Annotated in this window: 56 protein-coding genes and 2 riboswitches (2 of these 58 running past the window's edge); of the genes, 35 read left to right on the top strand and 21 right to left on the bottom strand. The window is 70.2% G+C overall.

Translation table 11 applies throughout. The annotated features are described in order from the left end of the window. Window positions 1–335 carry the beginning of a cysteine desulfurase/sulfurtransferase TusA family protein gene (locus OG507_RS10780; protein WP_327366954.1) on the bottom strand. 1048 nt of this gene lie to the left of the window's left edge, so the window shows 335 of its 1383 coding nt (coding positions 1–335); the start codon lies at window positions 333–335; its stop codon lies beyond the left edge, outside the window. Window positions 336–595: 260 nt separating this feature from the next. Between OG507_RS10780 and ctaC the strand changes: the two genes are divergently transcribed. The 4 genes from ctaC (at window position 596) to OG507_RS10760 (ending at window position 5067) form a co-directional block, all read left to right on the top strand. Further along, a complete protein-coding gene (gene ctaC, locus OG507_RS10775; RefSeq protein WP_327366953.1) occupies window positions 596–1558 on the top strand; it encodes an aa3-type cytochrome oxidase subunit II in 963 nt (320 codons plus the stop codon). Beyond that, window positions 1555–3291: an aa3-type cytochrome oxidase subunit I gene (gene ctaD / locus OG507_RS10770; protein WP_327366952.1), complete on the top strand. Its 1737-nt coding sequence runs from the start codon at window positions 1555–1557 to the stop codon at window positions 3289–3291. Before ctaC ends, ctaD begins: the two co-directional genes overlap by 4 nt. Beyond that, window positions 3288–3686 carry a cytochrome c oxidase subunit 4 gene (locus OG507_RS10765; RefSeq protein ID WP_327366951.1) on the top strand — a complete coding sequence of 133 codons (399 nt, stop codon included), beginning with the start codon at window positions 3288–3290 and terminating at the stop codon, window positions 3684–3686. Before ctaD ends, OG507_RS10765 begins: the two co-directional genes overlap by 4 nt. Before the next feature lie 118 nt (window positions 3687–3804). Beyond that, window positions 3805–5067, top strand: a complete 1263-nt coding sequence (locus tag OG507_RS10760) for a L,D-transpeptidase (RefSeq protein WP_327366950.1) — start codon at window positions 3805–3807, stop codon at window positions 5065–5067. A gap of 66 nt (window positions 5068–5133) precedes the next feature. Here OG507_RS10760 and OG507_RS10755 read toward each other — a convergent pair whose 3' ends face one another. Continuing rightward, on the bottom strand, window positions 5134–5535 hold the full coding sequence (locus OG507_RS10755) for a hypothetical protein (RefSeq protein WP_327366949.1): 402 nt from the start codon (window positions 5533–5535) through the stop codon (window positions 5134–5136). A 187-nt stretch (window positions 5536–5722) separates the two neighbouring features. On the opposite strand from OG507_RS10755, the gene ctaE reads away from it, so the two are divergent. From ctaE to OG507_RS10725, 6 genes are all read left to right on the top strand, one after another. Beyond that, the gene (ctaE, locus tag OG507_RS10750; protein ID WP_327366948.1) at window positions 5723–6343 is read left to right on the top strand and encodes an aa3-type cytochrome oxidase subunit III; all 621 of its coding nucleotides are present in this window, start codon (window positions 5723–5725) and stop codon (window positions 6341–6343) included. Between the two features lie 62 nt (window positions 6344–6405). Further along, window positions 6406–7215, top strand: coding sequence for a cytochrome bc1 complex diheme cytochrome c subunit (gene qcrC, locus OG507_RS10745; RefSeq protein ID WP_327366947.1), 810 nt, complete (start codon window positions 6406–6408; stop codon window positions 7213–7215). Next, window positions 7212–8264 (top strand): cytochrome bc1 complex Rieske iron-sulfur subunit, encoded by a 1053-nt coding sequence (gene qcrA, locus OG507_RS10740; RefSeq protein ID WP_327366946.1) that lies wholly within the window; start codon window positions 7212–7214, stop codon window positions 8262–8264. The genes qcrC and qcrA overlap by 4 nt, the downstream gene beginning before the upstream one ends. Next, window positions 8261–9886, top strand: a complete 1626-nt coding sequence (gene qcrB / locus OG507_RS10735; protein ID WP_327366945.1) for a cytochrome bc1 complex cytochrome b subunit — start codon at window positions 8261–8263, stop codon at window positions 9884–9886. The genes qcrA and qcrB overlap by 4 nt, the downstream gene beginning before the upstream one ends. Window positions 9887–10010: 124 nt before the next feature. After that, a complete protein-coding gene (trpD, locus tag OG507_RS10730; protein ID WP_327366944.1) occupies window positions 10011–11075 on the top strand; it encodes an anthranilate phosphoribosyltransferase in 1065 nt (354 codons plus the stop codon). An 84-nt stretch (window positions 11076–11159) separates the two neighbouring features. Beyond that, window positions 11160–11277: riboswitch (SAM riboswitch) on the top strand. Between the two features lie 176 nt (window positions 11278–11453). Then, entirely contained in the window at window positions 11454–12830 is a 1377-nt protein-coding gene (locus OG507_RS10725) for an aminotransferase class V-fold PLP-dependent enzyme (RefSeq protein ID WP_327366943.1), read from the top strand. 80 nt (window positions 12831–12910) lie between these two features. Here OG507_RS10725 and OG507_RS10720 read toward each other — a convergent pair whose 3' ends face one another. Both OG507_RS10720 and OG507_RS10715 read right to left on the bottom strand, forming a co-directional pair. Next, window positions 12911–13192, bottom strand: a complete 282-nt coding sequence (locus OG507_RS10720; RefSeq protein WP_093543818.1) for an Lrp/AsnC family transcriptional regulator — start codon at window positions 13190–13192, stop codon at window positions 12911–12913. Further along, the gene (locus tag OG507_RS10715) at window positions 13189–13944 is read right to left on the bottom strand and encodes a rhomboid family intramembrane serine protease (RefSeq protein WP_327366942.1); all 756 of its coding nucleotides are present in this window, start codon (window positions 13942–13944) and stop codon (window positions 13189–13191) included. The genes OG507_RS10720 and OG507_RS10715 overlap by 4 nt, the downstream gene beginning before the upstream one ends. A gap of 161 nt (window positions 13945–14105) precedes the next feature. Here OG507_RS10715 and OG507_RS10710 point away from each other — a divergent pair, with 161 nt between their 5' ends. The 5 genes from OG507_RS10710 (at window position 14106) to OG507_RS10690 (ending at window position 19605) form a co-directional block, all read left to right on the top strand. Further along, on the top strand, window positions 14106–14348 hold the full coding sequence (locus OG507_RS10710; protein ID WP_327366941.1) for a hypothetical protein: 243 nt from the start codon (window positions 14106–14108) through the stop codon (window positions 14346–14348). A 37-nt stretch (window positions 14349–14385) separates the two neighbouring features. Then, window positions 14386–15747, top strand: coding sequence for an NYN domain-containing protein (locus OG507_RS10705; RefSeq protein WP_327371927.1), 1362 nt, complete (start codon window positions 14386–14388; stop codon window positions 15745–15747). Window positions 15748–16030: 283 nt separating this feature from the next. Continuing rightward, on the top strand, window positions 16031–17056 hold the full coding sequence (locus OG507_RS10700) for a C40 family peptidase (protein WP_327366940.1): 1026 nt from the start codon (window positions 16031–16033) through the stop codon (window positions 17054–17056). Between the two features lie 237 nt (window positions 17057–17293). Further along, window positions 17294–18325 carry a C40 family peptidase gene (locus OG507_RS10695; RefSeq protein WP_327366939.1) on the top strand — a complete coding sequence of 344 codons (1032 nt, stop codon included), beginning with the start codon at window positions 17294–17296 and terminating at the stop codon, window positions 18323–18325. 17 nt (window positions 18326–18342) lie between these two features. Continuing rightward, window positions 18343–19605, top strand: coding sequence for a hypothetical protein (locus tag OG507_RS10690; RefSeq protein ID WP_327366938.1), 1263 nt, complete (start codon window positions 18343–18345; stop codon window positions 19603–19605). Between the two features lie 36 nt (window positions 19606–19641). On the opposite strand, the gene OG507_RS10685 is transcribed toward OG507_RS10690, so the two are convergent. Further along, window positions 19642–20892, bottom strand: a complete 1251-nt coding sequence (locus OG507_RS10685; RefSeq protein ID WP_327366937.1) for a glycosyltransferase family 87 protein — start codon at window positions 20890–20892, stop codon at window positions 19642–19644. Between the two features lie 113 nt (window positions 20893–21005). Between OG507_RS10685 and OG507_RS10680 the strand changes: the two genes are divergently transcribed. Next, window positions 21006–22148, top strand: coding sequence for a glycosyltransferase family 4 protein (locus tag OG507_RS10680; RefSeq protein WP_327366936.1), 1143 nt, complete (start codon window positions 21006–21008; stop codon window positions 22146–22148). A 94-nt stretch (window positions 22149–22242) separates the two neighbouring features. Here the strand turns inward: OG507_RS10680 and OG507_RS10675 are convergent, their stop codons facing one another. Further along, on the bottom strand, window positions 22243–24039 hold the full coding sequence (locus tag OG507_RS10675) for an AMP-dependent synthetase/ligase (protein WP_327366935.1): 1797 nt from the start codon (window positions 24037–24039) through the stop codon (window positions 22243–22245). Window positions 24040–24319: 280 nt separating this feature from the next. Here OG507_RS10675 and OG507_RS10670 point away from each other — a divergent pair, with 280 nt between their 5' ends. From OG507_RS10670 to OG507_RS10645, 6 genes are all read left to right on the top strand, one after another. Next, window positions 24320–25126 carry a metallophosphoesterase family protein gene (locus OG507_RS10670; protein WP_442810958.1) on the top strand — a complete coding sequence of 269 codons (807 nt, stop codon included), beginning with the start codon at window positions 24320–24322 and terminating at the stop codon, window positions 25124–25126. Window positions 25127–25230: 104 nt separating this feature from the next. Beyond that, window positions 25231–25680, top strand: a complete 450-nt coding sequence (locus OG507_RS10665; RefSeq protein ID WP_327366933.1) for an SRPBCC family protein — start codon at window positions 25231–25233, stop codon at window positions 25678–25680. Between the two features lie 4 nt (window positions 25681–25684). Then, complete coding sequence (locus OG507_RS10660; RefSeq protein WP_327366932.1) at window positions 25685–26914, top strand: ArsA family ATPase; 1230 nt, start codon at window positions 25685–25687, stop codon at window positions 26912–26914. Between the two features lie 83 nt (window positions 26915–26997). Next, window positions 26998–27456: a DUF5304 domain-containing protein gene (locus OG507_RS10655; protein WP_327366931.1), complete on the top strand. Its 459-nt coding sequence runs from the start codon at window positions 26998–27000 to the stop codon at window positions 27454–27456. Window positions 27457–27530: 74 nt separating this feature from the next. Continuing rightward, the gene (locus tag OG507_RS10650; RefSeq protein WP_327366930.1) at window positions 27531–28472 is read left to right on the top strand and encodes an ROK family glucokinase; all 942 of its coding nucleotides are present in this window, start codon (window positions 27531–27533) and stop codon (window positions 28470–28472) included. A 78-nt stretch (window positions 28473–28550) separates the two neighbouring features. Continuing rightward, the gene (locus OG507_RS10645) at window positions 28551–29309 is read left to right on the top strand and encodes an endonuclease/exonuclease/phosphatase family protein (RefSeq protein WP_327366929.1); all 759 of its coding nucleotides are present in this window, start codon (window positions 28551–28553) and stop codon (window positions 29307–29309) included. Window positions 29310–29384: 75 nt separating this feature from the next. Here the strand turns inward: OG507_RS10645 and OG507_RS10640 are convergent, their stop codons facing one another. Both OG507_RS10640 and OG507_RS10635 read right to left on the bottom strand, forming a co-directional pair. Continuing rightward, on the bottom strand, window positions 29385–30107 hold the full coding sequence (locus tag OG507_RS10640) for a hypothetical protein (protein ID WP_327366928.1): 723 nt from the start codon (window positions 30105–30107) through the stop codon (window positions 29385–29387). Continuing rightward, window positions 30100–30879: an alpha/beta hydrolase gene (locus OG507_RS10635; RefSeq protein WP_327366927.1), complete on the bottom strand. Its 780-nt coding sequence runs from the start codon at window positions 30877–30879 to the stop codon at window positions 30100–30102. The genes OG507_RS10640 and OG507_RS10635 overlap by 8 nt, the downstream gene beginning before the upstream one ends. A gap of 195 nt (window positions 30880–31074) precedes the next feature. On the opposite strand from OG507_RS10635, the gene OG507_RS10630 reads away from it, so the two are divergent. From OG507_RS10630 to OG507_RS10610, 5 genes are all read left to right on the top strand, one after another. After that, window positions 31075–31818 carry a lysophospholipid acyltransferase family protein gene (locus OG507_RS10630; RefSeq protein ID WP_327366926.1) on the top strand — a complete coding sequence of 248 codons (744 nt, stop codon included), beginning with the start codon at window positions 31075–31077 and terminating at the stop codon, window positions 31816–31818. Window positions 31819–31869: 51 nt separating this feature from the next. Further along, window positions 31870–33093, top strand: a complete 1224-nt coding sequence (gene macS / locus OG507_RS10625) for a MacS family sensor histidine kinase (protein WP_327366925.1) — start codon at window positions 31870–31872, stop codon at window positions 33091–33093. After that, the gene (locus tag OG507_RS10620; protein ID WP_327366924.1) at window positions 33090–33782 is read left to right on the top strand and encodes a response regulator transcription factor; all 693 of its coding nucleotides are present in this window, start codon (window positions 33090–33092) and stop codon (window positions 33780–33782) included. Before macS ends, OG507_RS10620 begins: the two co-directional genes overlap by 4 nt. Before the next feature lie 110 nt (window positions 33783–33892). Continuing rightward, on the top strand, window positions 33893–34921 hold the full coding sequence (locus OG507_RS10615; RefSeq protein ID WP_327366923.1) for a 6-phosphofructokinase: 1029 nt from the start codon (window positions 33893–33895) through the stop codon (window positions 34919–34921). Between the two features lie 99 nt (window positions 34922–35020). Next, a complete protein-coding gene (locus OG507_RS10610) occupies window positions 35021–36022 on the top strand; it encodes a 2-hydroxyacid dehydrogenase (RefSeq protein ID WP_327366922.1) in 1002 nt (333 codons plus the stop codon). Window positions 36023–36079: 57 nt separating this feature from the next. On the opposite strand, the gene OG507_RS10605 is transcribed toward OG507_RS10610, so the two are convergent. Both OG507_RS10605 and OG507_RS40360 read right to left on the bottom strand, forming a co-directional pair. After that, the gene (locus OG507_RS10605) at window positions 36080–37972 is read right to left on the bottom strand and encodes an anthranilate synthase family protein (protein WP_327366921.1); all 1893 of its coding nucleotides are present in this window, start codon (window positions 37970–37972) and stop codon (window positions 36080–36082) included. Between the two features lie 91 nt (window positions 37973–38063). Further along, entirely contained in the window at window positions 38064–38120 is a 57-nt protein-coding gene (locus tag OG507_RS40360) for a trp operon leader peptide (protein ID WP_078513512.1), read from the bottom strand. 103 nt (window positions 38121–38223) lie between these two features. On the opposite strand from OG507_RS40360, the gene OG507_RS10600 reads away from it, so the two are divergent. Both OG507_RS10600 and OG507_RS10595 read left to right on the top strand, forming a co-directional pair. Next, window positions 38224–39570 carry a class II 3-deoxy-7-phosphoheptulonate synthase gene (locus tag OG507_RS10600; protein WP_327371926.1) on the top strand — a complete coding sequence of 449 codons (1347 nt, stop codon included), beginning with the start codon at window positions 38224–38226 and terminating at the stop codon, window positions 39568–39570. 168 nt (window positions 39571–39738) lie between these two features. Continuing rightward, window positions 39739–40047 (top strand): (2Fe-2S)-binding protein, encoded by a 309-nt coding sequence (locus OG507_RS10595; RefSeq protein WP_327366920.1) that lies wholly within the window; start codon window positions 39739–39741, stop codon window positions 40045–40047. 28 nt (window positions 40048–40075) lie between these two features. On the opposite strand, the gene bfr is transcribed toward OG507_RS10595, so the two are convergent. Further along, complete coding sequence (gene bfr, locus OG507_RS10590) at window positions 40076–40555, bottom strand: bacterioferritin (RefSeq protein WP_327366919.1); 480 nt, start codon at window positions 40553–40555, stop codon at window positions 40076–40078. Window positions 40556–40709: 154 nt separating this feature from the next. On the opposite strand from bfr, the gene OG507_RS10585 reads away from it, so the two are divergent. Then, window positions 40710–41342 (top strand): sulfite oxidase-like oxidoreductase, encoded by a 633-nt coding sequence (locus OG507_RS10585; protein ID WP_327366918.1) that lies wholly within the window; start codon window positions 40710–40712, stop codon window positions 41340–41342. Between the two features lie 37 nt (window positions 41343–41379). Here OG507_RS10585 and OG507_RS10580 read toward each other — a convergent pair whose 3' ends face one another. From OG507_RS10580 to thiO, 6 genes are all read right to left on the bottom strand, one after another. Then, window positions 41380–41964, bottom strand: coding sequence for a DUF4396 domain-containing protein (locus OG507_RS10580; RefSeq protein WP_327366917.1), 585 nt, complete (start codon window positions 41962–41964; stop codon window positions 41380–41382). A 69-nt stretch (window positions 41965–42033) separates the two neighbouring features. Then, window positions 42034–42891, bottom strand: a complete 858-nt coding sequence (locus OG507_RS10575; RefSeq protein WP_327366916.1) for a deoxyribonuclease IV — start codon at window positions 42889–42891, stop codon at window positions 42034–42036. Between the two features lie 6 nt (window positions 42892–42897). Continuing rightward, window positions 42898–44814, bottom strand: coding sequence for a Stk1 family PASTA domain-containing Ser/Thr kinase (pknB, locus tag OG507_RS10570; RefSeq protein WP_327366915.1), 1917 nt, complete (start codon window positions 44812–44814; stop codon window positions 42898–42900). A 140-nt stretch (window positions 44815–44954) separates the two neighbouring features. Further along, entirely contained in the window at window positions 44955–45749 is a 795-nt protein-coding gene (locus OG507_RS10565; protein ID WP_327366914.1) for a thiazole synthase, read from the bottom strand. 2 nt (window positions 45750–45751) lie between these two features. Then, the gene (gene thiS / locus OG507_RS10560) at window positions 45752–45970 is read right to left on the bottom strand and encodes a sulfur carrier protein ThiS (RefSeq protein WP_327366913.1); all 219 of its coding nucleotides are present in this window, start codon (window positions 45968–45970) and stop codon (window positions 45752–45754) included. After that, window positions 45967–47151: a glycine oxidase ThiO gene (thiO, locus tag OG507_RS10555; RefSeq protein ID WP_327366911.1), complete on the bottom strand. Its 1185-nt coding sequence runs from the start codon at window positions 47149–47151 to the stop codon at window positions 45967–45969. The genes thiS and thiO overlap by 4 nt, the downstream gene beginning before the upstream one ends. Next, window positions 47149–47262, bottom strand: a riboswitch (TPP riboswitch). It overlaps the preceding gene by 3 nt. A gap of 115 nt (window positions 47263–47377) precedes the next feature. On the opposite strand from thiO, the gene OG507_RS10550 reads away from it, so the two are divergent. The 5 genes from OG507_RS10550 to OG507_RS10530 all read left to right on the top strand — a co-directional run bounded on the left by OG507_RS10550 (window position 47378) and on the right by OG507_RS10530 (window position 51935). Beyond that, complete coding sequence (locus OG507_RS10550; protein ID WP_442810957.1) at window positions 47378–48631, top strand: NAD(P)/FAD-dependent oxidoreductase; 1254 nt, start codon at window positions 47378–47380, stop codon at window positions 48629–48631. A 70-nt stretch (window positions 48632–48701) separates the two neighbouring features. Continuing rightward, complete coding sequence (locus OG507_RS10545; protein WP_327366910.1) at window positions 48702–49067, top strand: Rv2175c family DNA-binding protein; 366 nt, start codon at window positions 48702–48704, stop codon at window positions 49065–49067. 144 nt (window positions 49068–49211) lie between these two features. Beyond that, window positions 49212–49865: a thiamine phosphate synthase gene (gene thiE, locus OG507_RS10540; protein ID WP_327366909.1), complete on the top strand. Its 654-nt coding sequence runs from the start codon at window positions 49212–49214 to the stop codon at window positions 49863–49865. Window positions 49866–49992: 127 nt separating this feature from the next. After that, window positions 49993–50910, top strand: a complete 918-nt coding sequence (metF, locus tag OG507_RS10535; RefSeq protein WP_327366908.1) for a methylenetetrahydrofolate reductase [NAD(P)H] — start codon at window positions 49993–49995, stop codon at window positions 50908–50910. Window positions 50911–50960: 50 nt separating this feature from the next. Next, window positions 50961–51935 carry a hypothetical protein gene (locus OG507_RS10530; protein WP_327366907.1) on the top strand — a complete coding sequence of 325 codons (975 nt, stop codon included), beginning with the start codon at window positions 50961–50963 and terminating at the stop codon, window positions 51933–51935. 46 nt (window positions 51936–51981) lie between these two features. On the opposite strand, the gene OG507_RS10525 is transcribed toward OG507_RS10530, so the two are convergent. The 4 genes from OG507_RS10525 to OG507_RS10510 form a co-directional block, all read right to left on the bottom strand. After that, window positions 51982–53505: a phytoene desaturase family protein gene (locus OG507_RS10525; protein ID WP_327366906.1), complete on the bottom strand. Its 1524-nt coding sequence runs from the start codon at window positions 53503–53505 to the stop codon at window positions 51982–51984. Between the two features lie 30 nt (window positions 53506–53535). Further along, a complete protein-coding gene (locus OG507_RS10520) occupies window positions 53536–54153 on the bottom strand; it encodes a DUF4126 domain-containing protein (protein WP_327366905.1) in 618 nt (205 codons plus the stop codon). 376 nt (window positions 54154–54529) lie between these two features. Then, a complete protein-coding gene (locus tag OG507_RS10515; protein WP_327366904.1) occupies window positions 54530–55141 on the bottom strand; it encodes a TetR/AcrR family transcriptional regulator in 612 nt (203 codons plus the stop codon). Window positions 55142–55170: 29 nt separating this feature from the next. After that, window positions 55171–56697: the 3' portion of a YhgE/Pip domain-containing protein gene (locus OG507_RS10510; protein WP_327366903.1), read on the bottom strand. Its footprint extends 561 nt past the window's final position; the window shows 1527 of its 2088 coding nt (coding positions 562–2088); its start codon lies off the right edge, out of view — the gene reads right to left on this strand; its stop codon occupies window positions 55171–55173.

The raw sequence follows: 56697 nt of genomic DNA, 5'->3' as shown, positions 1-56697 counted from the left end.
CCCTGCGCCTCATGGGCGGCGGCCGAATGGAGCACGGACGAGTGCTCGACCGCGGAGACGACCAGGTGGCGGCCGACACGCCGACGCCCCGCGAGCGCGCCGGAAATTCCGGAGTGCACCGACCGCGTCCCCGAAGGAGTGAATGTGAGCTCGTCCGGACGGCACCCGACGGCCTCCGCGGCGGCCTCCCGGGCCGCGTCCAGCAGCAGCCGGGCCCGCCGCCCCTCGCGGTAGAGCCTGGCCGGGTCGGCCCACCCCTCGTCCAGCGCGGCAAGCAGCGCCTGGCGGGCGACGGGGTGCAGGGGAGCGGAGGAAGCGGCATCGAAGTAGGGCACACGGCCACGCTAGCCCGCACCCGGGCGCGAGCCGTCCGCGAGGCCAGGAGAGGGGGCGTCAGATGACGGCCGGAGGCCCGTGTTCCACCCCTTCGGGGTGCCGGACGGCGCGTTGGGCACCCTCCCCGCGCGACCCCAAATAGCGTCCAGTAGGGTTTGGTCCGCATAAACATCCAAACCCCTGCCCGCGTCAGGGCGGCGACCGACCACGAGAGACGGCCGCGCCGACCGCGCGGGCGAGACTCTCGGGAAGGCGCTACGTGAGTCCCAACGGCTCCGACCGCTCGTCGCGGCGCCCGATGCGGCGGAAGCTGCCGCAGGTGCTGACTGCGGGCCTGATCCTGGCGACCGCAACCGGTTGCACATACAAGGACTTCCCCCGCCTTGGTATGCCCACGCCGGTAACGGAAGAGGCACCAAGGATCCTTTCCCTCTGGCAGGGCTCGTGGGCGGCAGCGCTCGCCACGGGTGTGCTGGTCTGGGGCCTGATCCTGTGGAGCGTCATGTTCCACCGGCGCAGCCGCACCAAGGTCGAGGTTCCTACGCAGACCAGGTACAACATGCCCATCGAGGCGCTGTACACCGTGGTCCCCCTGATCATCGTCTCGGTGTTGTTCTACTTCACCGCGCGCGATGAGACGAAGCTCCTCTCGCTCTCCCCGAAGCCCGCCCACACCATCAACGTGGTCGGCTACCAGTGGAGCTGGGGCTTCAACTACATCGAGAACGTGGACGGCTCCGTTGCCACGGGCAACAAGATCCCCAAGGAACTCGATGCCATCCCGGACAGGTACCGGGATCAATTCCCCAAGGGAGCGGAAGGCGTCTACGACTTCGGCATCCCGGGAACCGAGAACCCGCAGAACGGCAACCCCGGGCCGACCCTGTGGCTGCCGAAGGGCGAGAAGGTCCGCTTCATTCTGACTTCGCGTGACGTCATCCACTCCTTCTGGGTGGTGCCGTTCCTCATGAAGCAGGACGTCATTCCGGGCCACGCCAACGCCTTCGAGGTGACTCCCAACCAGGAGGGCACCTTCATGGGCAAGTGCGCCGAACTCTGCGGCGTCGACCACTCCCGGATGCTCTTCAACGTCAAGGTCGTCTCCCCGGAGCGCTACCAGGCGCACCTCAAGGAGCTGGCGAAGAAGGGCCAGACGGGCTACGTGCCGGCCGGTATCAAGCAGACTGACCCGGCCAGGAATGCGGAGACGAACAAACTGTGAGCATCCTCAACGAACCTCAGGGTGCCGCGGCAGCAGACGACTCGTACGAGGACGAGCTGCCGGTCCGGCGGAAGCAGCCGGGAAACGTCGTCATCAAGTGGTTGACCACCACTGACCACAAGACGATCGGCACGATGTACCTGGTCACATCGTTCGCGTTCTTCATCATCGGCGGTCTGATGGCGCTCTTCATGCGCGCCGAGCTGGCCCGTCCCGGCACGCAGATCATGTCGAACGAGCAGTTCAACCAGGCGTTCACGATGCACGGCACGATCATGCTGCTGATGTTCGCGACGCCGCTGTTCGCCGGATTCGCGAACTGGATCATGCCGCTGCAGATCGGCGCGCCCGATGTGGCGTTCCCGCGGCTGAACATGTTCGCGTACTGGCTGTACCTCTTCGGCTCGCTGATCGCGGTGGCCGGCTTCCTCACCCCGCAGGGTGCGGCCGACTTCGGCTGGTTCGCCTACTCCCCGCTCTCGGACGCCGTCCGTTCGCCGGGTGTCGGCGCCGACATGTGGATCATGGGTCTGGCCTTCTCCGGCTTCGGCACGATCCTCGGTTCGGTCAACTTCATCACCACGATCATCTGCATGCGCGCCCCCGGCATGACGATGTTCCGCATGCCGATCTTCGTCTGGAACGTCCTGCTGACCGGTGTGCTGGTCCTGCTGGCCTTCCCGGTCCTCGCCGCCGCGCTCTTCGCGCTGGAGGCGGACCGCAAGTTCGGTGCGCATGTATTCGACGCGGCCAATGGCGGCGCATTGCTCTGGCAACACCTCTTCTGGTTCTTCGGCCATCCAGAGGTGTACATCATCGCCTTGCCGTTCTTCGGAATCATTTCCGAAGTGATCCCGGTGTTCAGCCGCAAGCCGATGTTCGGCTACATCGGTCTGATCAGCGCGACGATCGCCATCGCGGGCCTCTCGGTGACCGTGTGGGCGCACCACATGTACGTCACCGGCGGTGTGCTGCTGCCGTTCTTCTCGTTCATGACCTTCCTCATCGCGGTACCGACCGGTGTGAAGTTCTTCAACTGGATCGGCACGATGTGGAAGGGGTCGTTGTCCTTCGAGACACCGATGCTCTGGGCCGTCGGCTTCCTGGTCACCTTCACCTTCGGTGGCCTGACCGGCGTGATCCTGGCATCGCCCCCGATGGACTTCCACGTCTCGGACTCGTACTTCGTCGTCGCGCACTTCCACTACGTCATCTTCGGCACCGTGGTCTTCGCGATGTTCGCCGGATTCCACTTCTGGTGGCCGAAGTTCACCGGCAAGATGCTGGACGAGCGGCTCGGCAAGATCACGTTCTGGACGCTGTTCGTGGGCTTCCACGGCACGTTCCTGGTACAGCACTGGCTGGGTGCCGAGGGCATGCCCCGCCGCTACGCGGACTACCTCGCGGCGGACGGCTTCACCGCGCTGAACACGATCTCGACGATCTCCTCGTTCCTGCTCGGCCTGTCGATGCTGCCGTTCTTCTACAACGTGTGGAAGACCGCCAAGTACGGCAAGAAGGTCGAGGTCGACGACCCGTGGGGCTACGGCCGCTCGCTGGAGTGGGCGACCTCCTGCCCGCCGCCGCGGCACAACTTCCTCACCCTGCCGCGGATCCGTTCCGAATCCCCGGCGTTCGACCTGCATCACCCGGAGATCTCGGCGCTCGAGCAGCTGGAGCACCAGTTCGCGGATGACAAGGCCCTCGCCGGTGGCAAGGAGGCAGGCAAGTGAAGATCCAGGGCAAGATGTTCCTCTGGCTGAGCGTCTTCATCCTCGCCATGGCCATCACGTACGGCGTGTGGTCGAAGGAGCCGGCCGGTACCACCGCGCTGGTCCTGGGCTTCGGCCTGAGCGTGATGATCGGCTTCTACCTGGCCTTCACGGCCAAGCGGGTCGACGCCATGGCCCAGGACAACAAGGAGGCCGATGTCGCGGACGAGGCCGGCGAGGTGGGGTTCTTCTCCCCGCACAGCTGGCAGCCGCTCTCGCTGGCCTTCGGCGGCGCCCTCGCCTTCCTGGGCATCATCTTCGGCTGGTGGCTGCTCTACTTCTCGGCCCCGATCATCCTGATCGGTCTGTTCGGCTGGGTCTTCGAGTACTACCGCGGTGAGAACCGCACCCAGTGACACAGCGTCACCGCTCCACCTGACGGGGGGCCTGTGCTTCTCCACCGAGAGAAGCGCGGGTCCCCCGTTTGCAGTCGTATTGCGCGCTAAAAGGGATGAATCTTCATAGCGTGTGTTCATGAACCACACGCCGCGCTTCCGCCCCGTAGTGAGCTGCACTCTGCTGGTCGTGACCCTGGTCGCTGGTGTGACCGCCTGTGGGGGGCCGAACGGCCACCCACTCGCGGCGAAACCATACGATGCGGCGGACGAGATCTCGTTCAACGTCCCCGAGGGCGACGAGAAGGCCGATTCCGACAAGCCGCTCGAAGTCGGTGTCGACGGCGACGACGGCCGGATCACGGACGTGTCGGCAGTGGACTCGACCGGACGCCACCTGGCGGGCGAGCTGGACGCCGACGGGACACGCTGGCACTCCACCGCCCCGCTCGCCGCAGGCGCCCGCTACACCGTCCGGGTCAGCATGGAGGACGACGACGGCGCCCCGGGCGTCCGTACGCTCTCCTTCGAGACCGCCGCCGTCAAGGCGAAGAAGCTCCTGAAGGTCACCTTCGGCCCCGAGGCGGGCACCTACGGCGTCGGGCAGCCCATCACGGCGCAACTCAGCGTCCCGGTCAAGGACAAGGCGTCCAGGGCCATCGTGGAGCGCGCCCTGCGGGTCCGCGCCACGCCCGCCGTGACCGGCTCCTGGTACTGGGTCGACGACAAGATCCTGCACTACCGCCCGAAGGAGTACTGGCCCGCCAAGGCCACCATCGACGTCACCAGCGGCCTGACGGGCATCAAGGTCGCCGACGCGCTCTACGGAGCCCCCGCGAAGGCGCTGAAGCTCACCACGGGCGAGCGCGTCGAGGCCCTCACCGACGCCGCCGCGCACACGATGACGGTCAAGCGCGACGGGAAAGTGATCAACACCATTCCGGTGACCACGGGCAAGCCCGGTTTCTCCACCCGAAACGGCGTCAAGGTCGTGCTGGCCAAGGAGGGCTCCGTACGTATGCGCGGTGAGACCATCGGCATCTCGGAGGACTCCTCCGACGGTTACGACCTGATGGTCCACTACGCGACCCGCGTCACCTGGAGCGGTGAGTACGTGCACGCCGCCCCCTGGTCCGTCGGTTCGCAGGGGTACGAGAACGTCAGCCACGGCTGTACGGGCATGAGCACCAGCATGGCCGAGTGGTTCTACAACACCGTGCGCCCGGGCGACATCGTCCAGGTCGTCGGCAGCCAGGGCGAGATGATGACGCCGTTCGACAACGGCTTCGGCGACTGGAACCTGCCCTGGGCCGAATGGCAGAAGGGCAGCGCCCTGCAGAAGAGCGCCGCCCCGGACCGCACGGACATGTTCCAGGCGGCGCGACTGCGGCCCGAGGTCTGACCGGTCCGGGGAGTGCGCCCCTCAGCGGGACCGCGGAAGGAAGGTCCCGCGAAAGCGCGGCAGGTCTCAGGCGTCCACGCAGTCCCTGCTGCGCAGCAGAGCGGCCAGGGCGTCCGCGAACTCGACCGGTTCGACCGGCAGGGCCACCGCGGCGTCCGCACGGCTCCAGGTGGCCAGCCAGGCGTCCTGCGGGCGCCCGATCAGCAGCAGTACGGGTGGGCAGTGGAAGATCTCGTCCTTGATCTGCCGGCAGACGCCCATGCCGCCCGCGGGCGCCGTCTCGCCGTCCAGCACACAGACGTCGATGCCGCCGTTGTCCAGCGCCTCCAGGACGGCGGGCAGGGTGGCGCACTCCAGGAACTCCACCGGCGGCACGTCGGCCGCGGGCCTGCGCCCGGCTGCCAGCCTCACCTGCTCACGGGTGTTGGCGTCGTCGCTGTAGACCAGGACCGTGGCGGTCGGCTGCATTGTTCCTCCGTGACATCTGTGTCTTCGGGGCTTTCCGGGCATGAACCGATGCGCGGATCGTACTCCGCCCGATGGCCTGTCAGTACCGCTCCGGACAGCGGATTCATGGGCCGTTCGGGGAGGGCACACCCTGTTGACACACCGAACGGCACCCCCCGGAGTGAGGGCGGGATAAGGGACCGACATAATGTCGGTCGTGGCGACAGCAACGACAGTAGAAACCGGGCACGCGCACCCGTCGGTCAATCGACCGAACCTCACCAGCGTCGGAACCATCATCTGGTTGAGTTCCGAGCTGATGTTCTTCGCGGCCCTCTTCGCGATGTACTTCACCCTGCGATCGGTGACGGGACCGGATCACTGGAAGGAAATGGCTTCGGCCCTGAACTTCCCGTTCTCCGCGACGAACACCACGATCCTGGTGCTCTCCTCACTCACCTGCCAGCTCGGCGTCTTCGCCGCGGAGCGGGGCGACGTGAAGAAGCTCCGCGCCTGGTTCGTGATCACTTTCGTGATGGGTGCGATCTTCATCGGAGGCCAGGTCTTCGAGTACACCGAGCTGGTGAAGAAGGACGGCCTCTCGCTGTCCTCGGACCCGTACGGCTCGGTGTTCTATCTGACGACCGGCTTCCACGGGCTGCACGTGACAGGCGGTCTCATCGCCTTCCTGTTCGTTCTCGGCAGGACGTACGCAGCCAAGAGGTTCACCCACGAACAGGCGACCGCAGCCATCGTCGTGTCCTATTACTGGCACTTCGTCGATGTCGTGTGGATCGGCCTCTTCGCCACGATCTACATGATCAAGTAACCGGGCCTGAACCCGAACCACATCCAGCATCGACGCAGAAGATCCTGACACCGGGGTAATCCGTGAAAAAGCTCTCCGCACGACGACGCCATCCGTTGGCGGCGGTCGTCGTACTACTCCTCGCGCTGGCGGCCACTGGGGGGCTGTACGCCGCGTTTGCGCCCGCGAGTAAGGCGCAGGCCGACGAAACCGCCCAGTCCCTCGCCATCGACGAGGGCAAGAAGCTGTACTCCGTCGGTTGCGCCAGCTGCCACGGAACCGGCGGTCAGGGCACCTCCGACGGGCCGAGCCTGGTCGGCGTGGGCTCCGCCGCCGTGGACTTCCAGGTCGGTACGGGCCGTATGCCGGCACAGCAGCCGGGCGCCCAGGTGCCGAAGAAGAAGGTCATCTACAACCAGGCCGAGATCGACCAGCTCGCGGCGTACGTCGCGTCGCTCGGCGCCGGTCCGATCGTTCCGAGCAAGAGCCAGGTCAGCCCTGACGGTGCGGACATCGCCAAGGGTGGCGACCTGTTCCGTACCAACTGCGCGCAGTGCCACAACTTCACCGGTGAGGGTGGTGCGCTGACGAACGGCAAGTACGCGCCCAGCCTCGAAGGCGTGGACCCGAAGCACATGTACGAGGCCATGCAGACCGGCCCGCAGAGCATGCCGTCCTTCCCGGACACGACGTTGCCCGAGCAGGAGAAGCGGGACATCATCGCCTACGTCCAGACCGTGAACAGCGCCCAGTCGGAGAGCCCGGGTGGTCTCAAGCTGGGCGGCCTGGGGCCGGTCAGCGAGGGCTTGTTCGCCTGGATCTTCGGGCTCGGCGCACTGATCGCAGTTGCCATTTGGGTCGCGGCCCACACCGCTAAGGCCAAGAAGTCATGAGTAGCCAAGAGATTCCAGACGAGAACCTGCCCGCTGAGCAGGACCCCGCGCACGGCGCGGTCAAGGTCGCGGACGACCCGTTCGCCGACCCGGGGCTGCCGGCCCACAAGCCGCGCATCCAGGACATCGACGAACGGGCCGCGAAGCGCTCCGAGCGCGCCGTCGCGTTCATGTTCACGCTGTCCATGCTGGCGACGATCGGCTTCATCGCCTCCTACGTCATCTTCCCGGTCGACGAGATCGTGTACATCTGGCCCTTCGGCCATGTGAGCGCGCTCAACTTCTCCCTGGGTCTGACCCTGGGCGTGGCCCTCTTCACCATCGGCGCAGGCGCCGTCCACTGGGCGCGCACCCTGATGTCCGACGTGGAGGTCGCCGACGACCGGCACGCCATCGAGGCCGAGCCCGAGGTCAAGGCGAAGGTCCTCGCGGACTTCGCGGCAGGTGCCGAGGAGTCCGCGTTCGGACGGCGCAAGCTGATCCGCAACACCCTGTTCGGTGCGCTGGCCCTGGTGCCGCTCTCCGGCGTGGTGCTGCTGCGCGACCTCGGTCCGCTGCCGGAGAAGAAGCTCCGCAACACCCTGTGGGCCAAGGGCAAGCAGCTCATCAACATGAACACGATGGAGCCGCTTCGTCCCGAGGACGTCGCCGTCGGTTCGCTGACCTTCGCCATGCCCGAGGGCCTGGAGGAGCACGACGAGGACTTCCAGAACCAGATCGCCAAGGCCGCCCTGATGATCATCCGCATCCAGCCGGAGAACATCAAGGACCCGCGCGAGCGCGAGTGGGCCCACGAGGGAATCGTGGCCTTCTCCAAGATCTGCACCCACGTCGGCTGCCCGATCAGCCTGTACGAGCAGCAGACGCACCACGTGCTCTGCCCGTGCCACCAGTCCACCTTCGACCTCTCCGACGGCGCCCGCGTCATCTTCGGTCCGGCCGGTCACGCCCTTCCGCAGCTGCGGATCGGCGTGAACAGCGAGGGCAACCTCGAGGCGCTCGGTGACTTCGAAGAGCCCGTCGGTCCTGCATTCTGGGAGCGCGGATGAGTACTGCGACCGACACACAGCGCAAAGCGCCCGCCGGTGAGCGGGTGGCCGACTGGGCGGACGGCCGGCTCGGGATCTACTCCCTGGCCAAGTCCAACATGCGCAAGATCTTCCCGGACCACTGGTCCTTCATGCTCGGTGAGATCGCCCTCTACAGCTTCATCATCATCATCCTCACGGGTGTGTATCTGACGCTGTTCTTCCACCCGAGCATGAACGAGGTCGTGTACCACGGCTCGTACGAGCCGATGCAGGGCATCCGGATGTCCGAGGCCTACGCCTCGACGCTGGACATCAGCTTCGACGTCCGCGGTGGTCTCCTGGTCCGCCAGATCCACCACTGGGCCGCGCTGATCTTCCTGGCCGGCATGTTCGTGCACATGATGCGCGTCTTCTTCACGGGTGCGTTCCGCAAGCCGCGTGAGATCAACTGGCTGTTCGGCTTCCTGCTGTTCGTGCTGGGCATGTTCACCGGCTTCACCGGCTACTCGCTCCCGGACGACCTGCTCTCCGGTACGGGTGTCCGCTTCACCCAGGGCGCGATCCTGTCGATGCCGATCGTCGGCACGTACATCTCGATGTTCCTGTTCGGCGGAGAGTTCCCCGGCCACGACTTCGTCGCCCGGTTCTACTCGATCCACATCCTGCTGCTGCCGGGCATCATGCTCGGCCTGCTGGTGGCGCACCTGATCCTGGTCTTCTACCACAAGCACACGCAGTTCGCGGGTCCCGGCCGCACCAACAAGAACGTGGTCGGCATGCCGCTGCTGCCGGTGTACATGGCGAAGGCCGGCGGCTTCTTCTTCCTGGTCTTCGGCATCATCGCCGTCATCTCGGCGATCGCCTCGATCAACCCGATCTGGGCCATCGGCCCCTACCGTCCGGACCAGGTGTCCACCGGCGCCCAGCCCGACTGGTACATGGGCTTCGCCGAGGGTCTGATCCGAGTGATGCCGGGCTGGGAGATCAACCTCTGGGGTCACACGCTCGTCCTGGGTGTGTTCATCCCGCTGATGGCCTTCGGACTGGTGCTCGCGATCATCGCGGTCTACCCGTTCGTCGAGTCCTGGGTCACCGGCGACAAGCGCGAGCACCACATCCTGGACCGCCCGCGCAACGCCCCGACCCGGACGGCCTTCGGCGTCGCCTGGATCACCGAGTACGTCATCGTCTTCATCGGCGGTGGCAACGACCTGTGGGCCACGCACTTCCACCTGTCGCTGAACGCCATCTCCTGGTTCGTCCGGATCTTCATCTTCGTCGGCCCGGTCATCGCGTTCATCGCCACCAGGCGGATCTGCCTCGGCCTCCAGCGCCGCGACAAGGAGAAGGTGCTGCACGGGCGCGAGTCCGGCATCATCAAGCGCCTGCCGCACGGTGAGTTCGTCGAGATCCACGAGCCGCTCGGCCCCGAGCAGCTGCACACGCTCACCGCGCACGAGCAGTACAAGCCGGTCGAGATCGGCCCGACGGTCGACGAGAACGGTGTCGAGCGCAAGGTGCCCGCGCTGCAGAAGCTGCGGGCCAGGCTCAGCAAGGGCTACTACGGCGAGGACAACCAGATCGCCAAGCCCACCACCGAGGAGTACAAGGAGATCACCAGCGGCCACGGCCACCACTGATCGCCTGAACTGATCGCCACAGCAGGAGCCCCGTTCATCCGATGGACGGGGCTCTTCGCTGTCCCCGGTGCTCGATAGGGTGGGGGAGAACCCCAATTTCGGCTATGGACCCCAGGAGCGGACCATGAACGTTGTGACCCCGGTCGGCGGCGACAGCGTGGCGGACCGTTCCTGGCCCGGCGTGCTGAACCCCCTGCTGCGCGGCGAGAACCTGAGCGCGGACGACACCGCGTGGGCGATGGACCGCATCATGAGCGGCGAGGCGACCGATGTGCAGATCGCCGGTTTCGCGGTGGCCCTGCGTGCCAAGGGCGAGACGGTCGACGAGGTGTCCGGCCTGGTGCGTGCGATGTACGAGCATGCCAACACCATCCATGTACCCGGCCGTACGGTCGACATCGTCGGCACCGGCGGCGACCTCGCCAAGACGGTCAACATCTCCACGATGTCCGCGATCGTCATCGCGGGCACCGGCGCCAAGGTCGTCAAGCACGGCAACCGCGCCTCCTCGTCGGCGAGCGGTTCCTCCGACGTGCTGGAGAAGCTCGGCGTCAATCTGGAGCTCAACGCCCAGCGGGTCGTCGAGGTGGCCGAGGAGGCGGGCATCACCTTCTGCTTCGCGGTGAAGTTCCACCCTGCCCTGCGCCACGCCGCGAGGGCCCGCAAGGAGCTCGGCGCCCAGACCACGTTCAACATCCTCGGCCCGCTCACCAACCCGGCCAGGGTGCGCTCCCAGGCGGTCGGCGTCGCCGATCTGCGGATGGCTCCCATCGTCGCCGGTGTCCTCGCCGAGCGCGGCAATTCGGCGCTGGTCTTCCGCGGTGACGACGGGCTGGACGAGCTGACGACGACCTCGACCTCGCGGGTCTGGGTGGTCCGGGACGGAGCGGTGCGCGAGGAGGCCTTCGACCCGCGCGACGTCGGTCTGGAGCTGGTGCCGACACAGGCGCTGCGAGGCGCCGACGCCTCGTACAACGCGGATGTGGCCCGCCGGGTGCTGGCCGGTGAGCGGGGGCCCGTACGCGATGCCGTGCTGCTCAACTCGGCGGCGGCGCTGGTGGCCCTGGACCCGACGGACGGCACGCTGAGCGAGCAGCTCGCCGCCGGGATCGCGAAGGCCGCCGAGTCCATCGACTCGGGAGCGGCCCGCCGGGCGCTGGAGCGCTGGGTGGCGGTCAGCAACGCCTGAACGGACGGAATGTGACGCGGGGCGCGGTCCGGATCCTGGACCGCGCCCTTGCGCGTCGCCGTACGTATGGCAAGATGCTGGGCAGGTCATGAGTGACAGCGACTACGGCCCCGGCCCGCTGTCCGGCAACCCTCCGTCCGTGGCGGGGTGCCCCGGGTGAAGACCAGGCCGCAGGCAGCGAGGTCTGCGGCAAGCGCGGGCCCCTCGGCATCTGTGAATGCCAGCCCCCGGGGTCCTGGTCCCTAGGGAGTCTCTTGTGAGCACGCGAATGCGATAGGGCTTTTCCGGCCCTCCTCCGCACACCCTTTTTCACTTCACGCTGCGCTGCCGCGTATCCGCCGGCGCATGCGATTCGTTTGCCCCTTACGGGAGTTCGCCATGTCTGTCCTCACCACCGCCGCCGACCAGTCGCTTTGTGCCCCTCTGCCGGTTCTGGGCAAGGATGTAACGGTTCCGCTGGTCACCGGCGGTGAAGTCACCTACGCGGCCCTCGACTACGCCGCCAGCGCCCCGGCCCTGCAGCGGGTCTGGGACGACGTCGCCGCGTACGCCCCGTACTACGGCAGCGTCCACCGCGGCGCCGGGTACCTCTCGCAACTCTCCACGGACCTCTTCGAGAACAGCCGCAAGGCGGTCGCGGAGTTCCTCGGCTGCCGCGCCGAGGACCAGGTGATCTTCACCCGCTCGACCACCGACTCCCTCAACCTGCTGGCCGCCGTCGTTCCCGCCGACTGCCAGGTCTTCGTGTACGAGACCGAGCACCACGCCTCGCTGCTGCCGTGGCGCGATGCCCGGGTGACCTATCTGAACGCTCCCCGCACCCCGGCCCAGGCCGTCAAGACGCTGGAGCGGGCGCTCGCCGACCGCGACCCCTACGGTCCCGCGCTGGTCTGCGTCACCGGCGCCTCCAACGTCACCGGCGAACTGTGGCCGGTCAAGGAGCTGGCGGCCGCCGCGCACGCCCACGGCGCCCGCATCGTGCTGGACGCCGCGCAGCTCGCCCCGCACCACCCCGTCGACATCACCGAGCTGGACGTCGACTGGGTCGCCTTCTCCGGACACAAGCTGTACGCGCCGTTCGGCTCCGGTGTCCTCGCGGGCCGCGCCGACTGGCTGCAGGACGCCGAGCCGTACCTGGCCGGCGGCGGCGCCTCGCGCAAGGTCGCCCGCCGCACCGACGGGGGAGTGGACGTGGAGTGGCACTCCACCGCCGCCCGCCACGAGGCCGGCTCCCCCAACGTCATCGGCGTGTACTCCATCGCCTCCGCCTGCAAGGCGCTCACCGAGGCGGGCTTCGACAACCTCGTCGCCCGGGAGCAGCACCTCGTCACCGCGGTCCGGGCCGGTCTCGCCGACGTCCCCGAGGTCAAGGTGCTCTCACTGTTCGGCGACGACGCCCCGCGGGTCGGCGTCATCTCCTTCGTGGTGGAGGGCTGGAACAGCTCGCACTTCGCCGCCGCACTCTCCGCCGAGTACGGCATCGGGGTCCGCGACGGATTGTTCTGCGCCCACCCGCTGGTGCGCACCCTGCTCGGCAGCGACCCGCAGGACCCGGGCGAGTGCGGCGCACCGGAGGCCGAGCCGGGCGAGCGGTCGCTCAACGCGATCCGGGTGAGCTTCGGGGCCGGAACGCCGGACGAGCACATCGAGCGCTTCGTCCGCGCGGTCAAGGAGCTGGTGAGCAAGGGCGCGCGGTGGAAGTACCGCACCGAGGACGGCCGCTGCGTCCCGGACCGGGGAGCGGCGCAGCTCTGAGCGGCTCGTAGCACTTCGGCGGGGGACGGGCAGCCGAGCCCGTCCCCCGCCGAAGTGCTACGCCGTGACGAGCGGCGTGGCTACGCGTCGAGGCCGATGGCGAACGCGGCCTCCAGGTCATGCTGCGAGTACGTACGGAAGGCCACATGCGTGTCGGTGGCCTCGACGCCGGGGATCTTGCTGATCCGGCCGGGGATCACGTCCGCCAGATCGTCGTGCTTGGCCACCCGGACCATGGCGATCAGGTCGTACGTACCGGTGACCGAGAAGACCTCGCTGACGCTGTCCAGCGCGGCGATGGCCTCGGCGATCTCGGGAATCCGGTCCACGCTGGTTTTGATGAGCACGATCGCGGTGATCACGGCTGGCTTTCTCCCTCGGTGGCCGTGGCTGGAGACTTCACTCTATCCGTACGCCGGTAGCGCCCCCAGGCGTAGAGGAAGCCGAGGGCGAAGCCGACCACATGGGCCAGATAGGCCACGCCGGGGCCCCCGCTGCCCGCGCCCTGGACCGCCAGCCACTGCAGGACGAACCAGAAGATCAGCACGATCCAGGCGGGGAAGCGCAGCGGCAGGAAGAAGAGGAACGGGAACAGGCTGGTGACCCGGGCCCGGGGGAACAGGTACAGGAAGGCCCCCAGCACCGCGGAGATGGCCCCCGAGGCGCCCACGAGCGTCTGGTCGGACGTGGCGTGCGCGGCCGCGTAGCCGACCAGGGCGAGATATCCGCAGGTCACGTAGAAGAAGACGAACTCGGCATGCCCCATGCGCTCCTCGGCCATCGCCCCGAACACGTACAGGAAGAGCATGTTGCCGAGCAGATGCAGCCAGCTGCCGTGCACGAAGAGGGCGGTGAGCGGGGTGAGCAGGGCGCGTGCGGAACCGTCCCACAGCTCGCTCGGGATCACGCCCCAGCGCTCGAAGTACCCTGCCTGGGCGGCCAGCAGGGCGTCGGGGGTGCCGGAGGACGGCGGGTTGAACCCGGAGAGCGGGCTGATCAGGAAGACCAGGGCGCACAGGGCGATCAGGGCATGGGTCACCGGCGGTCCGCCCGAGGCGACCGTCCGTAGCATTCCGCTCGTGAATCTGTCGGCCGCAGCCCGCCGATCGATCATGAACAGAGCATGACGCAAGCGGAGGGAACGGGACAGACCGCCTCGCCGTGTCGGGGGGATGCGGCGAGGCCGTAGGGTTACGGCAGGACATCCGCAGTTCGACGGTGCACCGCGAGATCCTTGAAGCAGACGGCACGAGGCTCGACGAAAGAGGACGCACGATGACGACGGTTCCCCAGCCGACCGACGGGACCCGCTGGCGCTGCACGCTCTGTGGGAATCTCACGCGGTTCGACGTGACGCGCTCCTCGAAGGTCGTCGAGTACGTCCACCTCGACCTGGCCGGGGAGTCCACCGTCGAGGAACGCGAGGTGGTCAGTGAGACCATCGAGTCGGTGCGCTGCCGTTGGTGCAATGCGGTGGATCAGATCGAACTGGTGGACAGGCCGGGTGCCGACTCCTGACGGAGCCGCGCGGACAGACGATTTGGGGTGACGGATGGTGGAGCAGCCCGCTAGCGGCGCCGAGTCGGCCGAGGCGGCCGGCGAAGCCGTCGAGGCGCTCGACCGCCCGCTGCCCGAAGGCGTACGGCGACGGGTCGTCGCGCTGGTCTCGGACGCGTTCGGCGGCCTGACGGTCCCCGAACTCCCGGCCCAGCTGAGGCAGTACGCCCGCTTCACCCCGACCCGGCGCGCCAAGTTCGCAGGGAACGCGATGGCGGCCGCCCTGGAGGGCGACGCGCTGTTCCGGCAGCGCATCGGCGAACGGCTCAGGGAGGGGCAGCCGGAGCTGACGGCCGCGCTGGAGGCCGGATCGCCGCCCGCCGCCGCCGACCCCGTCGACGTGGCCGCCGCGGCCTATGTGCTGCGCCCGGCCGGCTGGGTGAAGCTGGTCGCCGCAGCCGGTGAGGAGGCCCAGCGGGCCGATGCCGAGCGCGCCGACGAGGAGAGCCGCCGAGAGCTGGAACGGCTGCGCGAAGAACTCGCCCAGGCCCGCACCCAGACGAAGAGCGAGACCGAAAGGCTCCGCGCCGAGCTGGACGTGGCGCGCAAGGAAGCCGAGTCCCTTCAGCGCAAACTGCGCAGCGCCGTCAACGAGGTCAAGCGCGGCGAGGCCGCGTTGCGCCGCAGCCGGGCCGAGACCGACGCCGTACGGTCCGAGGCGGCCTTCCAGGTCTCCGCGGCCGAGAGCGAGGCCCGTCGGCTCAAGGCGCGGCTCTCAGAGGCCGAGGCGTCCGTGGAGGCGGGCCGCAGGGCCGCCAGGGAGGGTCGCTCGGTCGAGGACATGCGGCTGCGGCTGCTGCTGGACACCGTGCTCGACGCGGCCAGCGGACTCCGTCGCGAACTGGCCCTGCCGCCCTCCTCGATCCGCCCCGCCGACAGTGCCGACGCGGTCGAGCCGGGCAGGATGTCGCCCAAGGACATTGCCGCCAGGGCCCTTTCGGAGACCGATCCGGCCCTGCTCGACCAGTTGCTCGCGCTGCCGCAGGCGCATCTGATCGTGGACGGCTACAACGTCACCAAGACCGGCTATCCGCAGCTGCCGCTGGAGAAGCAGCGGCTGCGGCTGCTGGGCGGTCTCGCGGTCCTCGCGGCGCAGACCGGCGCCGAGATGACCTGTGTCTTCGACGGGGCCGAGCTGGCCGCCCCGGTGCTGCTCGCACCGCCGCGCGGGGTCCGGGTGCTGTTCAGCAAGCCCGGAGTGACCGCCGACGAGCTCATCCGGCAGCTGGCGCGCGCCGAACCGCCGGGCCGGCCGGTCGTGGTGGTCTCCACCGACCGCGAAGTCGCCGACGGAGTGGCGAAAGCGGGTGCCAGGCCCGTTGCGTCCGTCTTGCTCCTGAAGCGCCTTTCGCGCGTTTAGTGGCACTTGTCGGTTCTCGGCGGAAATCAGGGAACGGACCGTCAAGTCACCGCTACACCCTGTGTGATGTGGGTAAAGAAGTATCTCCTGTGACGAGATTTTTCTTGTGAGGATTTGAACTGATCACAAGATGGTCACTAGGGTCGGGCCTCGAACCTTCGCACGGTTGATCACCCATCCGGGGTGACGGCGAGGGAACCGCCGAGTCCGTGACGTGCACGGAGCCGGGGATCTCAGTCCCCACAGCCCGGTAGGCGGCTCGAGGAAGAAGGAGCTCGCCTCCGTGGCGTCCCACCGTCGACCCAAGCAGCCGAGCCGCGCTCGTGTGACCGTGCTCACCGCTACCGCGGCCGCGGCCGTGGCCCTGACCTCCCAGGCGGCCCACGCCGACCCGAAGCCCACGAAGAGCGAGGTCAAGGCGAAGGTCGACAAGCTCTACCACGAGGCGGAGACGGCCACCGAGCAGTTCAACGGGGCCAAGGAGCAGCAGCAGAAGCTGGAGAAGGAAGTCAGCGCGCTGCAGGACAAGGTGGCCCGCGGCCAGCAGGAGATCAACACGCTCCGCAGCGGCCTCGGTTCGCTCGCCGCCGCGCAGTACCGCTCCGGCGGCATCGACCCGTCGGTCCAGCTCTTCCTCGCCTCGGACCCGGACAGCTTCCTCGACGAGGCCTCGGCCCTCGACCAGTTGACGGCCAAGCAGACCGAGTCGCTGGAGAAGATCCAGGACAAGCAGCGGGCCCTCGCGCAGGAGCGCAAGGAGGCCCAGGACAAGCTCGGTGACCTCGCGGACGTGCGCAAGACGCTCGGCGAGAAGAAGAAGAAGTTCCAGGGCAAGCTCGCCGAGGCACAGCGCCTGCTCAACACGCTGACCGCCGCCGAGCGCGAGAAGATGCGCCAGGACGACCTGCGCGCCAGCCGCGCCGCCGGTGACCGGGTCGACCTCGGCAACGAGGTCCCCGCCTCCGCCCGTGGCGCCGCCGCCCTCCAGGCCGCCTCCACCCAGCAGGGCAAGCCGTACGTCTCCGGCGGCACCGGCCCCAACTCCTTCGACTGCTCGGGCCTGACCCAGTGGGCCTACGCCCAGGCCGGCGTCCACATCACCCGCACCACGTACACCCAGATCAACGACGGCACCCAGATAGGCCGCAGCGCCCTCAAGCCGGGCGACCTGGTCTTCTTCAACAACACCTCGCACGTGGCCCTCTACGCGGGCAACAACACCGTTCTGCACGCCCCGAAGCCGGGTGCGGTGGTCCGCTACGAGTCGATGAACACCATCGGCACCTTCCAGGTCGGCGTGCGTATCTGACGACGCCCGAACGGGCGAATTCCCGCGCCCGCGCAGACAGTCCGCCCCGCCGGAGACCACAGGTCACCGGCGGGGCGTTCCCGTTTGAGCCACTCTTCCGGGCCGCTGCCGCCTTTGGACGCTCCGTGATCGCCCGACTACTGTCTGCCTGCTGTGCAGCTCCGGTCGTAGATCCGCCCGCCCCGGGCGGCAGGGGCTGCGCACAGTTGCGTACAGCGGAAGGAAGTGCGGCGTCCTGTGGTGTCCCATCGCCGTTCCACACAGCCCGGCCTCAACCGGGGCGCCCGGGTCACTGTTCTGTCGGCCGCGGCGGCGACCGCTGCCGCCACCCTCGGGGCGGCCACCGCGAACGCCGACCCGCAGGACACGCCCCGGACCGCCAAGGCTCGGGTGGACCGGCTCTACACCGAGGCCGAGCGGGCCACCGAGCAGTACAACGAGGCCGGTGAGAACGCCGACCGGCTGCGCGGCGAGGTGAAGCGGGCCCAGGACCGGGCGGCCCGCGGCCAGGAACACCTCAACCGGCTGCGCACGGCGCTCGGTTCGGTGGCCAGTGCGCAGTACCGCTCGGGCGGCCTCGACCCGGCGCTCGCCCTGCTGCTCTCCTCCGACCCGGACACCTACCTCGACCGTGCGGCCGTTCTGGACCGCCTCACCGAGCGCCAGGCCGCCGAGGTGCAGGAAGCCCGGCACGCCCGGCACGCTCTCGCACAGACCCGCGCGGAGGCGGCCCGGGCGCTGGCCGAACTGGAACGCAACCGGGCCGCCGCGAGCCGTCACAAGCGGACCGTCGAGCGCAAGCTCGCCCGGGCCAGGCAACTGCTGGACGCGCTGCCCGGCGCCGTCCGGGCGGACTTCGAACGGGCCTCGCGCTCCGGCCGCGACGACGCGCTCCCCGCCATGACCGAACTGCGGGCCGGTTCCGCGCGGGCGGCCGCCGCCGTCATGGCGGTCCGCCAGGCACTGGGCCGCCCCTACATCTGGGGGGCCAACGGACCCGTCGGATTCGACTGCTCCGGGCTGATGCAGTGGGCGTACGCCCAGGCCGGGGTCAGCCTGCCGCGCACCTCACAGGCCCAGCGGTACGCGGGACGCATGGTGCCGCTCTCCGAGGCCCGCCCCGGCGACCTGGTCGCCTATCGCGCGGACGCCGGCCACATCGGCATGTACGTCGGCAACGGCCAGGTGATCCACGCCCCGTACCCGGGCGCCCCGGTGCGCTACGACCCCGTCGGCATGATGCCCGTCTCCTCGGTCACCCGCGTCTGACCCGTACCCTCGACCGGGTGGCTGATCATCGGCGTACCGCACGGCGGAGACGTATCGCAGGACGGCGCACGGCGGGCGTGCTGCTCGCCGGGCTGCTGTCCGCCTCCGGCTGCGCGGTCCCCGACGACCACGCCGCCCCGGACTCCGCCTCCCTCGCCCGCTCCGTCCGCGCCACTCTGGACCGCCGCGCGGCCGCCGTGACGGCTCACGACACGGATGCCTATCTGGCCGTCGTGGACCCCCGGGCCACCGCCCTGCGCACGGCCCAGCGCAGGGAGCTGGCCAACCTCGCCGACGTACCGCTGAGCTCCTGGACGTACCGGCTGACGGACGTGAGCGGACAGGGCGCCGACCGGGCCACCGCGGACGTCGAGCTGCGCTACCGGATCAAGGGCTACGACACCGCCCCGGTCGTCGCGGACCGGGTGCTCGATCTGAGACGGGACGGCGCGGACGGCCGCTGGTACATCGTCGGCGACCGGGCGGACTCGGGCGGCGGCCGGCAGCTCTGGCAGCAGGGCGATGTCCAGGCGGTACGCGCAGAGCACAGCCTCGTCCTCGGGGTCGGCCGCACGGAGCAGGAGCTGCGCCGGATCGCCGCGACCGCGGACCGTGCGGTGCCCGCCGTCTCGGGCGCCTGGCCGGAACGCTGGGCGGGCCGCGTGGTGGTGCTCGTACCGCACACCGTGGAGGACATGGGCGAACTGCTGGCGTCACCGGCGGCGAACTACCGGGGCATCGCGGCCGTCACCACAGGCCGGACCGGGGGGACGGACCGGGCACCCGCGGACCGGGTGATCGTCAACCCGCAGGCGTACGGCACGCTCGGCGGCTTCGGGCAGCGGATCGTCCTCACCCACGAGATCACCCATGTCGCCACCCGCACCCGCACCACGGCCGCCACCCCGGCCTGGCTCTCCGAGGGCTTCGCCGACTGGGCGGCCTACCGCGCCGAGGACCGTACCGCCGCACAGGCCGCGCCCGAGCTGGCCGACGCAGTGCTGCGCGGCGAACTGCCCGCCGTACTCCCCACGGACGAGGACTTCGGCTTCACGGGCGACCCCACGCGCCTGGCGAAGGCGTACGAGGGCGCCTGGCTGGCCTGCGAGCTGATCGCCGACCACTGGGGCGAGGAGAGGCTGTTCGCCTTCTACCGGGCCGTCGGAGGGCATTCGGGGCGGGACGGAGCGGTGGAGCAGGCCATGCAGGAGGTGCTGGCCACGACCCCGCAGGACTTCACGGCACGCTGGCGGGAGTATCTGCGCTCCCGGCTCGGCTGAGCGCGGCGCACGGCCAGGCCGAGCGCGGGGCGCGGCTCAGGAGCCGACGGGCTCCGTCTCACGACCCGCGCCCGACCGGGCGGCGGGCGGCCGCCCGATCTCGCCCACCGCCCCGGACACCGTCTGCCGCCACAGCCGACGGCAGGCGATCAGCGTCGCCGCGACCAGCAGGCCGTTGCGCACGAACATCAGCGTCACGCCCGTCGCATCACTGGTCACCACATGGACGAAGCCGAGCGGGAACTCCAGCTGGGTGACGCCCGTGGCGAGCAGCACCAGAGAGGCCGGCAGCGCCATCCGGCTGTCGCGGAAGACCAGACAGACCGCCGCCAGACCGACCAGCCACAGCATGTACTGGGGGCTGATCACCCGGCTCGTCGTGGTGAACAGCAGCACCGCGGTGAACGCCGCGTCGGCCGGGGTGCTCACCCTGAAGTCCCGGGCCCGCAGCCGCCACACCAGCAGCCAGCCGAAGGCGAGGACGGACAGACCGAGGGCGAGCGTGCTCACCAGCGGTACCTGCGGTCCCAGGAACTCCAGCGAGCCGTAGTGCAGCTCCACCCGGCCCTCCCAGCCGAACTGCCGCCACACATGGAAGACCAGCGCCCCCAGCGACTCGACCTCGGTGCCCCGGTCGCGCTGGAAGCCGAGGAAGGCCAGCGCACCGGGCATCGCCACGGTGCACACCGCCAGCAGCCCGGCCGCCGTCACGGCCGCGGCCGTCCACGCCCGGCGCGTCCACGCCCCGCGCGCGGTACCGGCCAGGATCAGCGCCGGCCACACCTTCAGCAGCGCACCGACGGCGGCCAGCACCCCCAGCACCCGCGGATGCCGCACCCCCGCCAGCAGCGCCGCCACCGCCACCGCCGTCACCATCACGTCGTAACGGGCGTACGCGGTCGTACCGAGCAGCGGCACCCCCGCCACCCACACCCAGGCGCCCGCCGCCCGCCGGCCGGTCCTGCGGCCCGCGTACAGCAGTAGCCCGAGCACCAGCCCGTCGCACAGGAACGCGAGGACGAAGAAGGCCGAGGCGTAGTCCAGGAACGGCAGCAGGGCGGGGGAGAGGATCGCGAGCGCGGCCAGCGGCGGGTACTGCCAGGTGACGTCGGACTGCGGGTACGTACCGCTCTTCAGGACCTCGGACCAGCCGTGGTAGATCACCGAGACGTCACTCGTCACGTCCGGCCCGGGCAGCGTGAGCACCTTGGTGACGCACAGCAGCAGCGCGACCCTGGTCAGGGCCCACACCGCGAGAGCGAGGCGTGCTCCGGTCGATCCCGTCATGAACGCTCATCCGTCTCGTCGCCGGGCACTGGTGGGGGTACTACGAGGAGCCATGATGCCCGCCCGGCCCGTGCGAGGGCCATCCGCCCGGCCGCCGGGTACTGTCGGCCGCGATGGACAAGACCCTGATCGTGACCAACGACTTCCCGCCCCGCCCCGGCGGCATCCAGGCGTTTCTGCACAACATGGCACTGCGTCTGGACCCCGGGCAGATCGTCGTGTACGCCTCCACCTGGAAGCGGAGCCCCGAAGGCCTCGCGGCCACCGCGGCCTTCGACGCCGAGCAGCCGTTCACCGTGGTCCGCGACCGTACGACGATGCTGTTGCCGACCCCGGGGGTCACCCGGCGCGCGGTGCAGCTGCTGCGCGTGCACGGCTGCACCTCCGTCTGGTTCGGCGCCGCGGCCCCGCTCGGGCTGATGGCTCCCGCGCTGCGCAGGGCCGGTGCCCGCCGCCTGGTCGCCACCACGCACGGGCACGAGGCGGGCTGGGCGCAACTGCCCGCGGCCCGGCAGCTGCTGCGACGGATCGGTGAGGGCACGGACACGATCACCTACCTGGGCGAGTACACCCGCTCCCGGATCGCCACCGCGCTCAGCCCCGAGGCGGCGGACCGCATGGTCCAGCTGCCGCCCGGCGTCGACGAGAAGACCTTCCACCCGGACTCCGGCGGAGACCTGATCAGGGCCCGGCTCGGGCTCTCGGACCGGCCCGTAGTCGTGTGTGTGTCACGGCTGGTGCCGCGCAAGGGCCAGGACACGCTGATCCTCGCGATGCCCGCGATCCTGGCGCAGGTGCCCGACGCGGTGCTGCTGATCGTCGGCGGCGGACCGTACGACAAGGATCTGAAGCGGCTGGCCGCCGAGACGGGGGTCGCCGAATCGGTGCGCTTCACGGGGGCGGTGCCGTGGGACGAGCTGCCCGCCCACTGCGGCGCGGGCGACGTCTTCGCCATGCCGTGCCGCACCCGTCGCGGCGGGCTCGACGTGGAGGGCCTCGGCATCGTCTTCCTGGAGGCGTCCGCGACCGGACTGCCGGTGGTGGCGGGCGACTCGGGCGGTGCGCCGGACGCCGTGCTCGACGGCGAGACCGGGTGGGTGGTGCACGGCGGCTCCCCGGAGGAGTCGGCCGACCGGATCGTCACCCTGCTCCGTGACCCCGAGCTGCGGCGGCGGATGGGGGAGCGCGGGCGGGCCTGGGTCGAGGAGAAGTGGCGCTGGGACCTGATGGCCGAGCGGCTCCGGGCACTGCTCTGAACCCGGGTGAGCGAGGTATGTGAAAGGGGGCCCGCACTTGTGCCGTGCGGGCCCCCTTTCACATACTCCGGGTCAGCCCCGGTAGATCTGCGGGTCAGCCCCGGTAGATCGACTCGATCTCGTCCGCGAAGTCCTTCGCCACCACATTCCGTTTCAGCTTCAGCGACGGCGTGATGTGGCCCGCCTCCTCGGTGAACTGGGCGGCCAGGACGCGGAACTTGCGTACCGACTCCGCCTTGGACACCGCGGCGTTCCCGTCGTCCACCGCCCGCTGCACCTCGGCCAGCAGCTCCGGATCCTCGCGCAGCGACGCGACCGTCGAGCCGGCCGGCTTGCCGTGCTCCCCGGCCCAGCGGCCCAGGAACTCCTCGTCCAGGGTGACCAGCGCGCCGACGAACGGGCGGCCGTCGCCGACCACCATGCACTCGGCGACCAGGGCGTGCCCGCGGATCCGGTCCTCGATCACCGCGGGAGCGACGTTCTTGCCGCCCGCCGTGACGATGATCTCCTTCTTGCGGCCGGTGATCGCGAGATAGCCGTCCTCGTCGAGCGTGCCGATGTCGCCCGTGTGGAACCAGCCGTCGGCCAGCGCCTCGGCCGTCGCCGCCTCGTTGTTCCAGTAGCCGGTGAACAGGTGCTCGCCGTGCAGCAGCACCTCGCCGTCGTCGGCGATCCGCACGACCGAGCCGGGCAGCGGCTGGCCGACCGTACCGATCTTCTGCCGGTCCCACGGGTTGAAGGCGGTGGCCGCGCAGGTCTCGGTGAGGCCGTAGCCCTCCAGGACGGTGAAGCCGATGCCGCGGTAGAAGTGGCCGAGCCGCTCGCCCAGCGGTGCGCCGCCCGAGATCGCGTACTCGCCGCGTCCGCCGAGCACGGCCCGCAGCTTGCTGTAGACCAGCCGGTCGAAGACCTTGTGCCTGAACTTCAGGCCCGTGGACGGGCCCTGAGGGGTGCTCAGCGCGCGGCTGTAGGCGATCGCCGTGTTCGCGGCCTTGTCGAAGATCTTGCCCTTGCCGTCGGCCTGCGCCTTGGCACGCGCCGAGTTGTAGACCTTCTCGAAGACCCGCGGCACACCGAGGATCAGCGTCGGCCGGAAGGAGGCCAGTTCATCGGTGAGGTTCTTGATGTCCGGTACGCAGCCGAGCTTGATCGGGGCCATCACCGAGGCCACCTCGACCAGCCGTCCGAAGACATGCGCGGCGGGCAGGAAGAGCAGCACCGAGCACTCGCCGGTACGGAAGAGGGGCTTCAGCCGCTCCACCACGTTGCCGCACTCCGCGAAGAAGCTGCGGTGCGTGAGCACACAGCCCTTGGGGCGGCCGGTGGTGCCCGAGGTGTAGACGATGGTGGCCGGGTCGTCGGCCTTGGCGCTCGTCATCCGCAGGTCGAGGGTCTCGTCCGAGACGTCCTCGCCGATCGCCGACAACTGGCGGACCGCGTCGTCCTCGATCCGCCAGATGCCCTTCAGGGCCGGCAGATTCGCCTCGACCGAGACGACGGAGGCCTCGTGCGCCTCGGTCTCCACGATGCACAGGGTGGCGCCGGAGTCGCCGAGGATCCACTGGATCTGCTCGGGCGAACTGGTCTCGTACACCGGGACGGTGACGGCGCCCGCGCTCCAGATCGCGAAGTCGAGCAGGACCCACTCGTAGCGGGTGCGGGAGATCAGGGCCACCCGGTCGCCGGCCTCGACGCCCGCGGCGATCAGACCCTTGGCAGCGGCTCTGACCTCGGCCAGGAACCGGGTGGCGTCGACATCGGTCCACACACCCGCCACCTTGCGGCTCATCACCGCGACATCGGGATGCTGAGCGGCATTGCGGCGGATGAGATCCGTCAGGTTGCCGTCCGAGGGGACCTCGTACAGGGCCGGAAGGCTGAACTCGCGCAAGACTGCTGCTCCTCATCGGGCTCCGGTGCCACGGCTCTGTGTGACGCACCGGATGCGGTCCAAGATTGGCAGGTGCTCAGTGGGGTGAGCACGACTGGACTGCCCGGACGTTACCCACCGGTACGGGGTTCCCGATAGGGGGCTCCGGCCAGATGTCTTGTGCGTCACACACAATCGTGATCCTTGGGCGCACAGTAGTCCACCGTGGTTACGGGCCGGAGGTCGTCGCAGGTCCGGGGGCCTCTACCCAGGTGGACAGCGGAGTTCTAGGGTGATCGTCATGCCAGCAGGACCGAACAGGCGAGGAACCCCGACCGTGCCGCGCACGCGCATTCACGTGGTCAGCGACGTGCACGGGAACACCGAGGCCCTGGCCCGCGCCGGGGACGGCGCCGACGCCTTGATCTGCCTCGGTGACCTGGTGCTCTTCCTCGACTACGCCGATCACTCGCGCGGCATCTTCCCCGACCTCTTCGGCGTGGAGAACGCCGACCGGATCGTCGAACTGCGCACCGCCCGCCGCTTCGAGGAGGCACGCGAATTCGGCCGCGCCCTGTGGGCGGGCAGGGACCGCAACGCCGCGATCGTCTCGGCGGTGCGCAAGCAGTACGCCGAGCTCTTCGCCGCCTTCCCCACTCCGACGTACGCCACCTACGGCAATGTCGACATCCCCGCCCTGTGGCCCGAGTACGCGCGCCCGGGCACCACCGTCCTGGACGGCGACCGCGTCGAGATCGGCGGCCGTGTGGTCGGCTTCGTCGGCGGCGGCCTGAAGACCCCGATGAACACCCCGTACGAGATCAGCGACGAGGAGTACGCCGCCAAGATCGAGGCGATCGGCCCGGTCGACGTGCTCTGCACCCATATCCCGCCCGAGGTCCCGGAGCTGACGTACGACACGGTGGCGCGCCGCTTCGAACGCGGCAGCCGGGCCCTGCTCGATGCCATCCGCAGGATCCGCCCCCGGTACGCGCTGTTCGGCCACGTCCACCAGCCGCTGGTCCGCCGGATGCGGATCGGCGCCACCGAATGCGTGAACGTCGGTCACTTCGCGTCCACCGGCAGGCCCTGGGCCCTGGAGTGGTGACACCCGCACCGGACCCTGGGACGATGCGCCGCACACACGCGATAGCCTTCTGACGGCAGGCCTCTGCCGACGCACCGGTACACCGCACTGGAGGAGCCACGGCGATGGCTGAACACACCAGCTCGAGCATCACGATCGAGGCGGCACCGGCCGACGTCATGGGAGTGATCGCCGACTTCACCCGCTATCCGGAATGGACCGGCGAGGTCAAGGAGGCCGAGGTCCTCTCCACCGACGACCGGGGCCGCGCCGAGCAGGTCCGGCTCGTCCTCGACGCCGGAGCGATCAAGGACGACCACACCCTCGCGTACACCTGGATCGGTGACTACGAGGTCAGCTGGACCCTCGTCAAGTCCCAGATGCTGCGGGCCATCGACGGCTCCTACGCGCTGGCCCCGCTCGGCGACGGCGACCGCACCGAGGTCACCTACCGGCTGACCGTCGACGTCAAGATTCCGATGCTCGGCATGATCAAGCGCAAGGCCGAGAAGGTCATCATCGACCGGGCCCTGGCCGGCCTGAAGAAGCGCGTCGAGTCCGTTCCGAAGGCCTGACCCGGTGCGTACGGTCCTCGTCACCGGCCCCGGCGGCGCCGGCCGTACCACCGTCGCGGCAGCGACCGCGCTGGCCGCGGCCCGCCGCGGGCGCCGCACCCTGCTGCTCTCCGCCGACGCCATAGCCGGCTTCCCCCCGGGCACGGAACCCGCCGAGGTCACCGACGGCCTGTGGTCCGCCCGCATCGACTCCGGCGCACACTTTCGCGCCGAACTCCTCGCGCTCCAGGACCAGGCGTCCGGTGTGCTCGACCTGCTCGGCGGGAACCGGCTGGACGGCGAGGAACTCACCGAACTCCCCGGCAGCGACCAGCTCGCCCTCCTGCACACCCTGCGCCGCGCCGCCGGGGGCGACTGGTCGGACCACGGCTACGAACTCCTCGTCGTCGACCTGCCGCCGCTGCGCGAAGCGCTCGCCGTACTCGCCCTGCCCGAACAGCTGCGCCGCTATCTGCGCCGGCTGCTGCCCCAGGAACGCCAGGCCGCACGCGCCCTGCGCCCGATGCTCGCCCAGCTCGCCGGCGTACCCATGCCCGCCCAGTGGCTGTACGAGGCCGCCGCCCGCAGGGACGCCGAGCTGGCCGCCGTCCAGGCGCTGATCGAGGACCGCAACACCACGCTCCGGCTGGTCGCCGAGCCCGGCCCCGCCGCCGAGGGCGCCCTGCGCACCGCCCGCACCGGACTCGCCCTGCACGGACTGCGCGTCGACACCCTCGCGGTGAACCGGGTGCTGCCCAGGCACTCCGCCGACCCCTGGTTCGCGGCCCTTGCCGCGCAGCAGGAGAAGACCCTCGGCCGCTGGTACGAGGAATGGGCGCCCGCGGCGGCCCTGTGCGAAGTGCCCCACCTCGGCCGCGACCCGCGGGGCCCGGACGACCTCGCCCTCCTGGACACCGGGGTCGGCGGCGGCCTCTTCGAGAGCGACGGACTCGCCGCTGGACTGGACCAGCGGCGCCCCGGCCGTGCCGACGACCCCTGGTGGATCGAGGAACCGGACGGCCTCGACGGCGACCGCGTTCTGGTCTGGTGCCTGCCCCTGCCCGGCGCAGTGAAGTCGGAGCTCCAGCTGGTGCGCCGCGGCAATGAACTGCTCCTGACCGTGGGCCCGTTCCACCGGATCGTCCCCCTGGAGTCCGGGCTGCGCCGCTGCACCGTCTCCGGCGCCGCCCTCACCGACGGGGTGCTCCGGGTCAGGTTCACGCCGGACCCCGGTCTGTGGCCCCGCACCAGCTGAACGACGCGTCACGCTTCGGGTAACGTCGGTAGTACGCGTCCCGTGTGCCGGGCCGCAGGCCCACCACGTCGCAGGAGTCCGCCATGAGCGAAGCCACCGATCGTCCCGTCGACGACGACGCGTGGGCGAAGGCCTGCGCCGAGGACCTCGAAGCGGAGAAGGCCCGCCGCCGCGCCCAGTACGGCCCGCCGCCCGGCTCCGCCGCCGAGGAGCTGCGCAAGCTGGTCGACGCCGTGGCCGACAAGATCTCGTCCCTCCAGACGCCACTGCTCGGCGCCGCGGCCCAGGGCACCGTCCAGCAGATCATCAAGCAGGCGAAATCCGCCGTCGAGCCCGTCATCGAACGCAATCCGGACGTCTTCGACCACATCGCCGCGGCCGGCAGCGAGCTCCTCGCCGCCTACCGCTCCGCCGTGGAAGGCCAGGAACGCCGCTGGACCCGGGGTGCGGGAGACCCCGCGGGTACCGAAAAGAAGGCCGGCGACCCCACCGACCCCCGTGACGAAGGCCCCGCCGCAGGCGAACACATCGACCTGGACTGACCGGCACCGACGGGCCGGGTCCCCGGCTCGGGTACCGTTGACCACAGCGGGGCTCGACCGAAACTGAGGGATTCATGGGACTCACCATCGGCGTCGATATCGGCGGCACGAAGATCGCAGCTGGAGTGGTCGACGAAGAGGGACAGATCCTCTCGACGTTCAAGGTGTCGACCCCGCAGACGGCTGAAGGCATTGTGGACGCGATCGCGGCGGCCGTGTCCGGCGCGAGCGAGGGCCACCAGATCGAAGCCGTCGGCATCGGTGCCGCCGGATATGTCGATGACAAGCGTGCCACCGTGCTGTTCGCGCCGAACATCAACTGGCGCCACGAGCCGCTGAAGGACAAGGTCGAACAGCGCGTCGGACTTCCGGTCGTCGTCGAGAACGACGCCAACGCCGCCGCCTGGGGCGAATACCGCTTCGGCGCCGGACAGGGCCACGACGACGTCATCTGCATCACGCTCGGCACCGGCCTGGGCGGCGGCATCATCATCGGCAACAAGCTGCGCCGTGGACGCTTCGGTGTGGCCGCCGAGTTCGGCCACATCCGGGTCGTCCCGGACGGTCTGCTCTGCGGCTGCGGCAGCCAGGGCTGCTGGGAGCAGTACGCATCCGGGCGCGCACTCGTGCGGTACGCCAAGCAGCGCGCCAACGCCACTCCGGAGAGCGCCACGATCCTGCTGTCGCTCGGCGACGGCACGGTGGACGGCATCGAGGGCAAGCACATCAGCGCTGCCGCCCGGCAGGGCGACCCGGTGGCGATCGACTCGTTCCGTGAGCTGGCCCGCTGGGCCGGCGCCGGACTCGCCGACCTCGCCTCGCTCTTCGACCCGTCCGCGTTCATCGTCGGCGGCGGTGTGTCGGACGAGGGCGAACTCGTCCTCGACCCGATCCGCAAGTCGTTCCGGCGCTGGCTGATCGGCGGCGAGTGGCGCCCGCACGCCCAGGTGCTCGCGGCCCAACTGGGCGGCAAGGCAGGCCTGGTGGGCGCGGCGGACCTGGCCCGCCAGGGCTGAGCCACCCGGAACCGACAACGACGGACGCCCGTCGCGCCCCTCTGGGGAGCGGTGGGCGTCCGTCGTATCGTGGGACGCATGGTTCTGACGCCGCTGCCCGACTCCCGTACCGAGCCGGATGGTTCGGCCGTCATCAGAGTGCTCAGCTACAACATCCGGTCGATGCGCGACGACTGCGAGGCGCTGGCCCGCGTCATCAGCGCCTGCGCCCCCGACCTCGTCCTCGTCCAGGAGGCCCCGCGCTTCTTCCGCTGGCGCAAGCGGGCCGCCTGGCTCGCGGCCCGGACCGACATGGTCGTCCTCAGCGGCGGCGCCACGGCGGCCGGGCCGCTGCTGCTCTGCTCGCTGCGGGCCACCGTGGAGCGGACCGAGGACGTGCTGCTGCCGCTCACCCCCGGGCTGCACCGCAGGGGCTTCGCCACGTCGGTGGTACGGATCGCGGGCACCCGGATCGGACTGCTCAGCTTCCATCTGAGCCTGCAGCCCGAGGAACGCCTGGCCCAGGCCGGGATGCTGCTGGACCGGCTGGACGCGATGGGCGTCGAGCACGCCATCGTGGCCGGTGACCTCAACGACGTACCGACGGGCAGTGCCTTCCGGCTGCTGGCCGGGCGGCTCCAGGACTGCTGGGCCGTCCGGCCGTGGGGCGGCGAGCACACCTTCTCGCCGGAGCAGCCCCGGCGCCGTATCGACGCGGTCTTCGCGACGGCCGGGATCGAGGTACTCGGCTGCGGCGTCCCCGCGGGACTGCCGGGTGTCACCGACGCGGACCTGAGGGCGGCCACGGACCACCTACCGGTGCTGGCAGCACTACGGGTACCCGCGATGAGACTCTGAGCCGCGGCCTGCAAAACGGCCCCGAGCCGCCGCCGCACGCGGCAGCGGCTCGGGGCCGTTCTGGCCTGCCGGGTCTCAGACCACCGCTCCGCGTCCGGGGTCGTCGCCGTCCTCGTCGTCGTCGCTCATCCGCGCCACCAGCGTGGCGAAGCCGCCCAGGAAGCCGCCGATGCAGACCGTCGTGAGCCACCACGTCATGTCCCAGCGCAGCAGCACCGCGATCAGCATCAGCACCGGACCGCCGACGACCGCGAGCCAGGCGAACTTCGCCGTGACATCGGCCTCCGGCAGCGGCGGCGGCTCGGGGGGGACGAAATGGCCCTCGTCGCTCTCGTCGAGGTCGCTGTCCTTAGGCTCCTCGACCTCGTAGTCGCGCGGCCCGGTGACGCCGGGGGCGAACACGATCGAGCTGCCGAGCGGTTTCTCCGGCGGCTTCGGGGCCTTCTTGCCGACCCCCTTGTCCGGATCCAGGATGCCCGCCTGATCGTCCTCGGGCAGCGCCAGATCCTCGATCGACCGGAACGGCCTGGCGCCCGGCGGGTCCGGCGGCTCGTCGCCGTACCCCGCCACGATCGCCTTCCAAGCGGCGTCCTCGTCGATCGACCGGTCGGGCCGCTCGCCCTCGGCGCCCGGCGGCGCAGTGTGGGCAGCGGTGTCCTGCGCACCCGTACCGTCGTCGGGGACGGCCGTTCCTTCCGCGGGAAGGGCCGCTCCCTCCGCCGGGAGGGCTGCTCCCTCCGGCGGAAGGGACTCGCGTCCCTCCTCGCTGCCCGCGCGCTCCGCGTCGTGCTCAGCCACCTGACGTGCTCCCCTTCTTTCCGACGCTCGGAGCGAGGCGGCCGATGAACCGGTGGCTCTCGTCGAAGATCCGCTCCGCATCGTGGTCCAACGTCGCCACGTGGTAGCTCTGTTCCAACAGGATCTCCCGGACGTCCGTCGACGACACCCGGCTGAGGATCCGGGCCGAGTCGGCGGGCGGCACCACATGGTCCTGCGGGCTGTGCAGGAGGACCAGCGGCTGGGTCACCTGGGGCAGCTCGGCATCGACCAGCCGGAAGAAATTCCGCAGTGAATTCGCCGCGTGCAGCGGCACCCGGTCGTACCCCACCTCGTCGGAGCCCTCCAGGGCGATGTCGCTCGCGATCCCCTTCGTCGACCGCACCAGATGGCGGGCGACCGGGAGTGCGTGCGCCGCGAGGCCGTGCAGCTTGTTCGCCGGGTTCACCAGCACCAGACCGCTGATCGCGTCCCCGTGCTTCGCCGCCAGCCGCAGCGCCAGCGCGCCGCCCATGGAGAGCCCGAAGACGAAGACCTGACCGCACCGCTCCAGCAGGGCGCGCAGCTCCCGGTCCACCTCCGCGTACCAGTCCTGCCAGCCCGTGAGCTGCATGTCCTCCCAGCGGGTGCCGTGCCCGGGCAGCAGCGGCAGCGAGACCGTGAGCCCGCGCTCCGCCAGATGATCGGCCCAGGGGCGCAGCGACTGCGGCGAACCGGTAAATCCGTGACAGAGAAGGACGCCGACCTCTCCGCCCTCGTGGCGGAACGGCTCGGCTCCAGGCAGGACCGGCACCGGGGTCTCCTGTTCGTGAGGCTCGAAGGGGAGCGAAAGGGGGGAGTGCAGAAGGATTACTTCACCGTACGCGACCGGACCGACACCGACCAGGGCCGTCACGGCCCCGGCCGCCGCATCGGCTCCATGCCGGGCGGGAGCGCGGGTGGCCCCACAGGTTAAGGTCGCATCGACAGCACACAGGAGGCACCCGAGTTGATCTACGGCGCAATGAAGTTCTCCATCGGCGGGTCGTTGAAGCTCGCCTTCAGGCCATGGGTGGAGGGCCTGGAGAACATCCCCGCGCAGGGACCGGCGATCCTCGCGAGCAACCATCTGTCGTTCTCCGACTCCTTTTTCCTGCCGGCCGTGCTGGACCGCAAGGTCACCTTCATCGCCAAGTCCGAGTACTTCACCGCACCCGGTGTGAAGGGCAAGCTCACCGCCGCCTTCTTCAAGGGCGTCGGCCAGCTCCCGGTGGACCGCTCGGGCGCCCGGGGCGCCGGTGAGGCGGCCATCAAGGCGGGCATCGAGGTCATCGAGAGCGGCGGGCTCTTCGGCATCTACCCGGAGGGCACCCGCTCGCCCGACGGCCGCCTCTACCGCGGCAAGCCCGGCGGACTCGCCCGGGTGGCGCTGGCCACCGGAGCGCCCGTCATCCCCGTCGCGATGATCGACACGGAGAAGATCCAGCCGCCCGGACAGGTGATCCCCAGGCTGATGCGCCCGGGCATCAGGATCGGCAAGCCGCTCGACTTCAGCCGCTACCACGGCATGGAGGGGGACCGCTTCATCCTGCGCTCGGTCACCGACGAGGTGATGTACGAGATCATGAAGCTCTCCGGCCAGGAGTACGTCGACATCTACGCGACCGCTGCCAAGCGGCAGATCGCGGACGAGGCGAAGCGCCGTGCCGAGGAGGAGAAGCACGCGGACAGAGAGTCCGGAACGCAGGAGTGACGGAACGGTCCGGCGAGTAACCGCGTCGTTTCCGTCCGGGGGGTGGGGGACATGGCCAAGCGCGAGCGGGTCGTACGGATGTCGGTCGAGCAGCCGCTGTGGCGGGCTCTGACGGCGTACCGCATTCTGACGATGATCTACGCGGTCCTGCTGGCCGTCTTCGGCCGGGACAAGTACGACCGGCCCTGGGTGGCCGTCGCCTTCCTGGTGGTGATGGCGGCCTGGACGCTCGCCACCCTTCCGAAGGTCACGGGCGCCGTCGCCTGCACCAAGCGCTTCCTCGGCGCCGATCTGACCCTCGCCCTCGTCGGCATCCTCCTCACCCCGCTCGCCGACTTCGAGGCCCAGCACGTCGACGGTCCGACACTGCCGTCCATCTGGACCGCGGGCTCCGTGCTGGCCTTCGCGATCAAGGGCGGCTGGCGCTGGGCGGCCCTCGCCTCCACCTTCGTCGCCGTCGCCAACATCATCGAGCGCGGCGAGCCCAGCAAGGACACCTTCCACAACGTCCTGCTGGTCTGGGTCGCCTCCATAGCCATCGGTTACGTCGTCGAGGTGGCCCGCGCCAGTGAGCGCACCCTCGCCCGCGCCCTGGAGATCGAGGCCGCCACCCGCGAGCGCGAACGGCTGGCCCGCGACATCCACGACAGCGTGCTCCAGGTCCTCGCGATGGTGCAGCGCCGCGGTACGGCTCTCGGCGGGGAGGCCGCCGAACTGGGCCGGATGGCCGGGGAGCAGGAAGTCGCCCTGCGCACCCTGGTCTCCAGCGGTCTGGTGCCCACCACCCGGGTCTCCGAGGACGCCGCGCAGGGCGCCGTGGTCCGCAGCGTCGAAGTCGACGACGAGCCGGCCGGGGGGACCGACTGCGATCTGCGCGCCCTGCTCGCCCCGCACGCCGGCTCCCGGATCAGCTTCGCGGAGCCCGGTGCTCCGGTGCTGCTCGCGCCCGGGGCGGCGAAGGAGCTGGCGGCCGCTGTCAGTGCGGCCCTGGACAATGTCAGGGTCCATGCGGGAGAGAATGCCCAGGCCTGGATCCTCGTCGAGGACTGGCCGGACGAGGTGATCGTGACGGTCAGGGACGACGGCCCGGGCATCCCGGACGGCCGGCTCGCCCAGGCCGAGGGGGAGGGACGGATGGGGGTCGCCCTGTCGATCCGGGGAAGGCTGCGCGATCTGGGCGGCACGGCAGAGCTGATCTCGGTGCCCGGCCAGGGCACCGAGGTCGAGTTGAAGGTTCCGAAGGTTTCACGGGGGAAGGCAGGATCAGCCAGATGAGTGCGGAGAACATCCAGGGAGCCGAGGAGCGGCCCATCAGGGTGATGGTCGTCGACGACCACCCGATGTGGCGAGACGCCGTCGCCCGCGATCTTTCCGAGTCAGGTTTCGACGTGGTGGCGACCGCGGGTGACGGACCGCAGGCCGTCCGCAGGGCGAAGGCGGTCACCCCCGACGTCCTCGTACTCGACCTCAACCTCCCCGGTATGCCCGGCGTGCAGGTCTGCAAGGAGCTCGTCGGCTCCCACCCGGGGCTGCGCGTCCTGGTGCTCTCCGCGAGCGGTGAGCACGCGGACGTACTGGAGGCGGTCAAGTCCGGCGCCACCGGCTATCTGCTCAAGTCGGCCAGTACGCAGGAGCTGACCGAGGCCGTGCGCTCCACCGCCGTCGGCGACCCCGTCTTCACCCCCGGCCTGGCCGGACTGGTCCTCGGCGAGTACCGCAGGCTCGCCTCCGACCCCACGCCCGTCGCCTTTGACGAACCCAAGGCCCCGCAGCTCACCGAGCGCGAGACCGAGGTGCTGCGGCTGGTCGCCAAGGGTCTCTCGTACAAGCAGATCGCCGAGCGCCTGGTCATCTCGCACCGCACCGTGCAGAACCATGTGCAGAACACCCTGGGCAAGCTCCAGTTGCACAACCGGGTGGAGCTCGTGCGGTACGCGATCGAGCGCGGCCTCGACGACGCCTGACCCAACCACCCGTCATTGCACGGGAATTGACCGTCCGACCCATCCCTTAGTGACCTGGATCACGATTAGCGTGGTCGTCAGCGAGCTCACTTCGGCGAAGGGATGCTTCCATGCGGGTCGGAGTACTGACCGGGGGCGGCGACTGCCCCGGGCTCAACGCGGTCATCCGGGCCATCGTCCGCAAGGGCGTGCAGGAGTACGGCTACGACTTCATCGGATTCCGGGACGGCTGGCGCGGCCCGCTGGAGGGGGAGACGGTGCCGCTCTCCATCCCGGCGGTGCGCGGCATCCTGCCGCGCGGCGGCACCATCCTCGGTTCCTCGCGCACCAATCCGCTCCGCGCGGAGCACGGCGTGCGCCGGATCAGGGACAACCTCGCCAAGTACGAGGTCGATTCGCTCATCACGATCGGCGGCGAGGACACCCTCGGCGTGGCGGCGACCCTGTCCGGCGAACACGGCATCAAATGCGTCGGCGTTCCCAAAACCATCGACAACGACCTCTCCGCCACCGACTACACCTTCGGATTCGACACGGCCGTGGGCATCGCGACCGAGGCCATCGACCGGCTGCACACCACCGCCGAATCCCATATGCGGGTCCTCGTCGTCGAGGTGATGGGCCGTCACGCGGGCTGGATCGCGCTCCACTCGGGGCTGGCCGGCGGCGCGAACGTCATCCTCATCCCGGAACAGCGCTTCGACATCGACCAGGTGTGCGCCTGGGTGACCTCCCGTTTCAGGGCCAGCTACGCACCGATCGTGGTGGTTGCCGAAGGAGCCATGCCCGCGCAGGGCGAGATGATCCTCAAGGACGGGTCGCACGACTCCTTCGGCCATGTCCGGCTCTCCGGCGTCGGCGAATGGCTGGCCAAACAGATCGAGAGCCGCACCGGCAAGGAGGCCCGGACGACCGTCCTCGGCCATGTCCAGCGCGGCGGCACCCCCAGCGCCTTCGACCGCTGGCTGGCCACCCGCTTCGGCCTGCACGCGATCGACGCCGTGCGCGACGGCGACTTCGGCACGATGGTCGCCCTGAAGGGCACCGACATCGTGCGGGTGCCGATCGCGGAGGCGACCGCCCGGCTCAAGACCGTCGATCCGGCCCTCTACGCGGAGGTGGGTGTCTTCTTCGGCTGAGCGGCGCACCGGAGACCGAGCGGCGCGCCCGGGGCATGGGCCGTATATTCGCGATGACCGGCCCATGTTCCCTGGTTCGCGCGGCAAACGGGAGAAGTCGTGGAAATCCTGGCATTCGGTGTGCAGTCCGACGAGAAGCCGCTCATCGAGAAGGCCTTCGCCGGACAGCACGAGGTCCGTTGCCTGGACGTCTCCCTCACCAGGGACACCGCCCCCATCGCGGCCGGCTACGAGATCATCTCCACCAGCGTCAACTCCGACCTGGGCAGCGCCGTCCTGCAGACCCTCGCGGCGGGCGGCACGCAGATGATCGCCCAGCGCTCCACCGGCTTCAACAACATCGACCTCGACGTCGCCGAACGGCTCGCCCTGCGGGTCGCCCGGGTCTCGTACTACTCGCCGTACTCGGTCGCGGAATTCGCCTGGACCCTCGCGATGGCCGTCAACCGCCGCATCATCCGCGCCGCGAGCCGCACCCGCGACTTCGACTTCCGGCTCGACGGACTCCTCGGCCGGGACATGCACGGACGCACGGCCGGTGTGATGGGCACGGGCAAGATCGGCGAGGCCTTCACCCGTATCGCCCACGGTTTCGGCATGAGACTGCTCGGCTGGGACGTCGTCGAGAACCCCGCCTGCGCCGCGCTCGGCATGGAGTACGTCGAGAAGGAGCGGCTCCTCGCCGAGTCCGACCTGATCAGCCTGCACGTACCGCTGCTGCCCACGACCCACCACATCATCGGCGAGGACGCCCTGGCCCGTATGAAGGACGACGCGATCCTGATCAACTCCAGCCGCGGCGGACTCATCGACACCACGGCCCTGGTCGCCGAGCTGCGCGCGGGCCGTCTCCTGGGTGTCGGACTCGATGTGTACGAGGCGGAGGCCGGACTCTTCTTCCTCGACAAGTCCCTGGAGGGCATCGACGACGACACCCTCGCCCGGCTCGTCACCTTCCCGAACGTCGTAGTGACCTCGCACCAGGCGTACTACACAGAGGACGCCGTGGCCCAGATCACCGACGCCACCGTGCAGAACGTCGCCGACTATCTGGCCGGCCGCCGCAGCGACAACGTCCTCGTCCCGGTGCTCTCCCGGTGAACCGGGATCCCGGAGTCCGTCCGGGATCCCGTTCCTCCGTTCGCCCTTTCCGTTCCTTCAACCGGCGACCGGCAGCCCCGCTAGCAGACCGGCCACGATCGCCGCGCCGCGCAGGGTCAGCACCGATTCCGGGTGGAACTGCACGGAGGCGAAGCCCGGCCCGCGCAGTGCGTGCAGTTCCCCGGTCGCCGCGTCCAGGCTCGACTCGACACCGTGCGCCGCCAGTTCGGCGACCACCGCGTCGTCGCAGCGCGCGGTGAAGCTGTTGTAGAAGCCGACGGTCTCCGGCCGGCCGAACAGTTCGATCCGGGTCTGCGTGCCCTGGTACGGCACGGTCTTGCGGACGATGTCCAGGCCGAGCTCCGCCGCGATCAGCTCATGGCCGAGACAGACCCCCAGCAGCCCGTGCCGGTGATCACGGACCAGCTCCGCGGCGAACCCGCGCAGCAGCCGCATCTTCGGATCGGTGGTGTCGCCCGGATTCCCGGGCCCGGGACCCAGCACGAGAGGGCCCTCGTGCGCCCGGACGCGCTCGCGCAGCCCCGGCTCGTCGTAGCGGTGCACCGACACCTCCAGCCCCGAGGAGCGCAGCAGATGCGCCAGCATCGCGGTGAAGGTGTCCTCCCCGTCGATCACCAGGGCATGTCCGGACAGCTCGTGCGTACGCTCCTGCATCCGCAGCCAGAACGGCGCGAGACCGTCCCGCCGGGCGGCCAGCGCCGCCTGCACCCGCGGGTCGCCCGCCAGCGGCGCACGTGCCGCCTCGGTCCGCGGCCGGCCCGGCCGCACCCCCAGCGCGGTCAGCACCCCGGCCGCCTTCGCATGGGTCTCGGCGACCTCGCTGTCCGGATCGGAGTGGCGTACGAGCGTCGCCCCGACCGCTACCCGCAGCTGTCCGTCGGCCGAGATGTCGGCGGTACGGATCAGGATCGGCGAGTCCAGTGTCTGTGTCCCGCCCGGCTTGTGCTGCAGCAGGGCCAGCGCGCCCGCGTAGTACCCGCGCCCGCCCGGCTCGTACCGCTCGATGACCCGGCAGGCGTTCTGCACGGGGGAGCCGGTGACCGTGGCCGCGAACATGGTCTCCTTCAGCACCTGGCGCACATCGAGCGAGGAACGTCCGCGCAGCTCGTACTCCGTATGGGCGAGATGGGCCATCTCCTTGAGCCGCGGTCCGACCACCACCCCGCCCATGTCGCCGACGGTGCACATCATCTTGAGTTCCTCGTCGACCACCATGGAGAGCTCGTCCCTCTCCTTGCCGTCGGCGAGGAAGGCCAGCAGATTCTCGGTGGTCGGGCCCCCGTCGGGGTAGCGGTACGTACCGCTGATCGGGTTCATCACGACCGTCCCGCCGGACATCCGCACATGCACCTCCGGACTGGCGCCGACGAGCGTCCTGACCCCGGTGTGCACGACGAACGTCCAGTACGCGCCCCGCTCACCGGCCAGCAGCCGCCGGAAGAGCGTCAGCGCGTCGGCCCGCCCGAAGCCGGGGATCTCGCCCCGGAAGGTCCGCCGTACGACGAAGTTCGCGCCCTCGCCCTGCCCGATCTCGTCCTCGATGACCCGTCGCACGATCCCCGCGTACTCCTCGTCGGCCACGTCGAAGGAGCCGTCCTCGACCCGTACGTCATGGGCCGGCAGGCGGTCCAGTACCTCGGCGAGCGGCAGCTCGTACGTCTCGTCCGCGACCAGCACGGACAGCGGCGTCCCGTCGTCGCGCACATCGAAACCGCGCTCGGCGATCTGCCGGAACGGCACCAGGGCGAGCGTGGGCAGCGCACCGACCGGGAGATCGGCGAGCCGGTCCGCTTCCCGTACCCGGCCGATCAGCACCTCGACGGTGTCCTGGTCGTGGCCGGGGGTGCGCCGGCGCAACAGCGCGAACGGCGGGCAGTCGTCGTCGAGAAGCCTCTCGATGACGAGATCGGTGCGGTGGGGCTGAGACATGGGGGTGTTCCTTCCTTATGGAGGAACGGCTCCCGAAACGCAGAGAAGGCCGCCCCTCGGGCGGCCTTCGCGTGGTCTGTCGCGCGATTGATCAGTGGGCCGCCGGATGAGCGGTCCACCACCAGTTCTGGGTCGTCTGCGCGAACATGAACCGAACCCTAACGGATGAGCACGTCATCCGAGCGCGCGTCTCAACTGTTGAGCCTACGGATGGACGTACCGCCGGACCCCGTAATGTTGTCGGTGTGACCGTGAACGCCAATACCTCCGTCGCCGGTGGCAACACCTGGCGAGACCTTCCCGCGGCGCAGCAGCCCGAATACCCCGATGCCGAGGCTCTGCGCGATGTACTCGCGGACCTCGCGTCGTATCCGCCGCTCGTCTTCGCGGGCGAGTGCGACCAGCTGCGTGCCCGCATGGGAGCCGTCGCCAAGGGCGAGGCGTTCCTGCTGCAGGGCGGCGACTGCGCCGAGGCCTTCGACGCCGTGTCCGCCGACCACATCCGGGCCAAGCTGAAGACGCTGCTCCAGATGAGCGCCGTCCTGACCTACGCGGCCTCCGTCCCCGTCGTCAAGGTGGGCCGGATCGCCGGGCAGTACTCCAAGCCGCGCTCCAAGTCGACCGAGACCCGCGACGGCATCACCCTGCCGACCTACCGTGGCGACTCCGTCAACGGCTTCGCCTTCACCGAGGAAGCCCGCGTCCCGGACCCCGACCGGCTGAAGCAGATGTACCACGCATCCGCTTCCACGCTGAACCTGGTCCGCGCCTTCACCACCGGTGGTTACGCCGACCTGCGCCAGGTGCACGCCTGGAACCAGGACTTCGTGAAGTCCTCCCCGTCCGGTCAGCGCTACGAGGCGCTCGCCCGCGAGATCGACAACGCGCTGAACTTCATGAAGGCGTGCGGTACGGACCCGGCCGAGTTCAAGGCGGTCGAGTTCTACTCCTCGCACGAGGGTCTGCTGCTGGACTACGAGTCGGCGCTGACCCGCACCGACTCGCGGACCGGGCAGCTGTACGACACCTCCGGCCACATGGTGTGGATCGGTGAGCGCACCCGCCAGATGGACGGCGCGCACATCGAGTTCGCCTCGAAGATCCGCAACCCCATCGGCATCAAGCTCGGCCCGACGACCACCGTCGACGAGGCGCTCGGCTACATCGAGCGCCTGGACCCCGAGCGCGAGCCCGGCCGGCTGACCTTCATCGTCCGCATGGGCGCCGACAAGGTCCGCGACAAGCTCCCCGCCCTGGTCGAGAAGGTCACCGCCTCCGGCGCCACTGTTGCGTGGGTGACCGACCCGATGCACGGCAACACCTTCGAGGCCGCCTCCGGCCACAAGACCCGTCGCTTCGACGACGTCCTGGACGAGGTCAAGGGCTTCTTCGAGGTGCACAAGGGCCTGGGCACGCACCCGGGCGGCATCCACGTCGAGCTCACCGGTGACGATGTCACCGAGTGCGTCGGCGGCGGCCACGAGATCTTCGTGGACGATCTGCACCAGCGCTACGAGACGGCCTGCGACCCGCGCCTCAACCGCAGCCAGTCCCTCGACCTGGCGTTCCTGGTCGCCGAGATGTACCGGGACCAGTAGGCATCACCGCAGACAGCGCACGTACGACTGTGGGGTACGGATCGATGTGATCCGTGCCCCACAGGGCGTTCGGGGGCTTTCAAGGGCTCGGGGCGCCGGGTAAGGTTAGGTTAGCCTCACCGATCACGGGGTGGCAGTGACGACCGACCCCGCCGGGAGGTGAACCGCATGTATGTCTGCTCGTGCTTCGGCATCACGGAGAAGCAGGTCAAGGACCATGCGGAAGCCGGGGCGTGCACGCCCCGGCAGATCGCCTCCGTCTGCAAGGCGGGTACCGACTGTGGCAGCTGCGTCCGCGCCATCCAGGCTGTCCTGGGCCGTGGGGCCTGCCCGCGCCGCGAACTGCTCGACGGGAAGCGGGCGCCCGGCACCGCCGCCGGGATCACTCCGGACGCCGTCCCCGAGGTCGCCCCGGTCATCGCTCCCGAGATCGCCCCCGGCGTGGCCCCGGCCGTCCGGCTCTCCGAGGCGGCCTGACCGCCCCTGCGGCCCCGACCGGCAGCCCTCAGCTGTCGGGTTGCTCGATCACCTGTGCGATATAGAGCGGCTCGCCGAGCTTCTCCACCAGTTCCAGCTGGGTGTCGAGGTAGTCGATGTGGTGCTCCTCGTCCTCCAGGATCGACTCAAAGATGTTTGCGGACGTGATGTCGCCCTTGCCGCGCATCAGCTCGATCCCGCGCTTGAGGCGGTCGATCGCCTCCACCTCGACCTGGCGGTCGGCCTGGAACATCTCGGTCACCGTCTGACCCACCCGCACATGGAACAACCGCTGGTAGTTGGGCAGTCCATCGAGGAAGAGAATGCGGTCCGTAAGGATCTCGGCGTGCTTCATCTCGTCGAACGACTCGGAGCGGGTGTACTTCGCGAGCTTCGTCCAGCCGAAGTTTTCCTGCATCTTTGCATGCAGGAAGTACTGATTGATGGCCGTCAACTCGGCGGTCAGTTGCTCGTTCAGGAACTCAAGGACCTCGGGGTCGCCCTGCATTGCAGAGGCTCCTTCCAACCGGTGAACTGGGCAAGTTGGCCGCATCCTCGCACCGCACCCCGTGATCGTCCAGTAAGTACATGCTTAGTACGAGTTGCCTGAATAGTCCTTGCCCTGGTCAGGACCACCCCTGCCTGTCTGTCACCATGGAGTCATGGGTCAGCCGGAAAGCCGGGAAAGCAGCGCGTCAGAGCAGTCCGAGCTTCCGCCGGGACAGCGACTCCAGCGCGGCTGGCCGGTTACCCACTACGGGCCCGTACCCAAGTTCAAGCCCGACCGCTGGGAATTCCGGGTCTTCGGTGCTACGGCCGACGGCGAGAAGCGCTGCTGGAACCATCAGGAGTTCTCGGTACTGCCGTTCACCTCGGTCGTCGCTGACCTGCACTGCGTCACCAAATTCAGCATGCTCGGCGCGGAATGGGGCGGGGTGCTCGCCCGTACGGTCCTGGAACTCGCGCCACCCGCGCCGAACGTCACTCATGTGATGGTCTGGGCGGAGTACGGATTCAGCTCCAACCTGCGGCTCTCCGACTTCGCCTCGGACCGAACGCTTTTCGCCACCCACAAGGGCGGTGAGCTGCTCACCGCCGAGCACGGCTTCCCGCTCCGGCTCGTCGTGCCGCACCTCTACGCCTGGAAGGGGCCCAAGTGGGTCCGGGGCGTCGAGTACATGACGGCCGACCGCCGCGGCTTCTGGGAGGAGCGCGGCTACCACAACATCGGTGACCCGTGGTGCGAGCAGCGCTACTCCTACCAGGAAGAGCCCGGGGACGGCCCCGAGCTCTGACCCTGCGGCCCCCGGCCCGGGCGGGCCGGGAGCGCTTTCAGTGGTGGTACTGGTGCACCACCGCGTGGCCCTTGCCCCGGCCGATCATCCACTTGTTGACCGGTGTGGTGACGACGAAGGCGAAGGCGAGCGAGAGCGCGAGCGCTCCCCAGAACAGTGCGTCGGAGAGAGCCGCGTCCATGGCGCCCGGCCACAGTGCGATCACGCCGTTGTCGATCAGCTCCATCACCGCGATGGAGAGGGTGTCGGCGGCGAGGGCGACCCGCAGGGCCGTACGGAAGTCGACTCCGGCCTTCCGGATGGAGCGCAGTGTGAGCGTGTAGCCGAAGAAGAAGGCCAGGACGATCGCGAGCACCATCGTCTCCATGTTGCCCCAGCCGAGCGCCGTGCCGATCACCATGCCGAGGATCTCGCCGATGGCGCATCCGGTCAGGCAGTGGAGGGTGGCCTGCGCGGCCATGGCCCAGCCGGCCTTGCCGGGGTGGTGGCCGGTGTGGTCGGCGTGGTGGGAGTGACCTGAGTGGTCGGCGTGCTCACCGTGCCCGCCGTGTTCACCATGCTCCGCGTGCCCGCCGTGCTCCGTGTGCTGTCCGTGCTGCCCGTGCTGTGTGTCGTGCCGCATGGCGATCCCCCAATGCCGAGTAGCGGTTCCTGCCGACAGGAAGAACCGTATACCCCCATGGGGTATTCCTCAATGGGCGGGTCGCAGCCCCTTCAGCCGGGCCACGTCCGCCGCATGGCCTTCCTTGCCGCCCGGCGTCTCGATGATCAGCGGTACACCGGCGGTCGCCGGATGCGCGAACAGCTCCCGGAACGGTTCCTCGCCGATGTGCCCGGCGCCGATGTTCTCGTGCCGGTCCTTGTGGGCTCCCGCCACGTCCTTGGAGTCATTGGCATGGATCAGTTTCAGCCGTCCCTCGCCGACCGTGCCCACCAGCAGGTCCAGGGTCTGCCGCATGCCCTCCGGGCCCGTCAGGTCATGGCCCGCCGCGTAGATGTGGCAGGTGTCGAGGCAGATGCCGAGCTTGGGGTGGGCGTCCAGCGCCTCGAAGTACGGGCCGAAGTCCCAGGTCCGCGAGCAGAGCGAGAAGCCTTGTCCGGCGGTCGACTCCAGCAGCAGATACGGGTCGTCGTCATGCGTCAGTTCGTCCAGGAGCGGCCGCATGTGCGTGCGTACCTGCGCGAGGGCCTGTTCGCGCGGCCGGCCGCCGGTCGCCGATCCGGTGTGCACCACTACGCCCAGCGCGCCGATCTCGCGCGCCCGGCGCAGTGAGTGGCGCAGCGATTCCACGGACTTCTCGACGGTGGCCTCGGTGTGCGAACCGAAGTTGATCAGGTAGGGGGCGTGGACGTACGCCGGTATGGAACCGGCGGCGCACTCGGCACGGAACTGTTCGTCCTGCGCCGGATTCCCGGCCGGTGTCGCCCAGCCGCGCGGGTTGGCGACGAAGACCTGGACGGCCTCCGCCCCCATCTCGCGGGCGTAGGGGAGGCCGACCTTGGCGAGGCCGCCGGCCACGGGAACATGGCCGCCGACTGGGTTGCGCATGTGGATCTAGAGTCCCTTGGTCTTGATGGTGATGGTGCTGCCCTCGGGGGCCTGCTTGCCGCCGTCGACGGACTGGCTGTCGATGGTGTCGCCGAAGGAGAGGAACGGGCGGTCGACCTTGACCTCGAAGCCCGCGTTCTCCAGCTCGCTCGTGGCCTCGTCGACGTCCTTCCCGATGACGTCCGGGACGTCGATCATCCGTGGTCCCTTGGAGACCGTGAGCGTGATGGTGTCGCCCTCCGCGGCCTGGCTGCCGTGGCCCGGCGACTGCCGGGCGACGTCGCCCGCGTCCTCGGGGGAGTTGACCCGGCCGGGCAGTATCTCGGCCTTCAGCCCTTCCTCCTGCAGTGCGGCGGTGGCGTCCTCGACGGACAGACCGGTGACATCGGGGACGTCGACCGGGGCACCCTTGCTGACGACGAGGGCGACCGCGGAGTCGGGGTGGCGCTCGGTGCCCGCCACGGGGTCCGTACGGATCACCTCGCCGCGTCCCGTCTCCTGGCTGAATTCCTTGGTGACCATCCCGGGCACCAGGCCCGCCTCCTTCAGCGCACGTCTGGCATCACCGAGCGAGAGGTCCTGGACATCGGGCACCTTCACGATCTCGGGGCCGCGCGAGACGACCAGCGTGACCGCGTCGTTCCCCCGGATGCGGGCGCCGGATTCGGGGTCGCTGCTGATGACCTTGCCGCGCTCCACCGTGTCGCTGTAGGCCCGATTGACGCTCTTCAGTTCCAGGCCGGCGTCCGAGAGCCGCTGCTGGGCGGTCTTCTCGGTCTGGCCGAGCAGCGAGGGGACCCGGGTGAACTGCCCGGAGTTGATGTACCAGACACCGGTGCCGATCCCCAGCGCCAGCAGCACGGCGACGACCACCGCGATGACGGAACGGCTCGGACCCCGGCCGCGCGGGCCGTGCGGCGCGGGCCGCGGCGGCGCCGGCGGGGGCATCTCCAGCCGGCTGGTGTGATGGGAGACGCCCTGGTCGGCCGGGAGCAGCCGCGGGATCACGCTCGTGCGGTCCTCGGCGGCGTCGTGCACCTCGGCGAGGGCCTGCGGCGGTACGGCGTCCAGCTGGGCGTCGGTGAGGCCGGAGCGGGCCTGGCGGGTCTCGGCGAGCAGCGCCACCGCGTCGAACGGACGGACCTCGGGGTTACGGGCGGTGGCGCTCGCCACCAGGCCGTCCAGCCCGGCCGGGAGCCCCGGGACGGCGGCCGACGGGGCCGGGACGTCCTCGTTGAGGTGCTGGTAGATGACCTGGGCGGGGGTGTCACCGGCGTGCGGCTTGGAGCCGGTCAGCATTTCGTACAGGACGACACCGCAGGCGTACACATCGGTGCGGGTGTCCGCGGTGCCGTGCTCTATCTGCTCGGGGGCGAGATAGGAGACGGTGCCGAGGACGGACCCGGTGGTGTTGGTGACGGCGCCCACGGCCCTTACGAGACCGAAGTCGGCGACCTTGACCCGGCCGTCGTCCCCTATCAGGACGTTCTCCGGCTTCATGTCGCGGTGCACGAAGCCCGCCCGGTGCGCGGCGCCGAGGGCGGCGAGGACCGGCTCCAGGATGTCCAGTGCGGCTCTCGGCTGCAGGGCGCCGCGCTCGCGCAGTACGTCGCGCAGGGTGCAGCCCGCCACGTACTCCATCGCGAGGTAGACGTACTGTCCCTGGGCGCCCTGGTCGAACACCGCGACGACATTGGGGTGCGCGAGCCCGGCCACGGACTTGGCCTCGCGGATGAAGCGCTCGACGAACGAGGCGTCGGTGGCGAGCGCCGGGTGCATCACCTTGAGGGCGAGCACCCGGTCGAGCCGGGTGTCCACGGCCCGGTAGACCGTGGCCATGCCGCCCACGGCGATGCGGGCATCGACGCGGTAGCGGCCGTCGAGCAGCTGCCCGACGAGAGGGTCCTGGAGGGTCGTATCCACGCAAGCGAGTCTACGAGCCGCCACGGACACCGCTCACGGGCCGGGGCCGAGCCGGGGCCGTACTGCAGCCGAGCCGTGACAGGGACATGCGCGCCACGGCGTCCCGGCGGTGCCGGTGACTCCCGCGGGTCCCTGCGGGTTCAGAACGCGGGGCGCTCCGGGTCCAGCACCGCACGCCCCTCCACCGGCGACGAGGCCTCGGCGAAGTGCCGCCGCGGGATCCGGCCCGCGCGGTACGCCAGCCGCCCGCCCTCCACCGCGTGCCGCATCGCCGCGGCCATCAGCTCGGGCTCCTGGGCCCGGGTCACCGCCGAGGCCAGCATCACGGCCGCGCAGCCCAGCTCCATCGCGAGCGCCGCGTCCGAGGCCGTCCCGGCGCCCGCGTCGAGGATCACCGGCACTTGGGCCTGCTCGACGATCAGCTGGAAGTTGTGCGGATTGCGGATGCCGAGGCCTGAGCCGATGGGGGAGCCGAGCGGCATGACCGCCGCGCACCCGACGTCCTGGAGCCTGCGGGCGAGTACCGGGTCGTCATTGGTGTACGGCAGCACGGTGAAGCCGTCGTCCACCAGGGTCTCGGCGGCATCCAGCAGCTCGATCGGATCGGGCAGCAGGGTCCGCTCGTCGGCCACGACCTCCAGCTTGATCCAGTCGGTGCCGAGCGCCTCGCGGGCCAGCCGGGCGGTCAGCACGGCCTCGCCCGCGGTGAAACAGCCCGCCGTGTTCGGCAGGACGCGGATGGAGAGCCGTTCGAGTACGGAGAGCACCGAGCCCTGCACGGTCGGATCGAGGCGGCGCATCGCGACGGTGGTCAGCTCGGTGCCGGAGGCGGTCAGGGAGCGTTCCAGCACGTCGAGGCTGGGCGCCCCGCCCGTTCCCATGATCAGCCGGGAGCCGAGGACGGTGTCGCCGAGGGTGAAGAGGTCGTCGGACATGGTCAGCCTCCCTGGACCGCGGTCAGGACCTCGACGCGGTCACCGTCACGGAGTACGGCGGTGGACCACTGGCCGCGCGGGACGACGGTCTCGTTGACGGCGGCGGCGACACCGGAGTGCGCGGCGGTCAGAGTGGCGACGAGGGCGTCCAGGGTGGTGCCCGCGGCGACGGGACGGGCCTCGCCGTTCACGGACACGGAAAGCGGTGCGGGCTCGGTCATGCGGGCTGCTCCTGACGTACGGAGACGGCGGCGGACGGGAAACGGTGCGGGGTGAAGGGGCGGGCCACCTCGGGCAGCTCGCCGCCGGTCAGGAGCTCCGCCATGACATCACCGGTGATGGGGGTCAGCAGCACCCCGTTGCGGTGGTGGCCGGTGGCGAGATGGAGGCCGGGCAGGGCGGTGGGGCCGAGCAGCGGGGCGTTGTCGGGGGAGGCGGGGCGCAGACCGGCGCAGGTCTCGGTGAGCGGCAGTTCGGTGATGCCGGGCACCAGCTCGTGGGCGTCCCGCAGCAGCTCGTAGACGCCGCCCGCGGTGACGGTGGTGTCCCAGCCCATTTCCTCGCTGGTGGCGCCGACGACCAGTTCGCCGTTCTCACGGGGTACGAGATAGACATGGCTGCCCCGGACCACGGCCCGGACCGTCCGGGTGAGGAAGGGCGCGTACGCGGCGGGCACGGTCAGCCGCAGCACCTGTCCCTTCACCGGCCGGACCGGCGGTACGACCTCGTCCGGCAGTCCCGGCAGGCGGCCGCTGAGGCTGCCCGCGGCGAGCACGACCTGGTCGGCGGCCAGTGGCGTACCCCCGGCGAGCACGGCTCCGGCGGCCCGGTCGCGCAGCACCGTCAGACGCTCCACCCAGTCGCGGTGGAAGACCACCCCGGCCCGCTCGCAGGCGGTCAGCAGTGCGGAGGCCAGTCGGCGGGGGTCGATCTGGTGGTCGCCGTCGACCCGCAGACCACCGCGCACGCCCGGCGCGAGCATCGGCTCCAGGCGGCGGCATTCGCGGCCGGTGAGCCACTCCGACTCCAGGCCCGAACGCTGCTGCAGGGCGTGGAGTTCGCGCAGATGGGCGCGGTCGTCGGAGTCCAGTGCGACGGCCAGCGTGCCGCAGGCGCGAAACCCGGTCTCCTGTCCGCTCGCCGCCTCCAGCTCGGCCACGAAGGCCGGATAGCGGGCGGCGGAGGCGACGTTGAGGCCCAGCAGCGTCTGTTCGCCGTAGTGGAGTTCGGTGACGGCGGCCAGCATGCCTGCCGCCACCCGGGCGGCGCCGCCGCCCGGTTCGGGATCGACGACCGCGGTGCGCAGTCCGCGTTGCGCGGCCCGCCAGGCGGTCACCAGACCGATGATCCCGCCCCCGATGACCAGGACGTCGGATCCTCTTCCGTTGCGAGAAGAACGCATGGGCGTCCAGCCCCTCCCTTCGCCGGCATGACCCGGATCAGGTTCGTACGGTCGGAGGCCGCCCCAGCCTCCCTCTCAGCCCGGTGCGTCCGGGCTCCCGCGAGTGCCTTACGTCGGCCACCCTAAACCCCGTCCCCCGGCCCCAGTAAGGGAGCGGCCCCCGTCGCCGCCCCCGCAGAAGACCTCCCCCTTTCCTGACGTTTCGTCAGGTGCTTAAGGTGTACGGGTGAGTGAGCAGCAGCAGTCAGAGCAGCCGGACCGGCGGGCAGGACGCCGCGTCGTCATCGTCGGCGCGGGCATGGCCGGCGTGCAGACGGCGGTGGCCCTGCGGGAGCAGGGCTTCACCGGCCCCGTCGTGCTGATCGGCGCCGAACCGCACCAGCCCTACGACCGGCCCCCGCTGTCCAAGGCGGTGCTGCTCGGCAAGGCCGAGGACTCCGCCTTCGACGTCGACTTCGAGGCGCTGGACATCGATCTGCGACTGGGCCGCGAAGTCACCGGTGTGCGGGCGGACGCGCATGAACTGGACACCGAGTCAGGACCCCTTCCCTACGACGTCCTGGTGATCGCGACCGGCGCCGAACCGGTCGTCCTGCCGGGCGCCGAGGGCGTTCCAGGCGTCCATCTGCTGCGCACCCTCGACGACGCGGCACGGCTGCGGCCCGTCCTCGATGCACAGCACGGCGTCGTGGTCGTCGGTGCGGGCTGGATCGGCGCCGAGTTCGCCACCGCGGCCCGCGCCGCGGGCTGCGCGGTCACCGTCGTCGAGGCCGCCGACCGGCCCCTCGCGGGCGTGCTGCCCGCCGAGGTCGCCGCCCCGATGACCGCCTGGTACGCCGAGACCGGCGCCGAACTCCTCACCGGAGCAAGGGTCGACCGCGTCGAACCGGGCAGGGTGATCCTCGCGGACGGCCGCACGATTTCCGCCGGAGCGGTCGTCGTCGGAATCGGCGCACGGCCCGCCACGAGCTGGCTGGCCGGCTCCGGCATCGCGCTCGGCCCCGACGGATCGGTGACCGCCGACGGGACCCTGCGCACCTCGCTGCCCGATGTGTACGCCGTCGGCGACTGCGCCTCGTTCCCGTCCGCCAGGTACGGCGAACGCCTTCTCGTCCACCACTGGGACAACGCCCTCCAGGGCCCGCGGACCGCCGCCGCCAACATCATCGGCGCGGGGGCCGAGGACGGCCCGGCGCCACGGACGTACGACCCCGTGCCGTACTTCTGGTCCGAGCAGTTCGGCCGGTTCGTGCAGTACGCGGGCCACCACACGAGCGCCGACATCCTGCTGTGGCGCGGCGATCCCGCGGGCCCCTCCTGGTCGGTGTGCTGGCTGCGCGACGGCGTCCTGGTCGCGGTCCTCGCAGTCGGCCGGCCGCGCGATCTGGCACAGGGGCGCAAGCTCATCGAGGCGGGGGCGCGGCTCGACGGGGCGCGGGCCGCCGACCCCTCCGTACCGCTGAAGTCGGCAGCGCTCTGACGGCGTACCCCGACCCCCGTACGGTCGGCCCGGCTACCGACTGTCGGTCCGGGATGGCACGCTTGTCCCTGTGACCGAGATTGACGCAAAGATCGATGCTCTCGTCCCTGCCTGGCTCCACCTTCCCGACATCGCGGAAATGCTCGATGTCGAGGTGACGCGCGTGCGCCAGCTGGTCAAGGAGGGCCAGCTCATCGCCGTACGCCGTGGTGAGAACCGGACGCTCCAGGTGCCCGCCGCCTTCATCGACGGCACCAAGGTGGTCAAGGGCCTCTCCGGCACCCTGACGCTCCTGAGGGACGACGGCTACACCGACGAAGAGATGCTGGAATGGCTCTTCACCCCCGACCCGACCCTGCCGGGCACCCCTGCCCAGGCGCTGAGCGAGAATCGCGGCACGGAGGTGAAGCGCCGCGCCCAGGCGCTCGCCGTCTGAACCACGGACCCGTAACCACGGGCCGTGAACGACCACAGGCCGTACATGCCGTACATGGGTGCGGGCCGCGCAGCACCGCGCGGCCCGTACCCCCGCGCCGTACCGACAACCGCTCCACCACGCTCTCCCGGGGGGAACCGCACCATGTCCACGCCTCGCGCGCTGCTGTCCGACGCCCGGCTCTATCTGTGCACGGACGCCCGCAAGCGCCAGGGCGACCTCCCCGCGTTCCTCGATGCCGTCCTGGCCGCCGGGGTGGACATCGTCCAGCTGCGCGACAAGGGCATGGAAGCGGCCGAGGAGCTCGAACACCTGGCGGTCTTCGCCGAAGCCTGCAAGCGGCACGGCAGGCTTCTCGCGGTGAACGACCGGGCCGATGTCGCCCACGCCATCGGCTCCGATGTGCTGCACCTCGGCCAGGGCGACCTGCCGGTCCCCGCCGCCCGCGCCGTCATCGGCGAGGATGTGGTGATCGGCCGCTCCACCCACGCCGAGTCCGAGGTCGACGCGGCCGTCGCCGAGCCCGGGGTGGACTACTTCTGCACCGGCCCCTGCTGGCCCACCCCGACCAAGCCCGGCCGGCACGCCCCGGGCCTGGACCTCGTGCGGTACGCCGCCTCGCTCGGACAGCAGCGCCCGTGGTTCGCCATCGGCGGGATCGACGCGGGCAACCTCGACGAGGTGCTGGACGCCGGAGCGCGCCGGGTGGTCGTCGTACGGGCGATCACCGAGGCCACCGACCCGGCCGCGGCCACCGCCGAGCTGGCCGGACGGATCCGGGCGCGCGCCGGAGCCTGATCCGGCCGGTGTGATTCGGCCGGTGTGATTCGGCCGGGTGTCCGAAGGGTGGACAAACAACCAGTCAATTCGGGCAATTACCGCTGCTGCGGTCCTGTCGTCGTCGCGCTCTGGTTAACCTGCCCGTATGGCCCTTGGCGCACCTTCTACCAGGACAGATCACGCGCGCACAGTGCGTGAGATGCTCGCGACCGGCAAGACCTCGTACTCGTTCGAGTTCTGGGCGCCCAAGACGGAGAAGGGCGAGCGGAACCTCTGGAACGCGCTGCGCCGCGTCGAGGCGGTGGGGCCGAGCTTCGTCTCCGTGACCTACGGGGCCGGTGGCACCACCCGTGCCGGTACGGTCAAGGCCACCCAGCAGATCGCCGCCGACTCCACGCTCACCCCGGTCGCCCACCTCACGGCGGTCAACCACTCCGTCGCCGAGCTGCGCAACATGATCGGGCAGTACGCCGACGCCGGGATCCGGAACATCCTCGCCGTGCGCGGAGACCCGCCGGGCGACCCGATGGGCGCGTGGGTCGAGCACCCGCAGGGCGTGCGGTACGCGGCCGATCTCGTCCGGCTCATCAAGGAATCCGGCGATTTCTGTGTCGGCGTCGCCGCATTTCCCGAGATGCACCCGCGCTCGACCGACTGGGACACCGACATCCGGCATTTCGTGGACAAGTGCCGCGCCGGTGCCGACTATGCGATCACCCAGATGTTCTTCAATCCGGAGGACTATTTGCGGATGCGTGACCGTGTGGTCGCTGCGGGTTGCGAAACCCCGATCATTCCCGAGGTCATGCCGCTGACCAGCGTCAAGCAGTTGGACCGGTTTGCGCAGCTCAGCAACGCGTCTTTCCCTTCCGCACTGAAAGAACGCATCCTCGCCGCCAAGGACGATCCCGCCGCTGTACGCTCCATTGGCATCGACTTCGCAACGCAGTTCTGCGCGAGGCTGCGCTCCGAGGGTGTGCCCGGACTGCACTTCATCACGCTCAACAACTCGACGGCGACGCTCGAAATCTACGAGAATCTCGGACTGCACAAGCAGTCGTGACCGGCCGTACCCGCCACGACCCGGGGCGGTGGCCGTAGGAGGGGGCGGGCATGGGCTGGACGGTCCTCTACATCGCGTTCGGAATCGTCGCGCTGTGGCTGCTCGGCGAGGTGCTCCTGCAGTACAAGGCGCGCCTTCGCTGGCGTCTGCTCGCCTTCGCGGGCTTCGGCTGTGTGGTCGTCGGTGTACTGATGCCGTCCGTTTTCGTCATCGCCGTCGGCACGATCGCGTTCGCGATCGGTCAGACCTACGTCACGCTGTCCTTCCGGCGCGGCTTCTCCACCGGCTGGGCGATAGGGGGCAGCCCCGGCGAGAGTCGTCGCCGCCGGGGCGGGAACGGCCGGGACAGCCGCGAGCCCACGCTTGAGGTGTCGGACCTGGAGACGGAGACGACGTACGACGAGCCGCTCCCGCAGCGGCCGCAGGCCACGGCACCGCGGGCCGCGGTCTACGAGCCCGAGCCGCTGCCGGACGACACCGGGCAGTACGGCATCTACAGCGACCACCAGTCCCCGCAGCAGGACCAGAACCAGGGCCGGCAGGCCGAGCAGCAGCCGCAGTACGCCGCGTACGACCCCTACGCCGATGACTCCGGGTACGCGGCGCAGGCCCCGGACCCTTACGCCGCCCAGGGCTCCTACGGCGGCCAGGACTCTTTCTCCGGCCAGGATTCCTTCTCCGGTCAGGACCCCCTCGCCGGGCAGTACGACTACGGCACGGGCCAGCAGCAGTACGCCGCGTACTCCGACCCGTACATCGGAACCGGCACCACCGGCGGCCAGCAGCAGTACGCCGCGTACGACAGCTATGGCGACGGCTACGACAGCTACGGCGGTCAGCAGCAGTACGCCGCCGACCCCTATGCCCAGCAGTACGCCCCCGAGACCCCGCCAGGCGGTGTGTGGGTGCCGCAGCAGCGTGAGGGCGAGCAGTACCCACCGGCGCCTCCGGAGCAGCCCGCACAGCCTGCCCCGTACCCGAACGGCTACGACCCCGGCTACAACGAGCAGCAGTACCGCTACTGACGGCGGCCCGGCGCCCCGGTGGCGCGGCCCGGCGGTGGCATCCGGCTCACTGGGAGCCGCGGAACCCGTCCCCCTCCACGATCAGTCCGGCGACCAGCGCCCCGGACATCCCCGCGTGGGCGAGCCCGCCGCCCGGGTGCGACCAGCCGCCCGCGGCGTAGAGCCCCGGCAGCCGGGTGAGATTGCCCGGATGCAGATACGCGCCCCCCGCCCCGGCCAGTGCGGGCGCGGGCACCGAGCCGCCCTCGGCGCCGGTTTCGGCCTCCGTCTCGGCAGGGGTCCGCACCTCGGCGTGGAGCAGCCGCTCCCGTATGCCGGGCACGGCCGCACCGGCCGCCTCGATCAGCGCGTCGGCACAGCGCTCGCGCAACGCGGTGTCCGTCCAGTCCACCGCTCCGTGCGGGGCGACCGTCGCCATCAGCGTCACCGCCTCGTGGGCGTCGTCGGGGCGGGTCGACGGGTCGTCCGGGCGCAGCACCGTCACCGTGGGACGCCGGGCGACGCTCCCGCCGAACACCGCCTCGCGCTCCGCCCCGCCGTCCGCCGGGTGCACCACGGTGCGGTGCACGGCATCCGCGGGCCGGGCGCCGCGCAGCGACAGCAGGACGACGAACCGGCCCGGCACCGACTCCTGCCCCTGTCCCGGCCGTGGCTGCACCGCGACATAGCCCTCCCGCCACAGCTCTTGACCGGGCACCAGGCCTGGATGCGGACGTGCCCCCAGCACCACATGACCGGCCTCGGCGACCGTCCCGTCCAGCAGTTCGACGCCCGCCGCCCGACCGTCCTTCTCGACGACCCGGGCCACCTCGCAGCCGAAGACGAACTCCACCTTCCTGGCCAGGCACCGCTCGTACACCGCCTGCGCCAGGGCCCGGATCCCGCCGGAGACGTACCAACTGCCGAAGGTCTCCTCCATGTACGGCAGCAGGGCGGCCGCCGCAGGCGTGCGCAGCGGGTCGAGCCCGTACGACAGGGCGTATCCGTCGAGCAGGGCGGCCAGCCGGGGGTCCGGCAGCTCCCACGCGCCGACCTCCGTCACCGTGCCCGCCCGACGGGCCGGGCGCAGCAGCCGGCGCTGCCGGAGCGCCGGATACGGATCACGGCCGAGCACCTGCCGGCTGGAGCGCAACGGCTCCTCCAGCAACGGCCGCCGCGAGCGGTCCCAGGCATCACGCGCCCGGTCGAGGAACTCGCCCCAGGCCGCGCCCGCGCCGCCCCCGAGCGCCGCGTCCAGAGCGGCGACCACCCCGGCCCGTGAGGCATTCGGCAGCGAGACCGCCGTGCCGTCCGCGAAGAGGTGGCGGCTCGCCGGATCGACCTGGGTCATGCTGACGCAACTCTCCAGCGGCTCCTTGCCCGTCTTCACGAACAGGTCGCGGTAGACCGCGGGCAGATGCAGCAGCGTGGGACCGGTGTCGAAGGCGAAGCCCTCATGGGTATACCGGCCGACCGAGCCGCCGAAGGTCTCCGATCGCTCGTACACCGTCACCCGGTGGCCTGCCACGGCGAGCCGGGCGGCCGCCGCCATCGCGCCCATCCCGGCGCCGATCACCGCAATCCGTACCATGTCAGCGACCTTAACGGCCGCCTGTGACACTCACTCCAGTGGCCAGTGCGAACCCGTCCCCGCCAGGCGTTTCTCCTCGCGGCGCTGGGCCCTGCGCCGCAGGTACCTGCGGATCCGGGAGGCCAGGAAGACCAGTATCACCATGCCGAGCAGCAGCAGTGCCGCGGCGATGACCGCGGCCGCCAGCGGATGGAATATCGCGAACGTGACGACCCCCGCGACGCCCAGGTCCTCGGCCGTGCTCACCGCGATGTTGCTGAACGGCTCGGGGGAGGTGTTGACCGCCATCCTGGTCCCGGCCTTCACCAGATGGCTCATCAGCGCGGTGGAACCACCGACGGCCCCGGCCGCGAGCTCCGGCAGCGAACCGCTCTCACCGGCCAGCAGCGCCGCCACGACGGCCCCGGCGACCGGCCTGATGACGGTGTGCACCGAGTCCCAGACCGAGTCCACGTACGGGATCTTGTCCGCCACCATCTCGCACAGGAAGAGCACACCGGCCACGACGAGGACATCGGTGCGCTGCAGTGACGCGGGCACCTCGTCGGTGACACCGGTCGCGCCGAAGACACCGAGGAGCAGGACCACCGCGTAGGCGTTGATCCCGCTCGCCCAGCCGCTCGTGAACACCAGGGGGAGTACGGACACGGACGCGATCGTAACCAGACGGCGAACGGTCCGGAGCGGTGTCCGGTGCGCAGCCCTGAGTATCCGTACTCAGGCCACGAGATGAGTAGGTGCGCGGATGGGCTCCCACCTGTGCGGACGGGAGAGTGGAACCCACGGAGAGGGGCGCGGCACCGGCACCGCCGACACGGGGCGGCGGAACGGGCGCCGCACTCCTTCCGGAACGGGGGTGCAGCACGGAGAGCCCGAGGACCACGGGGGAAAACGGGGGTCGCGGGGGAACGGCTCTGCGGCAGCACAGCGGACGCCGGTCCGGCGCAGGCTCGGGGGGATCGAGCCTCGCCGGACCGGCGTCTTTGTACGTCCGCGCGCCCCGCCCGCCGTACGGGCCGGGTGGTCAGCGCCCGCTGACCCGCCCGTGCAGCAGCAGCGACAGCGCCGAGTGCACATCGTCGATCGACCGCTCGGGCTGGAACGCCTGCCAGTCCAGGGCCGCCACCAGCACCATGCCGACCAGGGCGGCGGCCGTCAGCTGGATGTCGATCTCCTCGCTGAGCTCACCGCCCTTCACTGCCTCGCGCAGCACCTCCTCGACCACGGCGACGGCCTCCTGACGCACCACCAGGAGGGTCGACTGCCAGGCCCGGTTGGTGCGCCACAGCTCCGCGACGTACAGCTGGGTGAAGGACGGATAGCGGTCGATGAAGACCAGACCGGCCCTGATCATCGCGTCCAGGGCCTCGACCCGGGTGCCGCCGCGCTGCTCGGTCTCCTCGGCCGCGGAGCGCAGCGATGCCGTGAGGAGTCCGACGCCGTGGCGCAGCAGCTCCTCGAAGAGCTCGGTCTTGCTCTTGAAGTTGTAGTAGACCGTGCCCTTGGCGACCCCGGCGCGCTCGGCGATCTCGTCCACCGTGGTCGCCGAGAAGCCCTTCTCGGCGATGAGAGTCACGGCCGCCTCGTAGAGCTTCTGCCGGGTGGCCTGGCGGCGCGTGGTGCTGCTGCTTTCCATGCCCCCGATTCTCACAGGTTCCGGCGCGCTCACAGGCTCAGCTCCGGGTGCAGCCGGTCCAGGGTCCACACCTGCTTGCGGCGCGCGGCGAGCGCGGTCAGGGCGAGCGCCCCCGCGGTGAAGGCCAGCAGCACCGCACAGCCCTGCCAGACCGGGCCGAGCTCGCCGCCCGTGATCAGCCGGCGCAGCCCGTCGACGATGTAACTCATCGGCAGGTAGGGGTGGATCGCGTTGAAAAACCCAGGGCTGGTCTGGACGGGATACGTCCCCCCGGCCGAGGTCAGCTGGAGCATCAGCACCGCCAGCACGAGAATCCGTCCCGCGGCTCCGAACCGGGCGTTGAGCCACTGCACGATCGCCGCGAAGCAGCAGGTCACCAGCGCCAGGAAGCCGATCGTCCCGGCGGCGCGTGTCATCTGCAGACCGAGCCCCCAGTGCAGTACGGACATCAGGGCGGCCACCTGCAGCAGACCGATCGCGGCCACCGGAAGCCAGCCCGCGAAGGCGATCCGCCAGGCGCAGGCCCCGGCGGCGAGCGCGCGCCGGTTGAGCGGCTGGATCAGCATGTACGCCACCATCGCGCCGACCCAGAGGGAGAGCGGAATGAAGTAAGGGGCGAAGCCGGTGCCGTAGTTGGGGGCCGCGTGCAGCGGCTTGGAGGCCAGCTGCACGGGGTCGGCCATGACTTCCGTACGCGCGTCGCGGTCCTTCTTGTCGTAGTCGGGGATCCTGCCGGCGCCGTCGTCCAGTCCCTCGGCGAGGGTGGCCGAGCCGTCGCCGAGCCGGATCAGCCCGCCGTCCAGGTCGAGCGCGCCCTTCTTGAGATCGCTCACCCCGGTGTCCAGGTCGGCGGAGCCGGTCCTGGCCGTGGCCAGGCCGGTGTGCAGTTCGTCCGCGCCCTTGGCGACCTTGTGGGCGCCGGTGTTGAGCGCGTTGACCTTCTTCACGGCGGACTTCAGGTCCTCGTCCAGGCGCGGCGCGCTCTTGGCCAGGGCATCGGCCTGCCGTTGCAGCGTGGTCAGCTGGGCGCGCAGCTTCTTCAGATCGCCGTTCTGGTTCGTGACCAGCACGTTCACATCGTCGGCGACCTTAGCGACATCGGCCGCCGCGGTCTTCGCGCGCTTCAGCGGCGGGCAGACGGACGGGTCGGCGAGCAGCGCTTGCGTGCAACGGGTGCGGTAGACCTCGGCCAGGTCGTCGGAGGCCGTGTGGGCGGCGGTGGCCGCGGTGGGCGCCGCCTCCACCAGCAGGTCGAGGTTGTCCCGTACGGTCTGCGAGGTGTCGGCGACCAGCCGGGCGGTGTCGCCGATGGACTTGCCGTTGTCCTTCAGGAACGGGCGGATGTCGGCCGCCACCCCGTTGACCTTGTCGGCGAGCAGCTGGGTGCCGTCGGCGACCTGCCGGGAGCCGGATTCGAGGTCGCCCGCGCCCTTGTTCAGCCTGACGATCCCCCCGGCCAGGCTGGAGCTGCCGGCCTTGGCGTCCTTCAGCCCGTCCGCCAGATCCTGCGATCCCTTCTTCGCCTTGCCGATGCCGCCCTTGAGGTCGTCGGCGCC

Origin of the sequence: Streptomyces sp. NBC_01217 (assembly GCF_035994185.1) — a bacterium.
Lineage (GTDB): Bacteria > Actinomycetota > Actinomycetes > Streptomycetales > Streptomycetaceae > Streptomyces.
Note: the sequence above shows the minus strand (reverse complement) of the source record. Positions and strands in the feature narration are given on the sequence as shown.

Bases quoted from the DNA above. Each gene is read 5' to 3' on its own strand.
- OG507_RS10595 (WP_327366920.1), top strand. From the start codon at position 39,739: ATGTATGTCTGCTCGTGCTTCGGCATCACGGAGAAGCAGGTCAAGGAC.
- OG507_RS10580 (WP_327366917.1), bottom strand. From the start codon at position 41,964: ATGCGGCACGACACACAGCACGGGCAGCACGGACAGCACACGGAGCAC.
- macS (WP_327366925.1), top strand. From the start codon at position 31,870: ATGGCCAAGCGCGAGCGGGTCGTACGGATGTCGGTCGAGCAGCCGCTG.
- OG507_RS10620 (WP_327366924.1), top strand. From the start codon at position 33,090: ATGAGTGCGGAGAACATCCAGGGAGCCGAGGAGCGGCCCATCAGGGTG.
- qcrA (WP_327366946.1), top strand. From the start codon at position 7,212: ATGAGTAGCCAAGAGATTCCAGACGAGAACCTGCCCGCTGAGCAGGAC.
- OG507_RS10760 (WP_327366950.1), top strand. From the start codon at position 3,805: ATGAACCACACGCCGCGCTTCCGCCCCGTAGTGAGCTGCACTCTGCTG.
- OG507_RS10515 (WP_327366904.1), bottom strand. From the start codon at position 55,141: ATGGAAAGCAGCAGCACCACGCGCCGCCAGGCCACCCGGCAGAAGCTC.
- qcrB (WP_327366945.1), top strand. From the start codon at position 8,261: ATGAGTACTGCGACCGACACACAGCGCAAAGCGCCCGCCGGTGAGCGG.
- OG507_RS10755 (WP_327366949.1), bottom strand. From the start codon at position 5,535: ATGCAGCCGACCGCCACGGTCCTGGTCTACAGCGACGACGCCAACACC.
- OG507_RS10710 (WP_327366941.1), top strand. From the start codon at position 14,106: ATGACGACGGTTCCCCAGCCGACCGACGGGACCCGCTGGCGCTGCACG.
- OG507_RS10685 (WP_327366937.1), bottom strand. From the start codon at position 20,892: ATGACGGGATCGACCGGAGCACGCCTCGCTCTCGCGGTGTGGGCCCTG.
- OG507_RS10715 (WP_327366942.1), bottom strand. From the start codon at position 13,944: ATGATCGATCGGCGGGCTGCGGCCGACAGATTCACGAGCGGAATGCTA.
- OG507_RS10605 (WP_327366921.1), bottom strand. From the start codon at position 37,972: ATGTCTCAGCCCCACCGCACCGATCTCGTCATCGAGAGGCTTCTCGAC.
- OG507_RS10645 (WP_327366929.1), top strand. From the start codon at position 28,551: ATGGTTCTGACGCCGCTGCCCGACTCCCGTACCGAGCCGGATGGTTCG.
- thiS (WP_327366913.1), bottom strand. From the start codon at position 45,970: ATGACCGAGCCCGCACCGCTTTCCGTGTCCGTGAACGGCGAGGCCCGT.
- OG507_RS10655 (WP_327366931.1), top strand. From the start codon at position 26,998: ATGAGCGAAGCCACCGATCGTCCCGTCGACGACGACGCGTGGGCGAAG.
- OG507_RS10670 (WP_442810958.1), top strand. From the start codon at position 24,320: ATGCCAGCAGGACCGAACAGGCGAGGAACCCCGACCGTGCCGCGCACG.
- OG507_RS10565 (WP_327366914.1), bottom strand. From the start codon at position 45,749: ATGTCCGACGACCTCTTCACCCTCGGCGACACCGTCCTCGGCTCCCGG.
- OG507_RS10680 (WP_327366936.1), top strand. From the start codon at position 21,006: ATGGACAAGACCCTGATCGTGACCAACGACTTCCCGCCCCGCCCCGGC.
- OG507_RS10665 (WP_327366933.1), top strand. From the start codon at position 25,231: ATGGCTGAACACACCAGCTCGAGCATCACGATCGAGGCGGCACCGGCC.
- metF (WP_327366908.1), top strand. From the start codon at position 49,993: ATGGCCCTTGGCGCACCTTCTACCAGGACAGATCACGCGCGCACAGTG.
- OG507_RS10615 (WP_327366923.1), top strand. From the start codon at position 33,893: ATGCGGGTCGGAGTACTGACCGGGGGCGGCGACTGCCCCGGGCTCAAC.
- thiE (WP_327366909.1), top strand. From the start codon at position 49,212: ATGTCCACGCCTCGCGCGCTGCTGTCCGACGCCCGGCTCTATCTGTGC.
- OG507_RS10525 (WP_327366906.1), bottom strand. From the start codon at position 53,505: ATGGTACGGATTGCGGTGATCGGCGCCGGGATGGGCGCGATGGCGGCG.
- bfr (WP_327366919.1), bottom strand. From the start codon at position 40,555: ATGCAGGGCGACCCCGAGGTCCTTGAGTTCCTGAACGAGCAACTGACC.
- trpD (WP_327366944.1), top strand. From the start codon at position 10,011: ATGAACGTTGTGACCCCGGTCGGCGGCGACAGCGTGGCGGACCGTTCC.
- OG507_RS10530 (WP_327366907.1), top strand. From the start codon at position 50,961: ATGGGCTGGACGGTCCTCTACATCGCGTTCGGAATCGTCGCGCTGTGG.
- OG507_RS10725 (WP_327366943.1), top strand. From the start codon at position 11,454: ATGTCTGTCCTCACCACCGCCGCCGACCAGTCGCTTTGTGCCCCTCTG.
- OG507_RS10575 (WP_327366916.1), bottom strand. From the start codon at position 42,891: ATGCGCAACCCAGTCGGCGGCCATGTTCCCGTGGCCGGCGGCCTCGCC.
- thiO (WP_327366911.1), bottom strand. From the start codon at position 47,151: ATGCGTTCTTCTCGCAACGGAAGAGGATCCGACGTCCTGGTCATCGGG.
- ctaE (WP_327366948.1), top strand. From the start codon at position 5,723: ATGTCGGTCGTGGCGACAGCAACGACAGTAGAAACCGGGCACGCGCAC.
- OG507_RS10585 (WP_327366918.1), top strand. From the start codon at position 40,710: ATGGGTCAGCCGGAAAGCCGGGAAAGCAGCGCGTCAGAGCAGTCCGAG.
- OG507_RS10650 (WP_327366930.1), top strand. From the start codon at position 27,531: ATGGGACTCACCATCGGCGTCGATATCGGCGGCACGAAGATCGCAGCT.